This is a genomic window from Magnetospirillum sp. 15-1 (assembly GCF_900184795.1).
GTDB lineage: Bacteria > Pseudomonadota > Alphaproteobacteria > Rhodospirillales > Magnetospirillaceae > Phaeospirillum.
In genome coordinates, this window is the sequence record NZ_FXXN01000028.1 from 1 (window position 1) to 55,593 (window position 55,593).

Here is a 55,593-nt window from a genome sequence, read left to right on the forward strand (position 1 = left end):
CCTGGGCCAACATCCCGGTCAGGTCCAACCGCAAGGGCACCTTCGCCTTTTCCGCCTGGGTCTATCGCCAGCGCAATCTGGTCGAACGCTTCTTCAACAAGATCAAACACTTCCGGGGGATCGCCACCCGCTATGACAAAGACCCACGGAATTTCCTCGCCGCCGTAAAGCTCGTCGCCCTGCGCATTTGGTGCGCCGCGTAATGAGTCTACGGCCTAAGCTCTCGGGAATGGAATGCCTGGTGCGGCAGATAGGGCATTGCACCATCATGATGCCCCTCCCTCGCTCTGGACGGCCTGAAGCACGCGGTCAGCCTCGGTCTGGTGTATCCAGGCGGAATCGGTAATCCCGGCCACTGCCTCGGCGATCATCCGGACGCTGCCGGCGGAGATCCCGGCCAGCAGCTTGTTGGCGTTGTCCGCCTCGACCACGTAGGACGCCACCCGCCAGCGGGGCTCGCCCGGCTTGGGCTGCCAGGGCTCGTTGCCATACAGCACCTTGGTCTCGCCGTCGGCGCCAACGCGAAACACCAGATCGGATTCGGAGCGGTCGCCGGTGATGATGCTGCTGCGCACCGGTGCATCCAGCCAGCGAAGGCGGATCAGACGGTCGCCAGGAACGCCGGCCACGTTGAGGTGAACATCGGACACCACCGCCCACCGGCGACGGTAGCGGCGCTCGCGGGCGTCATCAGATATCCGGCGGCTCCAGGCCTCCTCCAGGGTGCCTCTGCCCTTGAGGTCTCCAGTCCTGGTGAACGACCGGATAGCGTCCAGGCGGCCAGCATCCTTCAGCATGGGCACCGCGCCAAACCGACTCAGGCTGACCTTCAGGTCTCCATCATCGGCGGCGGGCACGAAGGTCACGGTACTCCGCACCTTCCCGTCATAAGCCAGAGCTTCCAGCTTGCAGCGGCCGTCGTTCAGCGGGGTCTCGCGCAACAGCAGCCAGCGCGGCTTGTCGGCGTAGTAGGCCATCCAGCGGAGTTGCCAGAGCACCCGATCATCCAGCAGATCAGCCCGATTGATGATTTCGGCCTGGTCCTGCAGCTTGCGCAGGCCCTCGCCCAGCATCCGGGCCGCCTGGCGCAGTTGGCCGTAGGTAACGGTGAGCTTCTTGCCGTCGTCGCCCTGGATCGCCACGGCGGTGCCGGCGGCATCGGTGCGGGGACTGAGCGCCGCCCCGGCCTGGGCGAAGGGCCGCAGGGCCTCCTCAAGCTGGCTCACGTACCAGCGGTCGAGGGTTTCGTCGAACTTCGCGGTGCCGGCCTTGGTGCCGATCTGCGCCGCGTACTCGCTTGCCCAACTGGGCACCTTGCCACTCGGCCACGAGCCGGTCCTGCGGCGATGGACGACGTCGGCCAGCACGGAGGCGATATGGCCGGGACGGGTATTGGTAATGGGACTGGTCATGACGATCTCCCCGGAAGGGTTGGGCTGGGCACCGCTCGTTGGAGGGCGGCGCACCTTTTCCTCGTCGTGGAATCAGGGTGTGTCGGGTCATGGGTCAGGGGTCGGGCGGGGTAGCTCCCAAAACCCGGAGGGCGCGAAGCGATCCGCTTGCGGATTTTTGGGGTATCCCGACCCCTGACGGCGGGCGCCAGCCCGACGCTTGCCCATTGACGCGCGAGGGGCGGAAGCCCCTTCCTCATTCGTCCCATGAGCCCCCAAGACGCGCCCTGATTGGGGCGCGTAAGTGGCGCGACCAGCGCCACGCTGTTCATGCTCCCTCCCCGCATATGGCGGGGAGGGTTGGGGAGGGGTACGCCCCGACGAGGGGCGTTCCGCTTATCGTGGGTGGGGGACGAAATCACCATGGCCAGCACCAGCTGGCTTTCCGCCCACCCTCGTAGGGATGGGCAAGGCCATTCCGAATGAACCAGGTCGCAACGTCAGTGCCGTCAGAAAGCGATACGGAGGCCAGCAGACGGCCATAGCGGTCCCGACCAAGGTCGGACAGCAGAACCGCACTTCCCTTAGGCAGAAGCCTCCTGGCGGCGTCCGTGGCCTCCATGGCTTTGACACGCTCGGCCTCGCACTGTGCCCGGTCGCCTTTCTCCGGGGTATCGAAGTGCCTGGCGCGGACGGATTCGCCCTGTGGGGCGCCGGCGTGGGCGATCTGGTAGGTGTCGCCATCGATGACCCACAGAACCCGCCCAGGCTCGGCCGCGAACGAGCCGCTGCCCACGGCGCTGGCCACCAGGATGGCGGCGCCGACGATCCGGGCCGTCATGCGGCACCGACCAGCAGGGGCAAGAGATCCGAAACGTCCTCTTTCCCCGTTATGTTTAAGTATTTAGACTCACAGGGGGACAATCCTGTCTCCCCCTGTCTTTCGCCACTTTCCCGCCGGCTCAAGCAGCGCTGCAGCCCATCGGCCATAGTGGCGGCGGTGTTGGGGCGATGGTGTTTCGGCAACACCATCTCGGTGACTTCGATAAGCTGGGCGATCACCCAACCCATCTTGTTGACCAACAACCTGGTGCGGATGTAACCGCGCTCCCGAAGCTCGGAGAGATACCGTTGCACGGTGCGAGGATGCACCCCCAGCAGGACGGCGAGGCCAGAACGGCTTACGCGCTTCAGCCTCCCGGTGAGCGCCCGGATCGCCTGCAGCGCCACACGAGCCCCCATGGTCAGCCGGGTATCGACCGCCGCCTGCAGGCTCATCGCCTTCGCCCAGATCTTGGTGAGCGGCGGCGCTGGATTCGAATCTCGTGCTCGACGGGCCTGGCGCCGCTCTTTCTGGGCCTCCTTGGCCCGCATGGCCCGTTCAGTCCGACGCTGCCAGTACGCCTCGAAAGCCTCCAGCTGGTCGGGCGTCATCTCCCGGCGCTGGGCGACCTGATCCGCCTTCGTCCTGGCGATAGCCGCCGCCAGAGCAGCCTGCATCTGCTGACGTGGTGGCAAGGCTACGCCACCAGGCGCACCTGGTGCGGTTGCCACCGTGGTAAAGCTGCGCTGAAAGAGTCCTCGCAAAAGCCCATTGGTCATTGCCCCTCCAACGGAGGGCGCAGGTCACGACAGGAAAAAAGGGACAAGCCAACCCATTCAGGAAACACGAGATTTCCCGTTGACACCCTGACCCACCTGGGCTAAGAAAGAGGTCGCCAAACACAGTTTCTTAGCCGTTCAGGCAGGTCGCTAATCCTCTGGGTTAGCGGCCTTTTTACTTATGTCATTGGTCTACCTACGCCTCACCACAGCAAGCGCATCCTTGCGGGACACCAACGGCTGTGTTACCACAACCAACGGATTCGGCGTGTAGGTGATTGGCGTCCCCACAGGGAATAGAAGCCGGGATTGAGCATGGTCGTTTATCCGATTGCAGGGTGACGATAAGGGGACAACAAGCCCTCGACTTCCGGCGGCAGCGTCCCGCCGTCACGAAATCCACCAACCCAATAGCTGGTGCTGAGGGCGTCAGAGACATTCTCGGACTTGACGAGCGGATCGCGCTGGCGACCGAAGTAATCGGCCTTCATCAGCAACAGTGTCGCTCGTTCAACGTCGTGGGGGAGTGTGCGACCAGGATCACCGGGCAGGATAAAGCCCGCGCTGTACTCGACCACGACTTTGCCGGTGGGCCAGCGGATGTGGTCCCCGGCAGCGTCCAGGCGATAGATCAACCCGGTAGCCGCGTCATGTTCATAGTCACCGGCCCCAAGTTCCTTGCCGTTGACCGCGATGATATCGACCGATACCACCGGCACGCGGGTAAGCATCAGGGAGTCCTCGGGGTGCTGAAGGCGGATGACTTGGCTGATCGTTTCCTGTGTAAAGATGCAGTTGCACCAGGAGCGCACGGCGGCGCTGGCGCGTTCGATGGCATCCTGAAACCAAGCATCGTCGGCGCCGCTGGTAATCCCCATCTCCGCCTTGATTGCCGCAACGGTCGTCAGTCGGGTGTTGGTCGCGGGCGTCAGGATCGTCAACATCGGGGCGACTCCAGTATTATAAGGTGCCCATCGCGCACAGGAGGAAGTCCGCACCATGGGCTGTCGGGGTTTCTTGGTGCAGGCGACTCACCGACTGACGCCTGTTTCTACCGGCGGGCAGAAAACCTTGGGGTGGCCCGCCATTACAACGAGCCACCCCGCAGCATTAGGACACAGCCATCTTCAGGGCCATGACGGCTTCAGGCATGACGAGTTCACCACCGACACGGCGCCGGGCGTGCAGGCGCACGAGGCCGTTGGTCGCCTGCGAATACGGATCCGACAGGATGGAAAGACCGGCCTTGTCCACAACGCGGTAGCCGGTAGCCCAGTCGCCAAACAGGATAGGCAGCTTGTCCGAAGCCACGTCGTCGAGGTCGGCCACCTCGTAAATGGGCCGACCCAGCAACGTCGCCGGAACACCATCGGCCAGCGATTCCTTGAACATATACTCGCCGCTGGTGGAGGACTTCAGCGAGCGGACAGCAGCGATGGTCGAGCCGTTCATCAGCCACGCGCCTCGGCTGCGGTACGCCGGTTTGACCCCGTACATGAGCGCGATCAGCTTGTCCGGGTTGAGGTTGGTGGCGTGCCCGTTGACCAGCACCGGCAAGTCGGGATGGACCACGATACCGCGCGGCTTGCCGACGCCATTGCCCGCCGTGAAGGCGGCACCTTCCAAGCGCGAGAACTCGGTAGCCAGCATCGCGGACACTTCCGCCTCGACGTTGACGCCCGCATCTTCCAGCAGGCGGCGGGAGATGTCGATGTACACTGCGGCCTCGGCAGGGACGATACTCACCTGCCCGAACGTCGGCTCGCTGTTCGGACGGGTGCCGGTCTCGGACACCCACTGCGCAGTGCTGGTGCCGGTCATCTTCGGCAGGATCAACTCGGAGCCGGTGATGGCGGTCACGGTCGCCAGGGCGCGGATGGGCGAGACCTCGACGACGTTCTTCAGCAGTTCGGCGCTGAACTGCGAAGGGGCCAGGAAGCCGCCCGCCGTGCCATCACTGATATGCAGGCTGCGGATTTCGTCCGCCCCAAGAGCCTCGCGGCCCGAACGCAAATAGGTCGAGAACGCACGGGTCTCGATATCGAGGTCCTGCCGCTGTTCCTGAGAGGCACCGGGGCGGCGGCTCACGGTCTCGGCACGATCCTGGCGAGCACGGACTTCGGTCAGTTCCTGGCCGAAGGCAGTAAGCCGGGTCTCGATGCTGGTGGTCAGGGTGTCAATCGCGGCCCGGACCTCGGTCTGAGCATCGTCTTCGGAGCGGGTTTCCCAGGTGGCCCGCTGCGGGTTGATATGGGTCATCGTTTAACCTTTCAGTCTTTCCGCAGCGAGGCGGAGATATGCAGCCAACCCGGCTGCTTGGGATTCAGAACGAACGCTGGTGACACGGGCCGCGCCCTGGCTAGGACGAGCGACCAGGGACACCTCGATCAAGGAAACGGCCTCGACACGGCGCCCACCCTTGGGTAGCGCCGTGGCCTTGACGGTCCTGAAACCGACGCTCAGGCCGTCCACAGCGCCAGCCTTCAGCAGAGCGAAAGCATCGCGGCCAGCCGTGGCGTCGAGGACCAGACGGCCCTCAACCTTCAAGCCGGTGGCGTCCTCAACGAACGATTCCCAAACGCCAATGGGATTGGCAGGATCGTGCGCCCACAGCAACAAAGGACGAGTGCCAGCGGCGCGGTGCTGTTCCAGCGATGCCGCGAAACAGCCTTTGACCCAGATGTCACCGAATGAGTCAGGACGCCCCCAGGTGGCGGCATAACCGCTGATTACGCCCGTATCATCAGGGGCGAAGCGCAGTTCTGGTGCCGTGCTGTTCAGGAACTCTGTGGTCATTGTGCAGCGTCCTTCACGGCGGCAGTGTTCACAGGTCTGGTGAAGACTTCACCACCTTCATACGGCCCACGGTTTTCCATGGCCCGGACTTCATTCGGGGACAGCACGCCAGCGTTGATGGCCTGTGAGTACGCTGTGAACCTTGCTGCCAGATCAGCCCGTGCCAGATCATCAACCAGGAACTCGACGTAGTATTCGCGCCGCTCATCGGGCGTCAGGCACGTAATGCGGATAGCGTCTTGCCACAGCTTCAAGATTGGCATGAGGCAGTAGGAGAGGAACTGTGCGCCCATCTCTTCCGCATTGTTATGCGTAGTCCGCTCAAGGTCGCCCATCAGGTGCGCCGGGATGCGCCAGATGCGGGCGATTTCCTGAAGCTGGAATTTCCTCATCTCCAAGAACTGCGCATCCACGCTGGAAAGCTGGTGCGGCTCAAAGGTTACGCCGTCTTCCAGGATCGCAACCCGGCCAGCATTGTCACCGCCCTTATAAAATCCCTCGAAAGACTTACGCAGGCGGACCAACAGGTCATCGGTAAGTTGCTTGGGGTATTTTAGGACACCGGAGGGACGGGCACCACGACCGAACAGGCCAGCGGCGTGCTGTTCAAGAACAATACCCAGGCCGATTGCTTCCCGCCCCATCTGTACCGGGCTATCACCCTTGTAAAGGGACGAACCTACGTCGCGGATATGCAAGATGTCTCGCCGGGAGTATTCGCGCCGCTGGCCGTTGCTGGTGGTCACGACATAGCGCGGTTCCATCGTGGCGCTATCGACCTCAACGGAGACGGTGCGAGAATCGAGGGGAATGAGTTCAATGACCTGACCAGCACCGTCACGGCCCACCCAGGCGAAGCTGTTGCCGTGCAGGGCCAGGGCAGTCTGCATCACCAACCTGAACTCGCTGGCGGGAGTCCAGCCGTTCGCGCAATCGGTCAGCAGAGGATAGAGCGGGTGGTCAGTAGCACGCTCGCGCCCACCATCGGGCAGGCGGCGGTATAGGTGCGGAGTGAGCGATGCCAGAGTGTCGCCCATGATCTTTACTGCACACCGGACAGGCGGACTGCGCATGGCGGAATCGGTGCCGATGCTGACACCGGCAGCAGTCGGCGCACCGCCTAGGGCGAGAAGTGCGTCGAGGCCGATGGATCGCGTCTCAGTGCGGCGGCGGAAGATGTTGAACATTTATGAGCATCCTGCGGATTGCATTGCTACAAATCTCGCAGAATACTCATAATGTCAAAACGTCGCTTATCGCGCGCGAGAACTAGTTTTTCTCATGTTTTCCCGTCTATTCTCCAGATAGAATTGACGACGTTATGACGTAGACACGGGAGGGGCCGCTATTGCCAGGGAGCCGAACAACCCCCTGAAGTTTACCGCCTTGGCCGATCAGCAAGCCGCGATGAACCAGGGTCTTTGCCACGGCGGTAGCATCGAGTCCTTGGCAGACCTCCGATTTCCAGACCTCGGGCAATACAATAAATTCCGTACCACCGTCAGCAGTCGGGCGGCGGAAACCCGCCCGGTTGACAATGCGATGATCCGACGCCCGGTTCGGGATTCCCACCGTGCCCGCAGCGTCCATCGGTTCGAATCGGGAACCGCCATGCTGTTCGATGAACCTGCGAACTGTGCTGATCGCGGTCGCATCCTCCGCAGCGCCGATACCGCCGCGCCCGTCGCACCATGCCCGGAAACAGGTCGCAGCCGCCCGCATCGCCTCGCCTGTGGGCCAAGGCAGGATGCACCATGCGGCGGCAAGCTCACCAGCAGCAGCAACCAGCCCGAACCGGGCGGCGACACGCGACACCTGTCCATCGGAGCCGGGTGGGCAATGTGTCTGGAGGAAGGCGTTTCGGGTGGTCGTCACAGCCGCGATAGCGCCGTCCAGATCAGCAGTCAGTAATTCGAGGAAGGCGCGGGCGGCATGGCCGTAGTGCTCGGTAGCAGCGGCCTTGATGGTGTCGGACAGGATGTTGCCAGCCTGAAGACCGTGGAGATATTCATATAATCCGTACCCCACTCCAGCATCGGCGGCGATATCGACTAGGCGAGCCTGCTGTCCCGCCGCTGCCTTCCGGCCTCGACCATCTTCCGCGATCTTGTCGCCCAGGCTGATCTCGCCGGAGGAGAGGAACAGCGTCCTCCATTCCGACGCGGCGCGGGCATCGCCGGTCTTGGTCGCTCGGGATTTACCCATGCCGTTGCTCAACATGTACGCGGCAGCGGCGGCGGCAGGTGGAGTGACCTCAGCCATCTCGTCAACGCAAAGGAGTGCGTCGCTGTGATTCAGCGCCACAGCTTCAAGTGCGTTATCCGTTGCACGCCATGACCGGACGTAGCGGCGAACGTCACCGCCGCCCCAGACGGAACCGGCGGCGATCAGGGCCGTAGACTTGCCGGTGCTGGACGGACCTCGAAAATGGAAGCCACCTGATTCCGCGTCCACAAGGTGAAGGAGGGGGGCTGCGAATCCGGCAGCAATGGCAAGTGCGAGGCGGCTGTTGCCGACAGCCAGCCGGGCCACACCATCACGCCAGCCATCCAGGGTGCCACCGGTTCGAAAGGCGTGGTCGGTCGCCCCCTGAAGAACAACTTGCTCCCCCGCCGTGTCGCCCAGGGTGGCGTCGGGCAACACGAACGCCCGACCATGCCAGCCGATCCGCGAGACACATCTGGCCTTGGCGTCGGGTTGGACTGTCGTCAGGTACTCGTCGAGCCACGTCTTCGCCCCTTTGACGGGGAATAGTACAAGGCCAAGATCAAATAGAGGTTCGCGATAGGCGGCACCTTCGCCCGCCATCAGGGCCATGGGCATCGCCCACGTCTTCGTGTTTCCATCACGGTCGGTGATTCGAAGGAGCCTGCCCCAATTTTTACCATCGTGACTGCGCGTATCAGCCAGCACTTCAAGGCGGGTGCAGAACAGATTCCACACGTCCTTTTTTTCCAGTGTTATTTTATCTTCGACTTCAGTCTTTTTCTCGACTCCTGTATCCGTGAGTCGAAACGTTGTGTTTCCCTTCACCGGGACGGGGTTGGGGCTGTGCCGGGATTGGTTATAGACCTCAACTTGACGCGAGCACGCCTTAGAGATGGTGCGCGGCAGATAGTCGTCGCGGTCATCCCATTTGGGTCTGACCCATATGGTGTTGCGCATGATGCGTTCGATGCGCTTGCCGTCCTTGCCGGTCCAGAACGAGAGATGTTGTGCCAGGGCCGCGTCGAGGCGAGACGGGTCGTTATCGAAGTGCTCTTTGAGCACCAGCGGATCGCCAGGGATTAACCGTTTGAGACTACAGCGGTCCCCCGATGCGACAGACCACGACGTGCGGGAGTTGAGAGCGATGCGGAGCAACGCGGCATCGTCACTTGGGCCATCCCATTCGTCACTTGGGCCATCAACGAACCCAATGTCACGTTCGAACCCGCGTGTACCGGGAGGCGGCGGGACCTCGGCGGGTAGGACGGCGCGAAGACCGGCGGGATCGTGCAATGCGCCCGTCCAGGGAATCGTTGCCACTACCGCCGCCGGATCAAGAGGGCGACCGGCAGCAGCCTTTTTGGCGTTGGGCCAGTTCAGGCAGCCGGGGACGCGCCAGACATGCGCAATGTCGGCGCTCCCGTGGTCACATCGTGCCAGTGCCTTGAGGCCGCGAGCGAGCGGCTTGGCTTCCTCGGCACCCACAGGGCGGTCGAAGGAGAAACCAACCTGGAAGCGACCGGGGGAGGACTCAATCACGAAGGTTGGGCAGGCGCCTGGAATACGGCTGGCCCAATTCGCCGCGTCGAGGTCATCGAAATCACAGACGAGATATCCGACGTGGTTGATATCTACCTCTGCGCCGCGTTGACCTGGAGGCGGCGGCACGGTCATCGTCGCGGCACTTATATATACGTTGCGATGCGGTTCGACGGCCCAGGCGGCAGCGGTCTCGACGGCGCTGTCCAGATCTATGATCGGCATGATTTTAGAGGATAGCTTTTCCCCGGTCGTCGGGTTTTCGGCATAGCCGCACAACATCCATGTCCCCCTTGCGGGCAGCGACAGTACGCCCGCAAGGTGGTGGCGGATCATGGCCCGGTTGACCAGGGCGGCGTGGTCCGCCCGCCCCCAAAGGGGCGAGCGGTCCAGTTGGATGATAGAGGCGCTCATCGCGTCACCGGAGGCGCCGGGATACGGGGAGCGTGCTGGAGACACCAGTGCGTGCTTCCAGGGCGTGCCTCCTCGGACGGTTCCGGCCAATAGTAGCAATGGTAATACCCCACAGGTGACGGGATGGCGCGACCAGCCCGGCACGTCGCGCAGGTTCGCGAAGGCCCATCGGGATGTTGCGTGGCGGTTTGAAAGGCATTATTGTTGGCGGTAGTTAATTGGGTTTCGGAATGGGGCTGGCTGCAACCGGCCCCTTCCTTTTTGAGATAGGTCATTTCGGCACCTCGTTGTCGGGGATGGCTCGCAGTAGCGCCATGAGGTCGTGTAGGGCGGTCTCGATCCGGAGCGCAATGCGCTCGGCTGTGGCGTCGGCAGTATTCATTTCGCATACTCCGACGTGCTCGCGTACATCTTGAGCAATTTGCTCAACGCCCAAGCATCAAGCTCGGAACGCGGATACAGTGGCGTCCTATTATATTTGTAGAACGGCGGTCCATCACTGCTAATGCTTGCCAGCTTTGCAAGTGTCGCTGTTGCACATGGGATGCCGAATACCTCTCCAAGGTAGAGCGATGCTTCGGCTCTCCGGAGGTTGTTCTTGCACAAAATGTGCGCCGGGCACCCGCCGGCTTCGGCATGGTCAGCCATGGTCGAGATCTCCGGCCTGCCCAGACCTGTCGCGCAAAGCATCGGCACGTTGCTCGGACTCGTCCATGGCGTGGATCGTTTCTTTGGTCAGTCTCGCCAATGTGTGCGTGAGTTTGGCGATACCATCAACCTCGTCGGGATTGCGCGAGCACAGCAATGCCCGGTCGATGGCGCGACCAACAACACTGCCAACGTCTATCGCCAAGTAGACCGGCGCAGGCGTCTTTCCCATGTCGTGGGCTAAGTCCGTGCGGTGCTGCCAGTTGTCTCCATCCCGCCAAACCAGCAATACACGGTTGCGCAGCGACTGGCAGAGGACTTCCGGCGGCGTATTCTTGTAATTGAGCAAAAGACTCGCCCCGACGAACTGGTGAGCGATATCGCCAGCCATGGCGACCGGTACGCCGTAATCGACCAAGTTGCGGACAATCGCCAGCGTGGCGGCATCAGCGAGGGAGTACGTGCGGCGGGGACCGTTGGCATCAGCGACACCAACGCGCACCTGTTCTTTCTGCATCCAGTGTCGCACCGCCTTGGGCGTGCCCTCAATGGCGTAGATCACATCGGACCACACCAAATTGCTTTCTGTAAGGGGGTTTGTCATTTACAGCCTCGTTGGTTGATGTGCCATCGGCGGCACATGCAATACAAAGCACCAGAGGGCCTTCCATGTCAAGCGTCTTCTTCATGGCGATGCGATCATTAATATTGTGATTATTGTCACCATGAGCTAATAGCTGTTCGCTATTCCGAACATAGACCAATTGTTATTGTTAATGTTATATCTATATCTATAAAAACAGCGCCCCTTGACATTGATCGCTGTACGTATAACATACAGACATGATTCAGAGCTTCCGCGACAAGGACACCGAGGCGCTATGGGCAGGCAGGCGGAGCCGCCCGTTCGAGGCGATCCGCCGTCAGGCCGTGCGGAAGCTCGACATGCTCGACGCGGCTGTGGTGCTGGAGGACTTGCGGGTGCCGCCGGGGAACCACCTGGAGGCGCTGGAGGATGACCGAAAGGGTCAGCACAGCATTCGCATCAATGACCAATGGCGGCTGTGCTTTATATGGAAAGAGGATGGAGCCCATGATGTCGAAATTTGCGACTACCATTGAGCGGGTCCGCACTCATCCGGGCGAGGTGCTCCAGGAGGAGTTCATGGTTCCGCTTGGGCTTTCCGGCAATCAGCTTGCCCATGCGCTCAAGATTCCCGCGAACCGGATCAACGAAATAGTAGCAGGACGGCGCGCCGTGACCGCTGACACAGCATTGCGCCTTAGCCGCTACTTCGGCACCACGGCGGAATTCTGGCTCAATTTGCAGCAGGCACACGACTTGTCAAAGGTCGTGGTCGAGAGCCTTGCCGCCATTGAGCACGATGTGCAGCCGCGCCGGGTGGCGTAGATCACACCTTCATCCTCAACTTGATCTCACCCGCCACCCGATCCGCAGCCGCGATCAGCACCGCGTCAAGATGATGCGTATACCTGCTGGTCGTGGTGTGGGTGCTGTGCCCAAGCATGGCCGCGATGGTCGAATCGCTATAGCCCATATCCGCCGCCACGCTGGCGAAGCCGTGGCGTAACGTATGCATTGTGGCCTCGGATGGCAGTTCAGCCGCCTTGGAGATCCGTAAGAACGCCTTGGGCAGTCCCGCGAAATGTCCCGCCGCACCACCACCAGGGAGGACGTATTCGCCCTCACGGGGGAGCAACGCGAGTACGTCCAGGACAGGTTGACCGATAGGGCGAACCGAATAGCCTTCCTTACTATCTGTCAGTCGAAGGCACTTCCCTGCCTCGTCAATCTCCGACCATTTCAACGCCTCGACCTCACCCTTCCGGCAGCCCGTGAGAGCCAGAAGGCGCACGGCGGCGACCACGAGGGGGTGGGCGTCTTCGGCCTCGGTCAGCGCCTTGCCCAGCGCCCGGTAATGGTCATCAGAGAACCGGAAGCGCCGCTTCCCATCGGCGGGCCGCTTCACGCCATGAACTGGATTGACGGTGATGATTCCCTGTTCCACCGCGAAGGTCAGGATACCGGACAGTAGACCGGCGGTGCGGCTGGCCGTCCCCGCGCCACCTTCCACGATGGCCCGGCCTCGTAATTTATCGGTCTTCACATCGGCGGCGGTTTTTCCGGCGGTCACGTCCGCGATAAATTTGGAGATGTCAGCCCGGCCAAGGTCTTTGACCTTCTTTTTGCCTATCAGGGGGATGATGTGACGGGCCACCCGACCTTTGTCGATCTCCAACGTCGAGGTGCGCTTGGGTCGCCCGCCCTTACCCATGGGCGCACCGGCATCAGCCGCCCGGAAATATTCCTTGGTCAACTCCTCGACGGTCATGGCCTCCTTTTCAGCGGCCTTGTTGGTCAACGGATCACTCCCGGCAGCGACCTCCCGCAATAACTCGACTGCCCGTTTCCGGGCATCTTCGCAAGTCCAGGGGGAGCCGTGCTTACCGATGGTCAGCCGCCGCATCACCCCGCCAGCCGTCCGATAATTCACGATGTAGGACTTGCTGCCGGGAGTGATTCGCAGGCCGAAACCCTTGACCTCGGAATCCCAGATGATCGCCTGTTTCCCTGTGGGATCGCCCTCAGCGGCATCAACCAAGCGTTTGGTTAGCTTCTCCGACATGAGATTTCTCCAACTAAATCAACGATGTAACACCTGTTACACCTTCGGGCGGGCATGGTGTAACGCGAAAACGTCAATATTTTCAACGCTGTAACACCTGTTACACCCGTTACACCGCTAAATGGTCATGTTGGAATCGTATGGCGCACCTATCGGCCATCACCCCCAACACCAGGGATAACGATAGAGATTTTGTCAGCACCATGTCAACAGTAGGCGGGAAATTCTGGTATATTCCCGTGATGACCGTTGCCCTCATAATCGCTTTTATTGCTATAAAAACAATGATCTAAGCGATCTCAGAAAGCGGCAGTCAACACCGGAAAACATATTACGTCTGCCCTCCGAAGGCAGATGTCGTAGGTTCGAATCCTACCGGTTGCGCCAATCTCCCGGACTTATGTAGCAAACGCCACCAAGGAAGCCCTTCGGTGTAGGCGGTATGCCGGCGGATGGCGAAGATTTCGATTGATTGGAACCATTCCCGGCCCCGGCCTGGAACAATCCCTGAATTCAGCCGTTTTTCCTGCCGGAGGAGGAAGCGCCGGCCTGCCCCGGAAACGGAATTTCCACCATTTATTTGACCCGGAGCACCAGCAGGCTTGCTTTTTTATCGACAAACGACAAAGACTGTATGAGTCGATCATGCCTTGAGCAAAATTCAGAGTTGGTCGGCATCTGATGCAGGACGCGAAGCGCGCGGCCTGTCTATCTCAATTTCGGAGAAATCTTCATGCCGAATGGCAGCGTCAAGTGGTTCAACAGCACCAAGGGTTTTGGCTTTATCGCTCCGGACAATGGTGGTCCCGACGTGTTTGTGCACATCTCTGCCGTCGAGCGGGCCGGCCTCTCTGGGCTGAATGACGGCCAGAAGGTTTCCTTCGAGGAAGAGCGCGACCCCCGCAAGGGCAAGACCTCCGCGGTCAATTTGAAGGTCCTCTAGCCTTCCAGCGGCACGGCCGGCATCGTAATGAATGCCGGCCGTGTTCATGGGAAACCGGCGGCCTGAGGTTCGACCCGGCTCCGCCCCTACCGATCTCCGAAGCCCGTATCCAATTCACCCGACTCGGAATTGCGGTCGGACCTGTCAGGCCGACGCCTCGACAGCAGCAAGCGTGGCCGCCATCGGCGCCGGATCGCTTGCCATCCCCCTCGAAGTGACACAGGATGCCGCGGCCGACGACCAGATCGTCAAGCCGTTCCTCGTCCGATTCGGGACGGGAGGAGCGCCTTCCGCACGTCCGCCGCGTTTCGTACCGTTCGTGAAGCGGCCGGAGCCGAGCTGGTTCCGGAAGACGGGGAAGAAACTGGCACGCGGTCAAAAAAAGGGGCCTGAAATGACGGATGAACTCTGGACCGATGAAGCCGATCGTCGCCTTGTCGCCCTTGAAAGCCGGCTTTCCCACCATGAGATCATGGCCGAGGAATTGTCCGAGGTCGTGGCGCAGCAGACGCGGCGTATCGACATTCTGATGGCGGAGGTTCGTCGCTTGCGCGAGCGCCTGGGCGAGGCCGAGGCCGGCCTGCCCGTCTCGCCCCAGGACGACAAGCCGCCGCCGCATTATTAGAGAAAGGGGAGGAAATCATGATCGGCAATGATGGTAAGCCCGTTACACGCGACCAAATTCGCTCGGCCATTGCCGCCTATAACGCAGGTGATCGCGGGTCCAAGGAATTTGCCGCCATCCCCCGCGCCCTGGTGACGATTCTCGACAATCTCGCGATCGGCAAGACCACCTATGTCAAAGGGGGGGACGGCCAGTTGCAGCTAAGCCGCCGCAAGGACAAGAGCATCGCCGCCGGGTGATGTCCAGATGGCCCTTATCCCGGCCGCTCCGGGAAACCGGCGACCTGAAATGGCAAGCTCCCGAACCGTCAGGGCCAGGGGTTTGAAGCAGGCGCCCCCCATCCTCCCGCTGGTCGTCAGGATGACAAACCAAGGTGTTTGTCGCGTCCCCGACCGCCGTGTCGGGGATGCGACAAAGCTGTAACCCCAACATTTTCGCCATTTTTTGCACTGCAGCACTTGGCACCGCCATTGCAAAGGAACCCGGCATAGACCCCTGACGAGGAGGCCGCCGGTGTCCAGCAACGTCATCTCTCTCTCCAGCATCGCCCGTGGACGCACCGTCCCCGCCGAAGCTCCAGCCGCGCCCGCCGGCGGCTGTTCCTCCAAGGCTTGCGGCTCGGATCAGGACCGGGGCGACATGCCCGCCCACATCTGGGACAAGGTCAAGGACCACCCCTGCTATTCCGAGGAAGCCCACCACTACTTCGCCCGCATGCATGTGGCGGTGGCTCCGGCCTGCAACATCCAGTGCAATTACTGCAACCGGAAGTACGACTGCGCCAACGAATCGCGCCCCGGCGTCACCAGCGAGAAGCTGACGCCCGAACAGGCGGCACGCAAGGTGGCGGCGGTGGCGGCCAAGGTGCCGCAGCTTTCGGTCCTGGGCATCGCCGGCCCCGGTGATTCCATGTTTGACTGGAAGAAGACCTCGGCCACCTTCCGCGAGGTCTCCAAGCTGCTGCCCGACCTCAAATACTGCGTCTCGACCAACGGCCTGGCCCTGCCCGACCATCTGGACGAGCTGGCCCGGCACAACATCGACCACGTCACCATCACCATCAACATGGTCGATCCCGAAATCGGCGCGCTGATCTACCCCTGGATCTACTTCAAGGGCAAGCGCTACACCGGAATCGAGGGCGCCCGCATCCTGCACGAGCGCCAGATGGAGGGACTGGAGGGCCTGACGTCGCGCGGCATCCTCACCAAGATCAACTCGGTGATGATCCCCGGCATCAACGATCACCACCTGATCGAGGTGAACAGGCAGATCAAGGCGCGCGGCGCCTTCCTGCACAACGTCATGCCGCTGATTTCCGACGCCGCCCACGGCACCGCCTTCGGCCTCAATGGTCAGCGCGGCCCCAGGCCGGCCGAATTGAAGGACCTGCAGGACAAGCTGGCCGGCGGCGCCAACCTGATGCGCCACTGCCGCCAGTGCCGCGCTGACGCGGTGGGCATGCTGGGCGAGGATCTGTCCCAGGACTTCACCCTGGACAAGCTGCCCGAGGTGGCCGTCGCCTACGACCCCGAGCCCCGCCGCCTCTACCGCGAGGTGGTGGAGCGCGAGCGCGCCGACCGCGCCAAGGCGGTCCTGGGCGCCGAAGCGGAACTGGCCGAGTCCACTCCCACCGCCCCCACCCGGCTGGTGGCGGTGTGCACCAAGGGCGGCGGCCGCATCAACCAGCATTTCGGCCACGCCAAGGAATTCCAGATTTTCGAGGTGGATGCCAAGGGCGTGCGCTTCTCGGGCCATCGCAAGGCCGACAATTACTGCGTCGGCGGCTATGGCGACGACGACAAGCTGGACGTGGTCTTGGGCGCGCTCGAGGGCATCGACACGGTATTCGTGGCGAAGATCGGCCGCTGTCCCAAGGACGACCTGAAGAAGGCGGGCATCGAGGCCATCGACGCCTATCCCTTCGACTACATCGAAACGGCGGTGGCCGGCTGGTACGCCCGGACCTACGGCCTCGCCGCCGATATTGCCTAGACAGAAGAGGAGAAGACCATGGCTCTCAAGATCATTGCTTCCGAATGCACCACCTGCGGCGCCTGCGAGTTCGAGTGCCCCAATGCCGCCATCTCCATCAAGAACGACGTCTACACCATCAAGGCGTCGGGCTGCACCGAGTGCGACGGCGACGCTCCCAAGTGCCAGGCGGTCTGCCCGGTCGAGGGCTGCATCGTCCAGGGCTGACCTTTTTCCGAAAGGGTGCCGTCATGAGCGAAGGAACCGGTTTCGAACTGTGGGACAAGCCCCTCTTTGAGCGCGGCGACAAGGTCGTGGCACTCCGGGACGTCCGCAACGACGGCACCTATCCCGGCTCGCAAATCGGCGAGTTCCTGATCCGCAGGGGCGAGGTGGGATACGTCACCCAGGTGGGGACCTATCTCAACCGCTTTTATGTCTACGCCGTGGACTTCCTGGACAGCGAGCGGCTGGTCGGCATGCGCGCCCACGAACTGGAACGGGCCGAGGAAGACGAAAGGAGGGTGTCATGAAGGTCATGCTGCGCAAGGTGGGCGAGAAATACGAAATCTACGTCCCCAAGAAGGACCTGGAAGAACTGGTCGTCGAGGCCGAAAAGGACACCATCTGGGGCGGCACCATCAAGATCGCCAACGGCTGGACCTTCGCCATGCCCGACATGCCGCCGGACACCAAGCTGCCCATCACCGTCGAGGCCCGCAAACTCAGCGGCGGCGACGACTGAGCCCCTTACAGGAGGACGCGGCCATGCTCGACTCCCCCCGCTCACTGCTTGCCGAGATCGGCGCCGGGATTGCCGCCGGTAATCTCATCCCCTTCCTGGGACCCGACGTGCTGTGCCTCGAGGCGCCGCCGCCGGTGCCGGTGGGCGCCCGCGCCCTGGCCCTGGCCCTGGGGGCCAAGGTGGGGGTGCCCGGCCGCATCAAACACAACCTGTGGCATTCCGCCCAGTACATCGAAACCCATAAGCACCGGATGACCCTGGACAAGCTGATGGCCGGGTTCTTCCAGCCGGTGCCCCGGCCCAATTCGCTGCACCGCTGGCTGGCCGGCCTGCCCAGGCTGCCCCTGGTGGTGGACACCTGGTATGACGGCGCCATGAAGGCCGCCTTCGAGGCGGCGGGGTGCGACAACTGGGGCATCGTCCAGGGCTGTTCCAAGGCGCGGCGCCTGGATGGCGGCGTCTGGACGCGGGCGGTAACCCCCGATGGCCTCACCGTCGCCGACGACGTGGCCGAGGGCTGGCGCACCGTGCTCTACAAGCCCCATGGCGCCGCCCAGCCCACCGGCGATGTCTTGGTGTCGGATTCCGACTATGTGGAGGTGCTGACCGACATCGATATCCAGACCCCCATTCCCCAGGTGGTCAAGGACCGGCGGGCGGGTCGCGGCTTCGTCTTCCTGGGTTGCCGCTTCTATGACCAGATCCTGCGCACCTTCGCCCGGCAAATCGCCAAGCGCTCGGGCGGGCCGCGCTATGCCGTGGTGCCCGGGGGCCTGACCCGCAACGAACTGAAATTCCTGGAGATCGAGGGCATTACTCCCATCACCCTGCCGCTGGCCGAGGCCGTCGCGCTGATGAGCGCCGAACGGCCGGCCTGACCCGCCGCCATCACCATTGGAGAGAGGAACACCATGGCCAACGTTACGTTCAGTGCCCCCACCCTGGAAAAGGACATCACCGTCTACGCGGTGGCCGGCGACAACAAGACCCTGCTGGGCGTCGCCAAGCAGCACGGCGTCGCCATCCCGTGCCAGTGCCAGGACGGCGAATGCGGCTCGTGCCTGATCAAGGTCACCATCCTGGACGACAAGCGCCCGTCCGGCATCCATTTGACCGACAAGGAGAAACTTACCCTTTCGATCAATGGCAAGTTGAACAGGGACCAAGTGAATAACGCCGAAACCAACGACATGCCTCCGCCCTACCGGCTGGCCTGTCAGTACATCGTCCGCAACGAGAATATCCTTGTGGAATTCTCGGGCGAGCCGGGCGTCGAGATCGATCTGCGGCGATAGGTGGCGGAAGCTCGCAGATCGAGAAGGGGCGTCCCCGGCGGGGCGTCCCTTCATTTTTTATAACATAAGAATTAAGGTAAAACCCTGGTGTCGTATTTTGTATACACCGGAGTATAGGCGGTATTTTCCATATAGCCTTGATGTTTGTAACATCATAAGGTTCAAATGATTGCAAATGCTTTATTAGCACCATGCCATCAAACAATAATTTCAGATATTTACGGGTGGTTCGCAATGGCGCTTGATCAAACCCTGTCCCGTTTCACCGTGAAGGCCCGCATTTTTCTGGGCTTCGGCCTGGTTCTGGCCCTGTTGGCCCTGGTCGCCGTCATCGGCGTCAGCAGCCTGAGTTCCGCCACCGGGCAGGTAGAAAAATACGCCAAGATCAGCGACAACACCGTGCGGGTGTCGGTGATGGTCGGCGACTTCACCGAGGCCCGGCGCAACGCGCGGCTGTTCGCCCAGGAAGGCACCCCCGAAGCCGCCACAAAGGCCCGCCAGTTGTTCGGCAAGCTGCGCGAGAGCCTGGCGATCGCCATCGCCAATTCGATCGACTCCGCGCGCATCGACAATCTGAAGCGGATCGGTACACAGATCGAGGGCTATGCCGTCAATTTCGAGAAGATGGCCGAGGCCCGCACCGAGAAGGAAAAGCTGGTCAACGAGCAGTTGGGCGTCCTTGGCCTGCAGGCGCGGGAAGCCTTGGCCGGGATTGTCGCCGCAGCCATGGCCAACGGCGATTTCGAGGCGGCGGCGCTGACCAGCCAGACTCAGGAGGCCCTGATGCAGGCCCGCCTGCTGGCCAGCCGCTTTACCAGTTCCCCCAACCCGAAGCTCGCCGATGCCGCCCGTCAGCAATTGGCCGCGTTCCTTACCCAGGCGCGTTCGCTGGAGGAGCGTCTGCACGATCCGGCCCGCAAGCGTCTGGCCAAGGAGGCCGCCGCCCTGGCCGAACGCTACGGCGCCGCCTTCGCCCAGATGGTGGACAAGACCATGACGGTCGAGCAATTGGCCAACACCGTCATGCGTGCCGAGGCTACGGAAATCGCCAAGTTGGCCGATGAAACCCGCAATTCCCAGATGGCCGCCCTCGATACCCTGGAAAAAAGCACCGTCCACGGCATGAGCAACGCCACCACCACCGGTCTGGTGTTGTCGGGCGGCGCCTTCATCGTCGGCCTGCTGCTGGCCTCGCTGATCGCCGGCAGCATCGTCAAGCCGGTTCAGGCCATGACCGACACCATGTCCAAGCTGGCCACCGGCGACAAGGCGGTGGAGATTCCCGCCACCGCCAACCGGGACGAGATCGGCGAGATGGCCCGTGCCGTCCAGGTGTTCAAGGAAAGCATGATTCAGGCCGAACGGCTGGAGGCCGAGGCCCGTGCCGAGCAGGAGCGCGAAGTTCAGCGCGGCCGCAAGCGCGAGCTGCTGACCGCCGATTTCGACGTGATGATCCGCCGGGTGATCGCCAAGGTGGACAACACGGTGCAGAACGTCCACTCCACCTCCACCAGCCTGCACGCCGCCGCCGAGCAGACCAGCCGCCAGAGCGCCGCCGTGGCCGCCGCCGCCGAGGAGGCCACCGCCAACATCCAGACCGTGGCCAGCGCCGCCGAGGAACTGGGCGCCTCCACCCACGAGATCAGCCGCCGGGTGCAGGACACCACCCGCATCACCCAGGAAGCGGTGGACGGCGTGCAGACCGCCGACGCCACCGTGGAAGGCCTGTCCACCGCCGCCCAGAAGATCGGCGAGATCGTCAGCCTGATCAACGACATCGCGGCGCAGACCAACCTGCTGGCCTTGAACGCCACCATCGAGGCGGCCCGCGCCGGCGAGGCCGGCAAGGGCTTCGCGGTGGTCGCCAACGAGGTCAAGCACCTCGCCACCCAGACCGCCAAGGCCACCAGCGAGATCGCCGAGCAGATCGGCGGCATCCAGAGCACCACCCAAAGCGCCGTCGCCGCCATCAAGACGGTGGGCGCCGCCATCGGCCGGGTGGACGAGGTGGTGTCGTCCATCGCCGCCGCCGTCGAGGAGCAGAACGCCGCCACCCAGGAAATCGTCCGCAACGTCCAGGAAGCCGCCAACGGCAATCACGAGGTGACCAGCAACATCACCGAGGTGTCGTCGGCCGCCCAGATGACCGGCGAGATGGCCTCCAACATGTTCAAGGTGGCGGAAGTGCTGGAAGAATCCGGCACCAGCCTGGGCAAGCACGTGGAAACCTTCCTCGGCAGCGTCAAGGCGATTTAGACCCTTTCCATTTGATTGGCTTGCCCCGCCCTTTGGGCGGGGCTACTGTCGCACGGCCTGCAATCAATGATGATGAAGTGTGGCCATGCTCAGTCATTTACGGATTTCGCGAAAGCTTTGGGCGCTGATGTCGGTCGGCATCGTGGGGGTCCTGGTGCTGGCCGCCTTCAGCCTGTACCAGTTGCGCTCGTCGATGATCGAGGACCGCAAGGTCATGGTGCAGCAGATGGTCGAGGCGGCCATCGGCGTCGCCAGCTTCTACCAGCAGCAGGCCGAAAAGGGCGCCTTGCCCGCCGACGAGGCGCGCGAGCGGGCCAAGGCCGGTATCCGCGCCATGCGCTTTGGCGGCGGCAACTACCTGTTCGCCTACGACAGCACCGGCCTGACCCAGGTCCATGGCGGCAATAGGGCCAAGGAGGGCGAGAACCGCGTCGGTGAAACCGATCCCACCGGCAAGCATTACGCCCGCGAGATGATCGACAAGGCCCTGGCCGGTGGCGGCTACACCTCCTATCTGTCCTCGCGCCAGTCCAGCGGCGACCGCGCCTCCAGGACCCTGCCCAAGATCTCCTACAGCAATCATTTCAAGCCCTGGGACTGGATCGTCGGCACCGGCGTCTATCTCGACGACGTGGATGCCGCCTTCGACCGGTTGCTGCTCTGGCTGGGCGGGGTGATCGTCCTGGCGGTCGGCGCCATGATCGCCGCGTCGCGGCGCCTGGGAGCCAGCATCGCCACTCCCATCACCGCCATGACCACGGTCATGGAGACCATGGCGGCCGGCGATCTGTCGGCCTCGGTGTCCAACACCGAACGCCGCGATGAAATCGGCGCCATGGCCCGCGCCCTGTCCATCTTCAAGGAAGGATTGCTGCGCGCCAACCGGCTGGCCGCCGAGCAGGAGGCCGACCGTGCCGCCCGCGAGACGCGGGCGCGCACCATCCAGACCCTGACCGGCGATTTCGACGGACAGGTGGCCGGCATCCTCGGCCGGTTGAGCAGCGCCTCGACGGCGCTGGAGACCACCGCGCAGGCCATGGCCGGCACCGCCCAGCAAACCAGCAGCCAGGTGGCCGGCGCCGCCGACGCCACCAGCAACGCCTCGGCCAGCGTTCAGACGGTGGCCTCGGCCGCCGAGCAGCTTTCCGCCTCCATCATGGAGATCGGCCGGCAGGTCAGCCAGTCCAGTCAGGTCTCGCAAGCCGCCTCGGACGAGGCGCGGCGCACCACCGAAAAGGTCCGGGGTCTGGCCGAAAGCTCGGCCCGCATCGGCGAGGTGGTCAGCCTGATCAACGACATCGCGTCGCAGACCAACCTCCTCGCGCTGAACGCCACCATCGAGGCGGCGCGGGCGGGCGAAGCCGGCAAGGGCTTCGCCGTCGTGGCCAACGAGGTCAAGAACCTCGCCAACCAGACCGGGCGGGCCACCGAGGAGATCGGCACCCAGATCGCCGCCGTCCAGGCCGCCACGGGTGAGGCGGTCACCGCCATCGGCGACATCGTCGCCCGGGTGGAGGAGATCAACCACATCGCCACCGCCATCGCCGCCGCAGTGGAGGAGCAATCGGCCGCCACGGCGGAAATCGCCCGCAGCGTCCAGGAAACCGCCTCGGGCACCGAACTGATCGCCGACACCATCGTCGACGTGGGCCGGGCGGCATCGGACACCCAATCCGCCGCCGGTCAGGTGCTGGATTCGGCCCGCTCGCTGGCGGTGCACGCCACCGACCTCAAATCCATGGTCGGAACCTTCCTGGGGGGCGTCCGCACCGCGTAAGGGTCCTATAGCGTGATGCCCAAAATGTGCATCACGCTATATTTTCCCTCGCCGGGCGGGCGCATCCGCGCCCTTGGCCGCGCCCTCAACGGGCGCTGAAGCAGCCCGCCTCATATTCAGGGCGCGCCGCTCTAATTTCCACGCCCCGGCACCGAGCACATGCCGTCACTGCGCGGGCAGGTCTCGGAAATGGGTTCGGACACCGGGGTCAGGCCGATCCAGGCGTTGACGGCCTCCTCGTCGAAACCCGCCATCCGCCGCCCACCGCTTTCCATCAGCGGGCGGCGGATCAGCAGGGGGTCCAGGCACATTTCCGCCAGGGCCTCGGCGGCCGCCATGGCTTCGGGCACCACCGCCCCCGACTTGATCCGGGGAGCGGCACGGTTGAACCACTCGGCCACCGGCACCCCATGGAAGAACGGCCGAAGCGTCTCGGGGCTCCAGCCCTGGGCGCGGATGTCCAGCGCCACCACGTCGTGGCCTGACTGCGCCAGCAATTGCTTCTGGCGGGTGTTGTTCATGCAGCCCGGCTTTTCGTAGAAGACGATCATCGCCATGGCGTCACTCCCTTATTTCAGTTTTTCCGCCAGGGCCAGCAGCGCCGGCACCTGGGTCCGGATCTCGTCGGCCACCGCCTTGTCCAGTTTGCCGAGCCAGGCGGAGGGTATCTCCCGCACCCCATAGGTGGCCCCGGCCAGCATGCCGGCGATGGCCCCGGTGGTGTCGGCGTCGCCGCCCTGATTGACCACCTCGATCAGGCAGTTGCGGAAGGAATCCGTCAGGAAATAGAAGTGCAGCACCGTCTGCATGGTATCGACCACATAGGCGGTGGACTGGCCGCGAAAGGTCTCGAAGCGGAAGCACTTGTGCTTCTCCACCAGGGCGTTGGCCTCGTCGCGCGCCGCCTTCATCCCCTGCCCCGACAACAGCGCCTGGGTCATCCGCCCCAGGGCCAGGGTGGCATCGTCGGACAGCGGGTGGTGGTGGGTGATGTGGCTCTGGGCTACCGTCCACTCCTCCAGCAGGTCGGGACGATGCAGGGTGGCGATGGCGGTGGGCAGGTTGCGCATGGCGGCGCCGTTACCGGCATCACCCTCGCAATAACCGCCCTCCAGCGTGCCGTTGGTGATGAAGCGGCGGATGCCGCGCCGGCAGGTGTTGCCCACGTCCACGGGACCGCTCTTCAGCCAGACGGCGAATTCCTCGCACACGTCCTTGGGGTCCAACCCGCCCTTGCGCGCCAATGACCGGCCGAGGCACAGCGACATCTCGGTATCGTCGGTGACCTGTCCGGGGGCCAGATGCAGCCAGCCGCCGCCGATCATCTTGCGGTGCAGCCCATGCTTCTCGCGGATTTCCCCCTTGGTCAGGAACTCCACCGTCGCCCCCAGGGCATCGCCGACGGCGAAGCCCAGATAGGCGCCCAGCGCGCGATCCTCCAGGCTGGGGCCGGAGGTGGGGGGACGGTCGAGGAACGGCAATGGCAATCGCATGGAATGTCCAATCAGAAATAGGCCGCACTGACCCGGTAATCGCCGCCGATCACCAGATACTCGCCCTCCCCCTTCAGGGGATGGACGGGCAGCAATGTGTTGAAGAACAGAACCTTCACCACCGGCACGCAGGCGGTCAGGATGGTGTCGCCGAAGCAGTCGGCGACCGTGCGGTCCGACGAGAACGACGCCAGATTGTTGAGACGCATCACCACGGTCTTGCGGTCGAGACGCTCGACGATCTGGTGTTCATCGAAGGCGTTGATACCCCGGTAGAGGGTCAGATGCGTCTGGCCGGGGACGGCGAAGCGGGCCAGCCCCCACTGACAGAACTCGTAGAGCATGTCGAGCTGGCAGTAGATGGAGTTGTTGTGGAAGCGGCTCGACATCTTCTCGTCCACATAGGCCGCCCAGCCCCGGGTGGAGAAGCGGGTGATCATCTCCTTGTGGAAGGTGGGAAACAGCCCGAAGCGGCTTTCCACCCACCCCTTCAGCACGGCACCCTCGGGCCCGTTGGAATCGTAGCCCCAGCCCTTCAGCAGGCGCAGGAAGCTGGAGCGGTAACGCCGGCGCGAACCCTTCAACTCCTCCTGCTGCTCGGGATCGATGCCGAACATGGCCATCATGTACTTATAAAAGGCATCGCCGGCATCCATCAGCCCGTCCGACTGCCCCAGCATTTCGAACAACTGGCCGTTCATCTCGCGCACGCCCGAGATATGAAGCTCGCGCGGCTCGTCGTTGAAGACCGTCGACCCCAGCAGGCTGGTGGACAATCCCATCAGGTTGGTGCTGTGGCCGATGCTGTGCGCCTGCGCGTCGTTCATGAGGCCTGCTCGAATCCCCGTTGTTCAGGCGCGACTCATGCAAGACCCGTACCTTTCGCCATAAGGGGGAGGGAAAGGGCGAAAACCCTGGTTCTGTTGGGGTTGCAACACAGCCGCGGCGGTTTGTCGGATTCCGCACAGGCGCCCAAAAAGCAGGCACGATCCCGACAGGCGGAGATAACGTTCTGTTTTTGCTGAGTTATTTTTCCTCGCTGCGCCGCACACCGAATTGGCACGCCCGTTGCGATGAGGAGGCCGTGGCGGTGGCCCAGTCCTCGCCGAGCAAATTTTAGGCTAACCAGCGAAAGGAAATTCCCATGGTTCGTCAGATCGCTTTCTACGGCAAGGGCGGTATCGGTAAGTCCACCACCTCGCAGAACACCCTGGCCGCTCTCGTCGAGATGGGTCAGAAAATCCTCATCGTCGGCTGCGACCCCAAGGCCGACTCCACCCGTCTGATCCTCAACACCAAGCTGCAGGACACCGTGCTGCATCTGGCCGCCAAGGCCGGCTCGGTGGAAGACCTCGAACTCGAGGACGTGATGAAGATCGGCTACAAGGGCATCAAGTGCACTGAATCGGGCGGCCCCGAGCCGGGCGTCGGCTGCGCCGGCCGCGGCGTCATCACCGCCATCAACTTCCTGGAAGAGAACGGCGCCTATGACGACGTGGACTACGTGTCCTACGACGTGCTGGGCGACGTGGTATGCGGTGGCTTCGCCATGCCCATCCGCGAGAACAAGGCCCAGGAAATCTACATCGTCATGTCGGGCGAGATGATGGCGCTGTTCGCCGCCAACAACATCGCCAAGGGCATTCTGAAGTATGCCGGTTCGGGCGGCGTCCGCCTGGGCGGCCTGATCTGCAACGAGCGTCAGACCGACCGCGAGTTGGAACTCGCCGAGGCCCTGGCCGCCAAGCTGAACACCCAGATGATCCACTTCGTGCCGCGCGACAACGGCGTGCAGCATGCGGAACTGCGTCGCCAGACCGTCATCCAGTACGCCCCCGACTCCAAGCAGGCCGGCGAATACCGCGCCCTGGCCCAAAAGATCCATGCCAACGGCGGCAAGGGCACCATCCCGACCCCCATCACCATGGAGGAGCTGGAAGACATGCTGCTCGAGTTCGGCATCATGAAGTCGGACGAGCAGGCCCTGGCCGAGCTCGAGGCCAAGGAAAAGTCGCTCTGCAGCGCCTAGGACTTCGACGGTAACCGGAGGGCCCTCCTAAAGGGTGGAGGGCCCCCAACGAAAGCTGAAGGAGAGGGCCATGAGCCTCGATTACACCAACGATACCGCCGCCGCCGAGGCGCTGATCAAGGACGTCCTTGACGCCTATCCGGAAAAGGCCGCCAAGCGCCGCGCCAAGCACCTCGCCGTCGCCAAGCCGGCCGAGGAGGAGGGCACCACCTCCTGCGGCGTCAAGTCGAACATCAAGTCCATCCCCGGCGTCATGACCATCCGTGGCTGCGCCTATGCCGGTTCCAAGGGCGTGGTGTGGGGCCCCATCAAGGACATGGTCCACATCTCCCACGGCCCGGTGGGCTGCGGCCAGTATTCCTGGTCCCAGCGCCGCAACTACTTCAACGGCACGGTCGGCGTCGACAGCTTCGTCACCATGCAGGTGACCTCGGACTTCCAGGAACGCGACATCGTGTTCGGTGGCGACAAGAACCTGGACGCCATGATCGACGAGCTGGACACCATGTTCCCGCTGGCCAAGGGCATCTCCATCCAGTCCGAGTGCCCCATCGGCCTGATCGGCGACGACATCGAGGCGGTGGCCAAGAAGAAGCACAAGGAAACCGGCAAGACCATCGTGCCGGTGCGGTGCGAAGGCTTTCGCGGCGTATCCCAGTCGCTGGGCCACCACATCGCCAACGACGCCATCCGCGATTGGGTCTTCGACAAGCCCGCGCCCGAGGAAGCCTTCGTCCCCGGCCCCTATGACGTCAACCTGATCGCCGACTACAACATCGGCGGCGACGCCTGGCCGTCGCGCAAGCTGCTGGAAGAGATGGGCCTCAGGGTCATCGGCATGTGGTCGGGCGACGCCACCCTGTCCGAGATGGCGCGCGCGCCGAAGGCCAAGCTGAACCTCATCCACTGCTACCGGTCCATGAACTACATCTGCCGCCACATGGAAGAGAAGTACGGCATCAAGTGGGTGGAATATAACTTCTTCGGCCCGAGCCAGATCGCCACCAGCCTGCGCAAGATCGCCGCTCAGTTCGACGAGACCATCCAGAAGAAGGCCGAGGAGGTCATCGCCAGGTATCAGCCGCTGGTCGACAGCGTGCTCGCCAAGTACAAGGCCCGCCTGGAAGGCAAGACCGTGATGCTGTACGTGGGTGGGCTCCGCCCCCGTCACGTCGCCAACGCCTACGAAGACCTGGGCATGAAGATCGTCGGCACCGGCTATGAATTCGCCCACAACGACGACTACCAGCGCACCGGCCATTACGTGAAGGAAGGCACGCTGATTTACGACGACGTCACCGGCTACGAGCTGGAGAAGTTCATCGAGCAGATCCGCCCCGACCTGGTCGGCTCGGGCATCAAGGAGAAGTACGCGACCCAGAAGATGGGCGTGCCCTTCCGCCAGATGCACTCGTGGGACTACTCGGGCCCCTATCACGGCTATGACGGCTTCGCCATCTTCGCGCGCGACATGGACATGGCCATCAACAGCCCGGTCTGGAGCAAGTTCAAGGCCCCCTGGAAGGCCGCCTGAACCTCCATTTCCGACTTGTAACGTGTTGTTTTGCTTTAACTCCTCCCCGCGTATCGCCCAACAACCGGGGGCGCGGGGAGTTGAGAAGGAGAGAAGTCATGCCCCAGAGCGCTGAAAAGACCAAGGACCACGTCTCCCTGTTCAAGGAGCCCGAGTACACGGAGATGTTCGCGGCGAAGAAGGCCGCCTTCGAGTGCCGCCCGGCCGATGAGGCGGTCGCCGCCCAGGCCGAGTACACCAAGACCTGGGAATACCGGGAAAAGAACTTCGCCCGCGAAAAGGCCGTCATCAACCCGGCCAAGGCCTGTCAGCCCCTGGGTGCGGTGTTCGCCGCCCAGGGCTTCGAGGAGACCATGCCCTACGTGCACGGCTCCCAGGGCTGCGTCGCCTATTTCCGCTCGCACCTCGCCCGCCACTTCAAGGAGGCGGTGCCCTGCGTGTCCGACTCCATGACCGAGGACGCGGCGGTGTTCGGCGGCCTGACCAACATCGTCGACGGCCTGCAGAACGCCTACACCCTGTACAAGCCCAAGATGATCGCCGTCTCCACCACCTGCATGGCCGAAGTCATCGGCGACGATCTGTCGGCCTTCATCGCCACCGCCAAGGAAAAGGAATCGGTTCCGGCCGATTTCGCCGTCCCCTTCGCCCACACCCCGTCGTTCGTCGGCAGCCACACCACCGGCTACGACAACATGATCAAGGGGGTGCTGAACTACTTCTGGGACCGCGAGAAGGGCGAGCTGAAGCGCGGTACCGTCAGCGGGAAGATCAATATCATTCCGGGCTTCGACGGCTATGCGGTCGCCAACAACCGCGAACTGAAGCGCTACATGGACACCATGGGCGTCGAGTACACCTTCATCTCCGACGTGTCGGACATCTACGACACCCCCTCGGACGGCACCTACCGCATGTATGACGGCGGCACCAAGCTGGAAGACGTGCGCACCGCCATCGATGCCACGGCGACCATCGCCCTGCAGAAGGCCTGCTCGGACAAGTCGCTGGAATATATCGCGACCAAGGGCCAGCCCACCGCGTCCTTCCACTACCCCATGGGCGTGGGCGGCACCGATGCCCTGCTGATGAAGATCTCGGAACTGTCGGGCAAGCCGATCCCCGAGAGCATCGAGAGGGAGCGCGGCCGTCTGGTCGACGCCATCACCGACAGCCAGGCCTATCTGCACGGCAAGAAGGTGGCGTTGTTCGGTGATCCCGACTTCGTCTACGGCATGGCCTCGTTCCTGCTGGAAATGGGCTGCGAGCCCACCCACTGCCTGTCGACCAACGCCGGCAAGGAATGGACGGCGGCCATGGAAGCCCTGCTGGCTTCGTCGCCCTTCGGCGCCGGCTGCAAGGTCTACGCCGGCAAGGACCTCTGGCACATGCGCTCGCTGCTGTTCACCGAGCCGACCGATCTGTTGATCGGCAGTTCCTACGGCAAGTACCTGGAGAAGGATACCGGCATTCCGCTGATCCGCCTGACCTTCCCCATCTTCGACCGTCACCACCACCACCGCTTCCCCACCCTGGGCTACCAGGGTGCGCTCAGGGTGCTGGTGGAAATCCTCGACCGCATCTTCGAGGCCACCGACGCGTCGAGCGACATCTCCTTCGACCTCACGCGTTAGTCTCCCAACCCCTTCCAGTAACGCGTGAGATCGCCCCGGGGAGGAACCCGCCCTCCCCGGGGCTCTCCTTTTGTCGGAAGCCTTGGCCCGGGGAGGAACCCGCCCTCCCCGGGGCTCTTCTTTTGTCGGACAGACACCTGTCGCGAATCCGACAATCCATCGCCATCGAGTTTTAAACCCCAGCATTTCCGCCATTCCAACTGATGGCACGGGCCTTGCGAGGCGGAGTCCGAACCGCATTCAAGCGAGGTCCGCCATGCTGAAGGCCAAGATCGCCGAACTGATGCACGAGCCCGGTTGCGCCAAGAATCAGGCGAAATCCGATGGCGACCGCAAGAAGGGCTGCGGCAAGTCGCTGGTGCCCGGCGCGGCGGCCGGCGGCTGCGCCTTCGACGGGGCCAAGATCGCGCTGCAGCCCATCACCGACGTGGTCCATCTGGTGCACGGCCCCATCGCCTGCGAGGGCAATTCCTGGGACGGCCGCAATTCGTGGAGCAGCGGCTCGGACCTCTACCGCCGGGGCTTCACCACCGACCTCACCAACCTGGACATCATCGCCGGCGGCGAGAAGAAGCTCTACAAGGCCATCAAGCAGGCCATCGCCCGACATAACCCGCCCGCCGTGTTCGTCTACCAGACCTGTGTCGGCTCGCTGATCGGCGACGACGTGGACGCCGTGTGCCGCGCCGCCACGGAGCGCCTGGGCACCCCGGTCATCCCCATCAACTCACCCGGCTTCGTGGGCTCCAAGAATCTGGGCAACCGCTTGGGGGGCGAGGCTTTGTTCGAGCACGTCATCGGCACGGTGGAACCCGACGATGCCGGCGCTACCGACATCAACATCCTGGGCGAGTACAACGTGGCGGGCGAGTTGGACCAGTTCCGCCCCCTGCTGGCCCGCCTCGGCATCCGGCTGCGCGCCTCCATCACTGGCGACGCCCGCTACCGCGAGGTGGCGGCCTGCCACACGGCGCGCGCCAACATGGTGCTGTGCTCCCAGGCCCTGGTCACCCTGGCCCGCAAGATGAGGGAGAAGTGGGGCATCCCCTTTTACGAGGGCTCGTTCTACGGCATCTCCGATACCTCCGAGGCGCTCAGGAACATCGCCCGCATGCTGGTGGACAGAGGTGCCGACCCGACGCTGACCGCCCGCACCGAAGCCCTGATCGCCGAGGAGGAGGCCAGGGCCTGGGCCCGCCTCGAGCCCTACAAGGAACGCCTCTCGGGCCGCAAGGTGCTGCTTTACACCGGCGGGGTCAAAAGCTGGTCGGTGATCCAGGCCCTGCAGGAGGTGGGCATGGAAGTGGTGGGCTCCTCCGTCCGCAAGGCCACCGAGGCCGACAAGAAGAAGGCCCTGGACCGCCTGGGCGGCGACGAGGACAAGCTGGCCGACGCCATCACGCCCAGGGATATGTACGCCATGTTCAAGGACGGCAAGGCCGACATGATGCTGTCGGGCGGCCGCTCGCAGTTCGTGGCGCTCAAGGCCCGCACGCCCTGGATCGACATCAATCAGGAACGCCACCACGGCTATGCCGCCTATGACGGCATGGTCGCCCTGGTGCGCGAGATCGATCTGTCCATCAACAGCCCCATCTGGGCGCAGGTCCGCGCCCCCGCCCCCTGGGAGAATTCGTGATGGCCCTCATCATCGACCACAACAAGGCGCTTTCCACCTCGCCGCTGAAAGTCAGCGCGCCCTTGGGCGCCGCCCTGGCCTTCATGGGGATGCGGGGCTGCCTGCCCATGTTCCACGGCTCGCAGGGCTGCACCGCCTTCGCCCTGGTGATGATGGTGCGGCACTTCCGCGAGGCCATTCCGCTGCAGACCACCGCCATGAACGAGATCAGCACCATCCTGGGCGGCATGGATCAGGTGGAGGAAGGCCTCTTGAACATCGCCAAGCGCGCCAAGCCCGAGATCATCGGGCTGATCTCCACCGCGCTGACCGAGACAAGGGGCGAGGACATGGCCGGCGACGTCAAGGTCATCCGGGCGCGCAACAAGGAACTGGCCGACATCGCCGTGGTCGACGTCTCGGCGCCGGACTTCTCCGGCTCGCTGGAGACCGGCTGGGGCAAGGCGGTGACCGCCATCGTCAAGGCCCTGGCGCGGCCTCCGGGCAATCAGGCGAAGCTGGACCGCGTCAATCTGCTGCCCGGCGCCCATCTCACCCCCGGCGACGTGGAGGCCCTGAAGGACATCATCGCCGATTTCGGCCTGGAAGCCATGGTGCTGCCTGATCTGTCGGACTCCCTGGACGGCCATGTCCCCGATTCCTACACGCCGACCACCCTGGGCGGCACCTCGGTGGCCGGCGTGCGCGAGATGGGACGCGCACGGTTGACCATCGCCATCGGCGAGCACATGCGCATCGCCGCCAAGACCGCCGAGGCCATCACCGGTGTTCCCTCCGTCGTCCTGGACCGGGTCACCGGCCTGGATGCCGTGGACCGGCTGATGGTCTGCCTGTCTTCGGTGGCGGGCGTCACCATTCCCGCCCGCCAGCGTCGCGCCCGCTCGCAGTTGGTCGACGCCATGCTGGACGGCCACTTCTATTTCGGCGGCCGCTCGGTGGCCATCGCCGCCGAGCCCGCTTTGCTGTGGAGCATGGGCAAGCTGGCGTCCGACATGGGCGCCACCATCGCGGCCGCCGTCACCACCCAGCCCATCCCCACGCTGGCCGAGTTGAAGGCCGAGCGGGTGATCGTCGGCGATTTCGAGGATCTGGAGGACCAGATCCTGGAAGCCGGCGGCGCCGACCTGATCATCGCCAATTCCAACGGCCGCCAGGTGGCGGCCCATCACGGCATCCCCCTGTTCCGCGCCGGCTTTCCGGTGTTCGACCGCCTGGGGGCCGCCCACCTGACCAGTGCGGGCTATCGGGGCACCCGCGACCTGATCACCCAATTGGGCAACATCCTGATGGAACGGCCCGGACACGCCCACGAGCAGTCGGAGCACGCCCATGGTCACCAGAGTGCTGCGGCTGGTTGATCCGGCCGCGCCTGTTCAGGGATCGAGACCGAAGATCAAAGGAGGTCACATGAGAATCGCCGTCGCCACCCAGGACCGCCAGCGCGTGGACGCCCACTTCGCCAGCGCCAAGACCTTCATGTTCTACGACATCGGCCCCGAGGGTCACACCTTCCTCGAAGCCGTGCAGTTCGACAACGTCTCGGCCGAGGACGGCAACCACAAGGAGGACGGCGAGGACCGTCTGGCCGCCAAGATCAACGCCCTGGAGGGCGCCTCGCTGCTGTTCTGCCGCGCCATCGGCGGCCCGGCGGCGGCCCGCGTGGTCCGTGCCCGCGTCCACCCCATCAAGCTGCCCGCCGACGAGGCCATTTCCGACGTCATCGACCGGGTCCGCGTCATGCTGAAGGGCAACCCGCCGCCCTGGCTGAGAAAGGCCATGCGCGACGGCGATGCCGGCGACGAACGCTTCATCGACGACGACGAGTAGAGCACCGCCGAACAGGCGAACCGTTCACGGTTTGCCTGCGAGAAGGCAAGGGCAAAGCCCGCCGCGCCTTATGGCGCGTAAGCCAAGCGAAGCGCCCGGCGCCTGAGGGCAATGAAAAGGAGCACCGCCATGAATGCCATCGCCACCACCCAGGACCCGTTCATCAAGAGCCTGTTGATGTTCATCCGCGCCCATGACCAGTCGGGGGCCTGGGAATCCATGCCCGACGAGGAGGTGCTGGCGCCCTACATCCTCACCAAGGAGCAGCGGCGCGAGATTCCGCTGTTCGGCGATCCCGATCCGGACATCCTGTGGCGGGTGGAGCAGTACTTCAACGCCATCGCCATGGCCATCGAGACCCAATCGGGCCACGCCGTCGCCCCCATCATGAAGATTCATCACGAGGGCTGGGGCCGGGTGATCCTTACCGCCGGCAAGCTGGTGGCCGTCAACACCTACCTGCGCGAGCTGCACCGCTTCGGCTTCGACTCCGCCGAGGAGATGAGCGCCAAGGCCGCCAAGATCATCGCGGAAGGCGTCGCCACCATCGCCAAATTCCCCGAAGTCGCCGCCGCCTGACCCCCAACCCGATCAAGAGAGGGAAAAACCATGTCGTTCCGCACCTTCACCACCCGCGACGGCAACCCCTGGGTTCCGAAGTATCTCACCGCCATTTCGGACGAGCTGTGCATCGGCTGCGGCCGCTGCTTCAAGGTCTGCACCCAGGCCGTGATGAAGCTGATGGGCATCAACGAGGACGACGAGATGTGCGACCCATTCGACGATTCCGAAGAGATCGTGCGTAAGGTCATGACCATGGACAAGGACGGCAGTTGCATCGGCTGCGGCTCCTGCAACGCGGTGTGCGGTACCAACGCCCAGACCCACGAGGCCGTGCCGGCCTGACCCCACTTTCTTCTCGTCACCCACGGGAGGGCAGCACCCATGGCCAAGGAGATCTATTCCCGTCTGATGTCCGACCCCGGAGGCGGCGATCCGTTCGACCGCCACCTGTTCGCCTGCGCCGTCGCCATGGCCCTGTCGTCGCCCGGCGAGAGCCTGACTTTAGGACTAGGACTTTCAGAGGAATGCCTGGCCGCCCTGGTGGGGCGCTACTTCCCCCAGGCGCCAGGATTGCTGTCCGGCCTGTCGCTGTCCGGGCATGGCGACGCCCCGCTGACCATCGAGGAGCCGGACCTGCGCACCTTGCTGCTGGACTATCGCACGCGGGACCTGATCGAGGAGGAATGGCTGGCCCATATCGTGGCGCGACGCTGCCTGGGGGCCAACCACCTGTGGCAGGATCTGGGGCTGACCAGCCGCGCCGACCTGTCGGGGCTGATGCGCCGCCATTTCGTCGGTCTGGCCGAACTCAACAGCCGCGACATGAAGTGGAAGAAGTTCTTCTACCGCGAACTCTGCCAGCGCGAAGGCGTCTTGATCTGCAGATCGCCCAATTGCGAGGTCTGCTCCGACTTCGGCCTCTGCTTCGGGGCCGAGGACGGCACGTCCATGCTGTCGGGCCAGCCTGTCGCAAAGCCGACATTGTCGGATTTCGCCCCCGATACTATCGTTTAATTTCAATATACTAGCACTTGGCACTCTTCTTGCTGATCCAAGGACAGGACATTCCATCCGGCAAGGAGGACCAAGTCATGCTGAACCTGACCGACAAAGCCGTCGACGTCATCCGCGAGGTCTGCAACGGCGAATACCTGGGTCTGCGGATCATGGTCAATAAGGGCTGCTCGGGCTTTTCCTACAATATGGGCCTGGAGGAGACCCCCGCCGAGGACGACCAGGTGCTGGAGTTCTCGGACGTCAAGGTGTTCATCGATCCCGGCTCGGCCCTGTGGCTGACGGGGGCCACCATGGATTACGTGGATAATTCCTCCATGGGCTCGGGCTTCGTCTTCGACAATCCCAACCAGCCCCCCGCCCCCACCACCAGCGGCGGCGGCTGCTCCTGCGCCATGAAAAGCTGCGGCTAGGAGAAAAGCCATGCCCGCCCCGGTGATGAACGATACCACGCTGCGGGACGGCGAACAGACCGCCGGGGTCGCGTTCCGCCTGGACGAGAAGCTGGACATCGCCCGCGCGCTCGATATCGCCGGGGTGCCGGAGATCGAGGTGGGCATCCCCGCCATGGGGCCGGAGGAACAGGCCGCCATCGCCAAGGTGGCGGCGCTCGGTCTCAAGGCCCGGCTGATCGCCTGGTGCCGCATGCGAGCAGACGATCTGGAGGCGGCGACGCGGTGCGGCGTCGCCACCGTCAACCTGTCCATTCCGGTCTCCGACCTGCAACTGGCGGCCAAGCTGGGTCGCGACCGCGCCTGGGCGCTGGATCACATCCCCGCCATGGTGGGCAAGGCCCGCGCCATGGGCTTTGAGGTGCTGGTGGGCGGCGAGGACAGCTCGCGCGCCGACCCCGCCTTCCTGACCGACGTGGTGCGGGCCTGCGAGGCGGCCGGCGCCCAACGTTTCCGCTTCGCCGATACGTTGGGCATCATGGAGCCGTTCGGGGTGCATGATGCCTTCCGCGCCTTACGCGCCGCCTGCTCCATGGAACTGGAAATCCACGCCCACGACGATCTGGGACTGGCCACCGCCAATTCCCTGGCCGCCGTCAGGGGGGGCGCCACCCATGTCAGCACCACCGTCAACGGCCTGGGCGAGCGCGCCGGCAACGCGCCGCTGGAGGAAGTGGTGGTGGCGCTGGGCCACCTTTACGGCTTGGATACCGGCATCGACAAGCGCCAGTTGGGGCGGGTGTCCCGGCTGGTGGCCGACGCCTCCGGCCGCCCGGTTCCGGTGGACAAGAGCATCGTCGGCGAGAACATCTTCACTCACGAATCCGGCATCCATGTCAGCGGCCTGCTGCGCGACCCCCGCACCTATCAGTCCCTGGACCCGGCCGAATTGGGTCGCGGCCACCGTCTGGTGCTGGGCAAGCATTCCGGCCTGACCTCGGTTCTGCACGCCTGCCGCGAGATCGGCCTGGAGGTGGACACCGTAATCGCCCGCGCCATGCTGGCCCAGGTGCGCCGCCATGCCTCGACCACCAAGACCATTCCCACCGCCGACGACCTGCGCCGCTTCGCCGGCACCGCCACCGCCCCCATGGGAGTCCCGTCATGATCCTCGACACCCTCGCCACCCTGTCCGCCGCCGAGCAGTTCTTCGAAACCCTGCGGGTTCCCTTCGACCCATCGGTGGTCAATGTCAGCCGCCTCCACATCCTCAAGCGCTTCAAGGAGGTGCTGCGCAGCACCGATCTGGACGGCCTGAGGGAATACGAGGTGGAAGCGGTGTGCCGCGCCGCGCTGATCGAAGCCTACGAGGATTTCGCCGAAGGGCGCGGCACCAAGACCTTCAAGGTCTTCAAGGACGCCCATCCCGGCTTTGTTGGATTGAACGAGATCAGGCCTCTGGCGGCGCGGTAGCCAGCCCCCAAAAGGCGATCGGGCCGTCGCTTTCGCGACGGCCCGATCAAACCGGCACTCCCGGGGGGGATGGGGGGGGAGAGGAGTACCGGTGGAACCCGAGGGACGGCTTCTAACACGACGAATACCGGCCCCGCTACAAAATCAGCCAACGCATACCGGAATGGCTGCTATGTCCTTCCGTGCAGGTGGGACATTCACACTTCTCCGCCTGTAAATCTTCCGTTTATCAGTAGTCCCCCCTCGGCGGCGGTGACGGCCACGGTGTCGCCGTCCTTGACCACCCCTTCCAGAATCTGTCCGGCCATGGGGTTCTGCAGGGCGCGCTGGATGACCCGCTTCAGGGGCCGGGCGCCATAGACCGGGTCGTAGCCCTTTTCCGCCAGCCACTCCATGGCGGCGGCGTCGAGCGACAGGGTGATCTTGCGATCGGCCAGCAGCGCCCGAAGGCGCTTCAGTTGGATATCGACGATCCCCGACATGTCGCCGCGTCCCAGGCGATGGAACAGCAGGATCTCGTCCAGGCGGTTGAGGAATTCAGGACGGAAGCTGGCGCGCACCACCTCCATGACCTCGGCGCGGACTTCCGCCGAATCGTGGCCCTCCTCCTGGTTGGCGAGGATTTCCGAGCCCAAATTCGAGGTCAGCACGATCAGGGTGTTGCGGAAGTCCACGGTGCGGCCCTGACCGTCGGTCAGCCGCCCGTCGTCGAGCACCTGCAGCAGCACGTTGAAGACGTCGGGATGGGCCTTTTCCACCTCGTCGAACAGGATCACCTGATAGGGCCGGCGCCGCACCGCCTCGGTCAGCGCGCCGCCTTCCTCGTAGCCCACGTAGCCGGGAGGCGCGCCGATCAGCCGGGCCACCGAGTGCTTTTCCATGTACTCGCTCATGTCCATGCGGACCATGGCGGTCTCGTCGTCGAACAGGAACTCGGCCAGGGCCTTGGTCAGTTCGGTCTTGCCCACGCCGGTGGGGCCGAGGAACAGGAACGAGCCGATGGGCCGGTTGGGGTCCTGCAGACCGGCACGGGCCCGGCGCACGGCGTTGGATACCGCCACCAGCGCCTCGTTCTGGCCGACCACGCGGGTCTTGAGGCGGGCTTCCATGCCCAGCAGCTTGTCGCGCTCGCCCTGCAGCATCTTTTCCACCGGAATGCCCGTCCAGCGCGACACCACCGAGGCGATGTGCTCCTCGGTCACCGATTCGGTCAGCATGCGGCCTCCCGAATCACCGGCGTCCTCGATGCGCTTCTCCAGATCGGGAATGACGCCGAACTTCAGCTCGCCGGCCCGCCCCCAATTGGCGGCGCGTTCGGCATTGGCCAGTTCGATGCGGGCCTCCTCCAACTGTTCCTTGACCTTGGTGGAATCGGCCAGCTGACTCTTCTCGGCGCGCCAGCGCTCGGACATGTCCGAGGATTCGCGCTCGAGCTGGTTCAGTTCCACCTCCAGCTTGCCCAGGCGGTCACGGGACCCCGCGTCACTTTCCTTCCTGAGCGCCTCGCGCTCGATCTTCAGTTGGACGATGCGGCGGTCCAGTTCGTCCAGGGCCTCGGGCTTGGAATCGATCTGCATGCGCAGGCGGGAGGCCGCCTCGTCGACCAGATCGATGGCCTTGTCGGGCAGGAAACGGTCGGTGATGTAGCGGTTGGACAGCGTCGCCGCCGACACCAGGGCGCCATCGGCGATGCGTACCCCGTGGTGCAGTTCGTACTTCTCCTTCAGGCCGCGCAGGATGGAGACGGTATCCTCCACCCCCGGCTCGGAGACGAAGACCGGCTGGAAGCGCCGCGCCAGGGCGGCGTCCTTCTCCACGTGCTTGCGGTACTCGTTGAGCGTGGTGGCGCCGATGCAGTGCAGTTCGCCGCGCGCCAAGGCCGGCTTCAGCAGGTTGGAGGCGTCCATGGAGCCTTCGGCGGCGCCGGCCCCGATCAGGGTGTGCATCTCGTCGATGAACAGCACCACCTCGCCGTTGGCGGCGGTGACCTCGGTCAGCACCGCCTTCAGGCGCTCCTCGAACTCGCCCCTGAACTTGGCGCCGGCCACCAGGGCGCCGAGGTCGAGGACCATCAGGCGCTTGTTCTTCAAGGTCTCGGGCACGTCACCGTTGATGATGCGGATGGCGAGGCCTTCGACGATGGCGGTCTTGCCCACGCCGGGCTCGCCGATCAGGACGGGATTGTTCTTGGTGCGGCGGCTCAGCACCTGGATGGTGCGGCGGATTTCCTCGTCGCGGCCGATGACGGGATCGAGCTTGCCGTCGCGCGCCGCCTGGGTCAGGTCGCGGGCGTACTTCTTCAGGGCGTCGTAGCTGTCCTCGGCGGACGCCGAATTAGCCTTGCGGCCCTTGCGCACCTCCTCGATGGCATGGTTGAGGCCCTGGGGCGTAACCCCGGCATCGGCCAGCACCTTGGCGGTGGGCGAGCCGGTGGCGAGCGTCAGGGCCAGCAACAGGCGCTCGGCGGTGACGAAGGAATCGCCCGCCTTGTCGGCCAGTTGCACCGCCTGATCCAGCAGGCGGGCCAGTTCGGGAGCGAGGTGGACGCCACCGGCCCCGGGGCCTTCCACCTTGGGCTGCTTGCCCAGTTCGGCCTCGACGCCTTTCAGCGCCTTGACAGGGTCGCCACCGGCGGCGCGGATCAGGTTGGCGGCCAGGCCTTCCTTATCGGCCAGCAGCACCTGGGCCAGATGTTCAGGGGTCAGGCGCTGATGCCCGCTGCGCAGCGCCAGGGTCTGGGCCGACTGAATGAAGCCCTTGCAGCGTTCGGTGAACTTCTCGAAATCCATGGTTGCCCTCTTCTTTGAGCGGCTGCCGGATCACCCCTGTCATAGGCGATAATCCGGGCGGTCGACTTGGCTCCGATTGATATGGAGCGATTTGACGAAGCCGCAAGCGCGCATCACCGACCGCCTCGGCCGGGAATCCGTCAAAACCCGTATGGAGAATATGGTTGAACCACTTCCCCCGCAATTCCAAGATAGCCGCCGCCTTGATCGACCGGACCGCGACCAACAAAAGCCGTAGGACGATCATCCAGGTCTGGTTTGAATTGTAACAATACGCAGTTGCTGCATTAATATTCGCCACGCCGGGTTTCACGCCCGATTCTTGCGCAAACCATCGTCATGCATTTATCTGGATATTCGACATAATCCATCATAAATATTTTTTCCTTGCTTTCGACGGTCATTCATTTTGACATCTAACTTGTCGTCCGCCCGGATGGGAGAAAAAGCCGAATGGGCGTGTTGAAGACTTGCTGTGGCTGTGATGCCTGGGCGTCCCCTCGACGCGAGCCGATGCGCGAGGTGCTGGGGCGCCGCTGTCCCTTTCCGACCCTGTCGTCGAGGTTCTCGCTGTCCAAGGGCAAGAACCTCTATCATCAGGGCGATCGGGTGGGCGGGGCCTACAGCCTTGCCTCCGGCATGGTGGCGCTGGAACGGGTCGACGAGGACGGTGATCTGGTCATCCTCAAGCTCCTTCATCCCGGCGCCTTCTTTCCCTGCGCCAACATGCTGGGCGGCACCTTGCATGAAAGCTCGGCGCGGGCCCTGACCGACATCACCGGCTGCTTCGTGCCGGCCGACCGCCTCAACAGCGCCCTGCACGAGGACCCCTCCATCGGCCTGGCGCTACTCAAGCTCAGTTCGGCGGAAATCCGCGAGAACGAGGACGCCATCTTCCGCCTGTGCAGCGCCGACCTGCCGGATCGGGTGCTCTCCACCCTGGCCAGTCTGGCCGCCGAAACCGGCGGGCGCGACGCCAACGGCGACCTGTCGCTGACCCTGCCCATCTCGTGGCGCGATCTGGCCGCCATGGTGGGAACCGGCCCCGAGGTAATCTCGCGGCTGCTGCGCCGGCTGGCCGATGCCGGGCGCCTGTCCTTCCATGGGCGCCACGTCACCTTGCATGCCGACTCGGATCGCCAGGACGGCCCCTTCCTCCATTCCTGATCATCGCCGAATTCGAGACAACCGCGCTTCGACCGGAGCGCGGTAATCCGATATTGCATTCCCACGGAGGCTTGGTTAGTTTATTTTACCAATCCGCCAGACTAGGTAGCATTCATGGTCCAAGGCGGTGTCCCGCATGATGGAGTCCCCATGCGCCCCACCGGCCGCCAGTTGCCATGAGCATCGAATTCGACACCCGCTTCGGCCAGGAACTGTGCGAGGTCTTCTCGGCCGAGCTTGGCCTAGTGTGCAGCTTCATGGGCGAGGAAGGCCGCATCGTCGCCTCCAGCGTCAAGGAACGCATCGGCACCAACCACGCCATCGCGGCGCGCATCATGCGGGGCGAGATGGATGAGTACGGCGTCACCAAGGAAGAGGCCGCCAAGTCCCAGGGCATGCGCGAAGGCGTCAACATGGGCGTCGATTTCGAGGGCAACCGGCTGATCAATTTCGGCATCGCCGGCCCGCTGGAGACCGTGCGCCCCCTGGCCCGCATCGTGCGGTTCTGCGTCACCTCGCTGCTGCGCATCCGCCAGGAGGAGACCACCATCGTCGCCGCCTTCGCCCGCGAGACCGGCGGCATCGGCAAGCAGATGATCGAGATCGCCGAGGACATCGACGAGGTGGCCACCAAGGTCGCCGACCAGCATGCCCTATTGGCCGAATTGCAGCAGGGCATCCGGGCCCTGTCCGAAGCCAACGAACGCATCGTCGCCGCCATGGACGAGACCCTGTCGGGGGCCACCGCCGCGCGGGCCGAGGCCGAGACCTCGCAGCAGCGGGTGCGCGGCTCGCTGGGCGATATCGACGACGTGGTGCGCATGGTCACCGACGGACGCGGCCTGCTGCTCGAACTGCAGGAGGCCATGGGCAGCGTGGTCGGCGTGGCCCAGGGCATCGGCCACATCGCGCGGCAGACCAATCTGCTGGCGCTCAACGCCACCATCGAGGCGGCGCGGGCCGGCGAACACGGCAAGGGCTTCGCCGTGGTGGCCGGCGAGGTCAAGGAACTGTCCCGCCGGGCCGGCTCGGCCAGCGCCGAGATCAGGAAGACCCTGGAGGGACTGACCGGCACCGCCGGCAAACTGGTGGAACAGGGCGACCACAGCGCCACCAAGGCCAGCGGCCTGACCGCCGAGACGGCGGCCATCGCCGACACCATGGACCATATCCGCGCCTCGCTGGCCGACATGGCCGGGCGGGTGGGGAACGTGGCGGGCGACGCCTCGGCCATCCATGACCGCTCGTCGGAACTGTCCTCCGAGATCGATCAGGCCGCCGCCGGGCTGACCGAGTTCAAGACCCGCCTGGATGACGCCCGCCAACGCCTGCAGGATCTGCTCAGCGCCGGCGAGCGGCTGGTGGTGCTGACCGCCGAGGCCGGCATCGAGACGCCTGAAACCCCGTTCGTCGCCCTGGCGCGCGAGAAGGCCCGCGAGATCGGCGCCCTGTTCGAGCAGGAACTGGCCCGCGGCGCCATCGCCGCCGAGGATTTGTTCGACGAGGCCTACCGGCCGGTGGCGGGGACCAATCCCACCCAGTACACCACCCGCTTCACCGATTTCGCCAACCGCCTGCTACCGCCTCTCCAGGAGGGCGCCAGACGGTCCAACGACCGCATCATGTTCTGCGCCGCCGTGGACCGTAACGGCTACTTGCCCACCCACAATGCCGAGTTTTCCAAGCCCCAGGGCGACGATCCCGCCTGGAACGCCGCCCATTGCCGCAACCGCCGCAAGTTCGACGACCCGGTGGGTCTCAAGGCGGCCCGCAATACCGATCCCTTCGTCGTGCAGAGTTATCGCCGCGACATGGGCAACGGCCGTCAGGCCCTGATGCTCGACGTCTCCGCCCCCATCATGGTGGGCGGCCGCCACTGGGGCGCACTGCGTCTCGGCTACGTGTAAAACCACACTCCTCCCCCCGTGCGCAGCATGGGGGGAGGTTGGGAGGGGGGACGGTTTACATCCAGAGTCTGTCCGACTTTAACTGGAGCATTCCATCGCCTCGTCATGGCCGGGCTTGACCCGGCCATCCATGGACCCCCGGATCAAGTCCGGGGGTGACGGCGCTTCAACCTGAACCTGACAAACTCTAATCCGAGTTGTGCCTGTGGTGGTTGCCGTGCTCTTCGATCTCGGCGACCCGCAAGATGTTGGTGGTGCCGGAATGGCCGAAGGGCACGCCGGCGGTGATCACCACCCGGTCGCCCACCCGGGCGAAGCCTTCGCTCTGGGCGAAATGCACCGCCTTGGCCACCATCTCGGTAAAGCTGCGCACATCCTTGGCCATGATGGAGTGCGCCCCCCACACCAGGGCCATCTGGCGCGCCACCTCGATATCGGCGGTGACCGACAGGATGGGCTGCTCGGGCCGTTCGCGGGCGGCGCGCAGCGTGGTCGAGCCCGACGAGGTGAAGGTGACCACCGCCGCCGCTCCCAGGGTATGGGCCACCTGCCGTGCCGCCGCGCTGATGGCGTCGCGGGTGGTGTGCTCGGGGTCGAGGCGCGAGGCGTCGGTGATGAGCTGATAGTTCTTGTCGTGCTCCACCTGCTGGATGATGCGGTCCATCATGGTGACCGCCTCGACGGGATACTCGCCCGAGGCGGTTTCCGCCGACAGCATCACCGCGTCGGAGCCGTCATAGACCGCCGTCGCCACGTCCGAGGCCTCGGCGCGGGTGGGCGACGGGGCGTGGACCATGGAATCCAGCATCTGGGTGGCGACCACCACCGGCTTGCCCGCCCGGCGGCAGGCCTTGATGATGCGCTTTTGGAGGATGGGCACGGTCTCGGGCGGACACTCGACGCCCAGGTCGCCGCGCGCCACCATCACCGCGTCCGACCACTCTATGATCGAGGCCAGGTGCTCGATGGCCGAGGGCTTTTCCAGCTTGGACAGGATACGCACCCGCGAGCCCACATAGGCACCGATCAGGCGGCGCGCCTCCTGCACGTCGGAGGGCCGCTGCACGAAGCTGAGCGCGATCCAGTCGGCCCCCATCTCCACGGCGAATTCCAGATCGCGGCGGTCCTTCTCGGTCAGCGGCGAGATGGGCAGCATGACGTTGGGGACGTTGACGCCCTTGTGGTTGGAAATCTCGCCGCCCACCGCCACGCGGGTCTCGGCGAAATCGGCGCCGCAGGATTCCACGGTCAGGCGCAGCTTGCCGTCATCGATCAGCAGGTCGCTGCCGGGCTTCAGCGCCGCGAAGACCTCGGGATGATGGAGCGGAGCGCGGGCGGCGGTGCCCAGGGCGTCCTCCATGTCGAGGCGGAAGGCGGCACCGTTTTCCAGCCGGGCGCGGCCGCCCTCGAAATCACCGACGCGGAGCTTGGGCCCCTGCAGGTCGGCGAGAATGGCGATGGGCCGCTTCACCTTCTTTTCCAACTCGCGGATGGTGAAGATGCGATTCTTGTGGTCGTCGTGGCTGCCGTGGCTGAAATTCAGACGAAAGACGTCGGCGCCGGCCAGGAACAGGCTTTCGATGGCCTCGGGCGTCGAGGAGGCCGGGCCCAAGGTAGCGATGATCTTCGCGTTACGTGCGCGTCGCATATGAATCCCCATGGTTTTCCCAGGCGCAGCATAGCAGAGGCGCCACGGGCGGCAACCACGCCTGTGGAATCACGTCGTGACGGAAATCCGACATTACAATGGAATGGGTTGACCGGGACCGCTCATCGCGACTGCGGCTGGCCGGAATAGCGGGTCAGCACGAAGCCCAGATGGGCGCGCATGGCCGCCGCCGCCGCCGCCGGGTCCTTGACCTTGACCGCCTCGAAGATGGCGCGGTGCTGGCCCAGGATGACCTGATCGTCCTCGCGCGAGGGAAACAGCTGATAGCGGTGGTAGTCGACCATCTCGTGCAGGATGCCCCGGATCACCGCCATGATGTGGAGATAAATTCCCGAACCCGACGCCTTGGCGATGGCCAGGTGGAAGCAGACGTCGTTCTCGCTCTTGTGGGCGCCGCCGGCGATGTCCGCCTCGGTGGCCGCCATGATGCGGGCCAGTTCGGCCAGATCGGCGTCCGAGCGGTTCAGCGCGGCGCGCCCCACCGCCCATACTTCGAGGATGGCCCTGATCTCCGCCAGATCATGCAGGTTGTCGCGGCTGACCCGCACCAGTTCCAGCATGCCGGGGTCCATGGCCGCCGAGCTGGCGATCACCCGGGTGCCGCCGCCCTGGACGGCGTCGAGCAACCCTTGTGTCTTCAAGGACTGCAGTGCGGCGCGGATGGAGACGCGGCTGACCCCCATCTCCTCGGCCAATTGCCGCTCGCCGGGCAGGCGATGGCCCGGCCCCCACTCCCCCGACGCGATGCGGGCGAGAATCCGGTCGGTGACCTGTTCCGATATGCGCGTGCCGTTGCCTGCCCTGGGCTTGGAGTTCATGATCCACGCCCCCCATTTCTTTGTTATGCTTGCGATGGTGCGCCCAGCCCAAGACGGCGTCAAGCCGTGGCAGCGCACTTTTGGGACTTCGCTTTCCTGCAATTCGGTACTACAATACCGACAAAAATAAGAAGTGATTCGCCTGGATAAATCATACGAAGTGGGAGGAACTTCATGAATTGGAAGCGTACGGCCGGGGCTGCCCTGGCGGTAATGACCGGTGTCTGCGCGGCGACGACCGCCATGGCCGCCGACCCGATCAAGATCGGCATGTTTCTGTCGGTCACCGGACAGATGTCGCCCATGGGCGACCCGCAGAAGCGCACCTTCGACTACATGATCGACAAGATCAACGCCCAGGGTGGCGTGCTGGGCCGCAAGGTCGAGGCCATCATCTATGACGACGGGTCCGAGCCGGAAAAGGCCGCCACCTTCGTCAAGCGCCTGATCGACAACGACAAGGTCGACATCATCATCGGTGGTTCGGGCACGCCCACCTCCATGGCGGTGCTCGGCCTGATCGAACGCGCCGAGATTCCGTACATGTCGCTGGGCGGCGGCACCGCCATCGGCGATCCGGTGCGCAAGTGGACCTTCAAGTTCCCGCAATCCGACCGGCTGGCCGCCGAGAAGGTGCTGGCCGACATGCAAAAGCGCGGCCTGACCAAGATCGCCCTGCTGTCCGAGAATGTCGGCTTCGGCAAGTCGGGCCACGACCAGACGGTCAAGCTGGCCGCCAAGTACGGCGTCGAGATCCTGATCGACGAGGTCTACTCGCCCAAGGACCCCGACGTCACCCCGCAGCTGACCAAGATCCGCGGCACGGCCGGCGTGCAGGCCCTGTTCATCTTCGGCACCGGCACCGGTCCCGCCGTCGCCACCAAGAACCTGAAGCAGATGGGCCTGACCCTTCCGGTCTATCAGTCGCACGGCGTGGCCTCCAAGGAGTTCCTGCGTCTGGTCGGCACCGCCGCCGACGGCACCCGCCTGCCGGCCGGTGCCCAGGCGGTGGCCGAGCAATTGCCGGCCAACGATCCGCAGAAGGCGGTGGTCATGGCCTTCAAGAAGGAATACGAGGAAAAGAACAAGCCGCTGGAAGCCGGCCCGCTGCCCGGTCACGGCCTCGACGCCCTGATGATGGCCATGGACGCCTTCAAGCGTGCCGGCACCACCGACAAGGCCAAGGTCCGCGACGCCATCGAGCAGACCAAGGGCTTCGTCGCCACCACCGGTATCTTCACCTACTCCCCCACCGACCACATGGGCCTGGGCCTCGACGCCTTCCATATGGTTGACATCAAGAACGGCGATTGGGTCATCGCCGACTGATCCTTCAAATGAAACCGGCGGGTCGCCTGTTACGGCGGCCCGCCACTTTCAAGAACCGACCCCATGAACGCCGCCGGCGAAATTCTCGGCCCCGGCATTGCTGCGGGAAGCGGGAGCCTGAGGTCCGCCACCATGAAAGCCATTCTCTGCGACCAATTCGGCGGCTCCGAGGTGATGCGTCTCGCCGAGATCGACACGCCGTCTCCCGGCCCCGGAGAGGTGCTGATCCGCATTCACGCCGCCGGGGTCAATCCGGTGGATTGGAAAATTCGCGAAGGCGGGCTGGCGCGGCTGTTTCCCTGCAAGTTCCCGCTGATTCCCGGATGGGACGCCGCCGGCACCGTCGCGGCGCTGGGCGACGGAGTGACCGGGCTGTCGCTGGGCGAGCGGGTATGGGCGTTCTGCCGCAAACCCGACATCCAATGGGGCACCTACGCCGAATACGTGGTGATGAGCGCCGATGGCGTGGCGGGCATGCCGGCCGGCTTCACCTTCGCCCAGGCCTCCACCGTGCCGCTGGCCGCCCTGACCGCCTGGCAATCCATGCTGGAGGTGGCCCAACTGCGGCCGGGCCAGAGCGTGCTGATCCATGCCGGAGCGGGCGGCGTCGGCGGTTTCGCCGTATCCATCGCCAAATGGATGGGAGCAAAGGTGATCGCCACCGCCAAGGCCGCCAACCATGACTATGTCCGCACCCTGGGCGCCGACCATGTCATCGACTACTCGACCTCGGATTTCGTCGCCGCCACCCGCGCCCTGGCCCCCGAGGGCGTCGACATGGCGTTCGGCACGGTGGGCGGCGAGGTGCTGACCCGCTCCTACGAGACGGTGAAGCCCGGCGGCATCCTGGTCTCCATCACCGACAAGACCGACAGGGAACTGGCCGAGCGGCTGGGGATCCGGTGCAAATACGTCTTCGTCAAACCCGATGCCGGCCATCTCCGCCGCCTGGCCGGGTTGGCCGATCAGGGCATCCTCAAGGTGCCGGAGATCGTCGAGATGCCGCTGGCCCGTGCGGCCGAAGCGCTGGACCTGTCTCGGACCGGCCATGTGCGCGGCAAGATCGTGCTGACGGTGGGGTGAGCTACTCGCCCTTGAAGTAGCTGCGGTAGAGCATGTCCTCGCCCAGGATATGCTCCAGCAGCCAGGCCTTGAGGAAGGCGGTCATCTCGGTGGTCAGCGCGTCGGGCGTCTCGCCGGCCAGATGGCGGTCGCGAAAGGCGATCACCGCTTCCTTCAGCCGGATATGGTCGGCCTGCTGCTTGTCCAGACGGGGATAGCTGCGGGATTTCAGCGCCATTTCCTCGGCGGCGAAATGGGTGTCCGCATAGGCCAGCAATTCGTCGAACAGCCAGCCCAGCTCGGCGATGCTCTCGCCACCGTGCCAGGCATCGTACAGACGGTTGAGCAGGGTTATGAGCTTCTGGTGATCGGCATCCATGCGAGCCGAGCCGACGCTGAATGACGGGTCCCACTCGATCAGAGACATCACCCCACCTTTTCCAGATTGGAATTGGTCCGCCCACGAGTCTTAGGTCAAGTGGCGCCCGGCGGCAAGCCTCTCGCAAAGATATGTTTAGCGGTTGCGAAAACCCTCGTCCCCCCCCATGATCCGCGCCCGAAACAACCCCGGACGGATCAACCATGCTCGCCATGATCGAAGCCCTGTTCCTCGGCATTGTCGAGGGCCTTACCGAATTCCTGCCGGTCTCCAGCACCGCCCACCTGATGCTGGTCGGGGACATGCTGGGCTTCGAGGGACCGCCGGGCAAGACCTTCGAGATCGTCGTGCAACTGGGCGCCATCCTGGCGGTCTGCGTGGTGTTCTGGCCCCGGCTGTGGGGCGTGGCCACCACCCTCAACCAGCCGCGCTCCATCGCCTTCGTCCGCAACGTGCTGGTGGCCTTCCTGCCGGCGGCGGTGATCGGCGCCACCCTCTACAAATACATCAAGCAGATGCTGGAATCGCCGCTGGTGGCCGCCGTCGCCCTGGTGGTCGGCGGCTTCGCCATCCTGCTGATCGAGCGGCTGGTCAAGCGGGCCCGCATCCACGACATCGAGGACATGTCCCCCGCCCTGGCGCTGGGCGTCGGCTTCTGCCAGGTCCTGGCCATGGTGCCGGGCGTATCGCGGGCCGGCGCCACCATCATGGGCTCCATGCTGCTTGGCCTCGACCGGCGGGCGGCGGCGGAATTCTCGTTCTTCCTGGCCATTCCCACCATGTGCGGCGCCTCGATCTATTCGCTGTACAAGAACTGGTCCACCCTGTCGTTCGATGGCGCCGGCCTGATCGCCATCGGCTTCGCCGCCGCCTTCCTTTCCGCCCTGGTGGTGGTCAAGGGCTTCATCGGCTTCGTCGGACGCCACGGCTTCGCGCCGTTCGCCTGGTACCGCATCGTCTTCGGCTCGGCGATGATCGCGCTGATCCTGCTGCGCTGAGATTTCCCGGTCCGGGGTATGCCCCGGACCATCCCCCCACCTCCCATTCCTCCGGGGCATGCCCCCGACCATCTCCCGTTCCTCCGGGACGTTCGCGCGAAGCCCGCGCGGACGGCCGGCTTCAATGACCCACGCCCCTCTCGCCGGGCGCTCGCCTTCCACCGGCCGGACCTTTCGGGCAAAAGAAAAGGGCCGCCGGAAATCCGGCGGCCCAGTCGGAATGTGTATTGCTTGCGCCGGCCTTAGTGGCTGGCGGCGCCTTCGGCCCCCAGGCCGGTCTCGGACCGGATGGACTGGGCTTCGTAGGCGGCGCGTTCGGCCTGGGCCTGCGGGCTGTTGTCGAGGATCGAGAACAGCCAGGAGAAGAAGAAGGCCGCCGGCACCGAGAACAGGGCGGGATAGGCGAACGGGAAGATTTCGGCCTTGAAGCCGAAGCTCTGCACCCACACCGCCTTGGACAGCACCACCATGATCACCGACATCAGGAGGCCGATCATGCCGCCGATGACCGCGCCACGGGTGGTGAGGCCGCCCCAGAACATGGACAGCACCAGCACCGGGAAGTTGGCCGACGCCGCCACCGAGAAGGTGAGCGCCACGATGAACGCGACGTTCTGCTTCTCGAAGATCAGGCCCAGCAGCACGGCCACGACGCCGAGACCGATGGAGGCGATCTTGGAGACGGTGACTTCCTTACCCTCGGTGGCCTGACCGTGCATGATGACGCTGGCATAGAGATCATGCGAGATCGCCGACGCCCCCGCCAGGGTCAGGCCCGACACCACCGCCAGGATGGTGGCGAAGGCCACGGCCGAGATGAAGCCGAGGAACATGTCGCCGCCGATGGCATGGGCCAGCCACACCGCGGCCATGTTGTTGCCGCCCTTGAGGTCCAGCGAGCCGATGCCCTTGGTCAGATACTCGGGATTGGTGGCCACCAGGGTGATGGCGCCAAAGCCGATGATGAAGGTCAGGATGTAGAAGTAGCCGATGAAACCGGTGGCGTAGAACACCGACTTGCGGGCCTCGCGCGCGTCGGGAACGGTGAAGAAGCGCATGAGGATGTGCGGCAGACCGGCGGTGCCGAACATCAGGGCCATGCCCAGCGAGATGGCATCCACCGGATTGGTGACCAGGGCGCCCGGCGCCATGATCGCCACCTTCTTGGGATGCACCTCGATGGCCTTGACGAACAGCTTCTCGAACGAGAAGCCGAAATGGCTCATCACGCCGAAGGCGATGAAGGTGGCGCCGCCCAGCAGCAGGCAGGCCTTGATGATCTGCACCCAGGTGGTGGCGACCATGCCGCCGAAGGTGACGTAGACCATCATCAGCGCGCCGACGATGATAACCGCGTACAGGTAATCCATGCCGAACAGCAGCTTGATCAGCTGGCCGGCACCGACCATCTGACCGATCAGGTAGAAGATCACCACGATCAGCGAACCGGTGGCCGCGAAGGTGCGGATCGGCGTGCGGGCGAGGCGATAGCCGCAGACGTCGGCGAAGGTGTACTTGCCGAGGTTGCGCAGGCGTTCGGCGATCAGGAACAGGATGATCGGCCAGCCGACCAGCCAGCCCACCGAGAAGATCAGGCCGTCATAGCCCGAGCCGTAGACCAGGGCGGAAATACCCAGGAACGAGGCGGCCGACATATAGTCGCCCGCGATGGCCAGACCGTTCTGGAAGCCGGTGATGCCACCGCCGGCGGCGTAGAAGTCGGCGGCGGTCTTGGTGCGGCCGGCCGCCCAGTAGGTGATGCCCAGCGTCATGCCCACGAAGATCACGAACATGATGATGGCGTGCCAGTTGGTGGCCTGCTTCTCGGCCCCCCCCATGTCGGCACCGGCCGCCAGCGCGGCGGTGGCGAGGAGCGCCGTGCCGCCGAAGGCGAGCGCGGACGCGATTGCGGTCTTTGTCGTCTTCATCAGCGGGATTCCTCGATGATCTGGCGGTTCATTTCGTCGAACTCGCCATTGGCGCGATAGACGTAGATGCCGGTCAGCGCGATGGCCGACAGGATGACGCCGACGCCGATGGGGAAGCCGATGGTCATCACGCCGGTGGACGACATCACGGTGCCGAGCCACGCCTTGTTGAAGGCGATGATGACGATAAAGCCGTAATAAATGACCAGCATGATCGCCGAAAGCGTCCACGCGAAGGCGTTGCGCTTGGCGACCAGCTCCTTGAACTTCGGATTGTTCCGAATGTGTTCGGCGCTCGCGAGATTCGCGGCCGATGGTGCGTTATGTGAGCTCACTTTGACCCTCCACTTTGTCACCGCCGCCAACCCCTGAAGGGTCCGGCGGTAGTTGTTTTCAGTTCCCGGTCTTGTTGCCGGTTTCCGCATTTTTTTGCGTTCAGGCGCGCTGGGGCACCTATGCGTACGCGTCATACGCCCGCAGCTTGCCTGAGGCGACGAACCTCATTAACATCCGCGCCCTTTGGCGTCAACACCAACTGAAAGCACCTGATTTATTCAATAGGTTATTCTAATGAGAAATTAGGTATTCGTTTCGAACCTTCACCTACTTTTCTCAAGACAACGCCAAATTCCCTTTCAGTTTATGTTTAGTTTACAGAAATTGTCACTTGACGCCTTAGGTGCGGTCACGCGAAGCCGCCGAACCCACCTAGAGTAAACACCCTACCGTGTTCTCGAAAAGGATTGTGTGACACATTTAAGGGACTTTTGCAGTGCACTCCCTTTTCAGGCTGAAATAGGTTGAATTTTCCACCTCCGCCACTATCGTACACGCGCCATGAATGACATCGCCGCTCTCGCCCGCATCGACAGTTTTCCTTATCGCCATCGCCTGCGCGAAGTGATGAGCACGCCCGTGCTGACCGCGCTGACCTCGGTGACTTTGAACGACGCGGTCCTTCGCATGTACGAAGCCCGGGTGTCGTCCATCGTCGGCATCGATGCCGACGGCCGCACGCTGGGCATCTTCACCGAGCGCGACCTGCTGCGCATCCTGTCCACCAACGGCCCGGCCGGTCTGGAACAGACCCTGGCGCCAGACCATGACCAAGCCGGTGGCCACCGTGTCGGCCGACGCCTATGTCTATGTGGCGCTGGCGCGCATGACGCGCCTCGGCCTCAGGCATCTGGTGGTGGTGGATGGCGACGAGCGGCCGTTGGGCATGATCACCGGCCGGGCGCTCCTCAAGGTCCGCGCCACCGAGGCGCTGGTGCTGGGCGATTCGGCGGAAAGCGCCGCCAATCCCGATGAGATGAAGGCGGTGATGACCAACCTGCCCAAGCTGGCCAAGGGGCTGCTGGGCGAAGGGGTGACGGCGCGCAACATCGCCTCGGTCATCGCCCTGGTGCTGCGCGACCTCACGGCACGGGCCTCGGAACTGGCCGAGCAATCGCTGCTCGACGACGGCTGGGGCCCCGCCCCGGCCCGCTACGCCGTGCTGATCCTGGGTTCTGGCGGGCGCGGCGAAAGCCTGCTGGCCTTCGACCAGGACAACGCCATCGTCCATGACGGCAAGCAATCCGACGATCCCTGGTTCGCCGAACTGGGCAAGCGGCTGAATGAGACCTTGAACAAGGCCGGCATTCCGTTCTGCGACGGCAACGTCATGGCCCGCGAGTCCAAGTGGCGCAAGAGCCTGGAAGAGTGGCGCGACGAGGTTCACGGCTGGGTCTTCTCGGTCGAGAACCAGACCGTGATGTATTGCGACATCTTCTTTGACTTCCAGCCGGTGTGGGGCGACCGCGCCCTGGCCGAGAAACTGCGCCACATGGCCATGGAGAAGGCCGCGCAATCGGCGTTCTTCCTGCGCTACCTCGCCCAGAACGTGGCGGGCATGGACGGCTCCATCGGCCTGTTCGGTAATTTCGTCACCAAACAGGGCCGCCTCAACGCCAAGAAGTTCGGCCTGCTGCCCCTGGTCAGCGCGGCGCGCATGCGGGCCATCCGCGGCCATATCACGGCCACCGGCACCGACGAGCGCTTCGCGGCGCTGAAGGATGCCGGCGTGCTGCACGAGGACGACCTGCGCGACTTCGTCGAGGTGCGCGAGATCGTCCTGCGCGTCATGCTGGAACAGCAACTGGCCGACATCGCCCAGCAGATTCCGGCCTCGGCCAAGATCGACCCCAAGCGCTTCGACAAGCGCACCCGCTCGCGCCTGAAATGGGCGTTCCGCCGCATCAAGACGTTGAAGTTCGTCTGCGGCGTCGGCGGATAAAGCGGGGCTCCCGCCCCGGGCGGGTTTGGGCGGCAGCCCAATAGACCTACAAGACGCGCTGCCGCTCATGCAGGATCATGGCGATGTCGAGCGTCTTGACCGCCTCGTCCAGGGTATGGATGCCCCGTCCCTCCAGGGCCTCGATCTGGCGCAGCAGCACCGCCGCAGTGACCATGGAATCGCCCAGCGCCGTATGGCGGTCGGTGATCTCGATGCCGTAGCGCTCGCAGATATCGTCGAGGGAATGCCCGGCTTCCGGCCCGTCCAGGAAGTTGGACAAGATCATGGTGTCCAGCACCGGACTGTCGAACCGAATCCCCATCTGCTTCTCGCGCATGCGCAGGAACTTGAGGTCGAAGGCGGCGTTGTGGGCCACCAGCACGGCATCGGCCACATAGGAGCGGAACTGGGGCAGCACCACGTCGGCCGGCGGCTTGTCCACCACCATCTCGTCGGTGATGCCGTGATAGCGGATGGATTCCGCCGGAATGGGCCGGCCGGGATTGACGATGCGGTTGAAGCTCTCTCCCGACAGGATGCGGCCGTTGACGATGCGCACCCCGGCGATGGAGACGATCTGGTCGCCCTGGGAGGGATGCAGGCCGGTGGTCTCGGTGTCGAAGACCACGAAGGTCAGCGACTTCAGCGGCCGCGAGCCCATGGCGCCGGTATCGCGCGACTGCTCCAGCAGGGTCATGTCGTAGAACTCGGGGCGGCCGGGCAGCACCTGGCGGCCGTGGCCGTGCTGCTCCACGCCCTTGCGCATGGGAATGCGCACCGCGCCGCCGCCCTCGCGACGGTCACGGATCAGGTCGATGCCGGCATGGTGCTCCAGCACGTCCTTGACGGTCATGCCGCCCAGCGCCACCAGCGGCTGGGCCAGCCAGCGGTCCAGTTGGGCCTGTTCGACCACGTCGCCGTCCCAGGCGAACTCCACCCAGGCGCCCGCCTCGTCGGCGCCGCCCGACAGATCGAACTGGGTGGCGCCGCTGCGGTCGGCCACGCGCCAGATCAGCGATTCGATGGCCATCACCAGGGAATGGGAATCACCGTGCAGCCAGACCGGCAGGCCGATGACGGTCGCACCCATTCCTTCGCCCAGACGCGTGGCGACGAAAGACAGCAGCTCGGTGGAATTGATGTCGGCCATGGGCCACCAGCCGGCCAGCATGGCGTGATACCCCTTGGTCACCCGCTTGATGGCTTCGGAGATCACCGCGCATTCGTGGCGGATGGTATGGGAATCCCCGGCCGAGAGCAGCATGCGCCGCAGCGGCATCTCCACGTCCTCGGCCACCTCGCGCAGCAGCGCCTCGCGCCCGGCCAGGGCGGCCAGTTGCGGACCGGCATCCACCAGGGTGACCACGTAGCCGGTCACCGCCCCCTCGTCGTTGCGGATCAGGGTCATGCGCCCCTGAAGCAGCATGCGGTCGTCGTTGGTGCCGGCCAGGAACGGCAGCCCGCCCTCGACGGCGCCGCCGCGATTGCCGAGGATGTCCATCATATGCATCACCGGCTCGCGGGCGATGGTCTCGAACAGCGAGCGCCCCAGCCCCAGCTCCGCCGTTTCGCGCAGCATGTCGAAAGCCACCTGATTATAAAGCACCATCTGGTGGCGCTGATTGCACACCACCACGCCCTCGTGCAGGTCGTTGAGGATGGCGGCCAGCCGGTTGGAGTTCTCTTCCGACTTGCGGGTGGCGGCGGACAGCCCCTCGGACAACTCGGCGCGGGCCTTGACCATGCGCGAGCAGACCTCGTTCACCGCGTCGGGCAGCGGCGCGATCATGAAATAGCGCTCGGGGTCGACACGGTCGCGTCCGCCGGTGCCGTAGGCGATGGCGCGCACCTCGGCCGCCATCTTCTTGATGGAACGGACCACCAGGAAGTCGATGGCCTTCCACGACACGGCGAACATCACCGTGGCGCCGGCCAGCGATACCATCACCAGCGCGGTCAATTCCTCGCGATCCACCACGCCCTGGGACAGGAAATATCCTGCCGCGGCGGTTACTCCGACATCGGCGGCAAACGCCGCCGCGAGCCACGGAAACGGGCCACGCCACTTGACCGCCACGGACACCCCTCCTCCACCGTTCTTATATTTTAGTCTTTTGCAGTATGACGCCGTGCCCGGCGTCGCCAGTCAACCCCGGATGTGGGTCGACTGGCGGCAAAATCACGAAAGGTGGCGGAAGGAGCGGCCCCGAAGGACCGGGAGATCAGAGGCCGGCGGCGGGATAGCGGGAGGCAAGCAGGGCCAGGGCGGCGGGAACCGTGTAGCCGGAATAATAGCTCTGCAGCAGCAGACGCGGGTCGATCCCCAGAGCGCGTGCCGAACTCCCCAACTGGTCCTTCAGACGGGTTTCCAGGTCGGCGGCCCACAGGGTGTAGCCACTATCGAACAGGGGGTAAGCCATTTCGCTCTCCATGAACGCCCCTCCATGGAGGGAGGAGCCATGAAAAACATCATGACAGAGCTTGATGGCGGTCTTTGGACCGCATTGTGGCCGAAATAAGAACGGCTACGGGCACTTGGGCAGACGGCGCATCTGCTCCAGCGTGGCGGTGGCGGCGACCCGCACGGCACAGGCCGGTGCCGCCACGGCAACCGGCGGCGGCGCGGCGGCGGGAGCGGCCACCACCGGAGCGGCGGGGCGCGGCGGCGGCGGGGCGGGAACGGCCGGAGGTGGTGCCGGCGGCGGTGCCACCGCCTTGACCACCGGAGCGGGAACGGGCGGCGGCAGAGCCGGGGCAGCGACCGGCGACTGCACCACGATGGGAGCGGCGGCCTGAGGCTGAACCGGAA

At 64.4% G+C, this 55,593-nt stretch carries 55 protein-coding genes, 1 tRNA gene and 1 pseudogene (1 of these 57 only partly in view); 34 read left to right on the top strand and 23 right to left on the bottom strand.

Features of this window, described 5'->3' with window-relative positions:
* The coding region (locus CP958_RS21285) for a transposase (RefSeq protein ID WP_141400607.1) at positions 1-203 on the top strand (203 nt) is incomplete at its 5' end.
* Positions 204-266: 63 nt separating this feature from the next.
* On the opposite strand, the gene CP958_RS21290 is transcribed toward CP958_RS21285, so the two are convergent.
* The 10 genes from CP958_RS21290 to CP958_RS21335 form a co-directional block, all read right to left on the bottom strand.
* Positions 267-1,412, bottom strand: a complete 1,146-nt coding sequence (locus CP958_RS21290) for a hypothetical protein (protein WP_096704229.1) — start codon at positions 1,410-1,412, stop codon at positions 267-269.
* Between the two features lie 397 nt (positions 1,413-1,809).
* Positions 1,810-2,232, bottom strand: coding sequence for a thermonuclease family protein (locus CP958_RS21295; protein ID WP_096704230.1), 423 nt, complete (start codon positions 2,230-2,232; stop codon positions 1,810-1,812).
* The gene (locus CP958_RS21300; RefSeq protein WP_141400608.1) at positions 2,229-2,993 is read right to left on the bottom strand and encodes a hypothetical protein; all 765 of its coding nucleotides are present in this window, start codon (positions 2,991-2,993) and stop codon (positions 2,229-2,231) included. Before CP958_RS21300 ends, CP958_RS21295 begins: the two co-directional genes overlap by 4 nt.
* Positions 2,994-3,316: 323 nt before the next feature.
* Positions 3,317-3,937: a hypothetical protein gene (locus CP958_RS21305; protein WP_096704232.1), complete on the bottom strand. Its 621-nt coding sequence runs from the start codon at positions 3,935-3,937 to the stop codon at positions 3,317-3,319.
* A 166-nt stretch (positions 3,938-4,103) separates the two neighbouring features.
* Positions 4,104-5,252, bottom strand: a complete 1,149-nt coding sequence (locus CP958_RS21310) for a phage major capsid protein (RefSeq protein WP_096704233.1) — start codon at positions 5,250-5,252, stop codon at positions 4,104-4,106.
* 3 nt (positions 5,253-5,255) lie between these two features.
* Positions 5,256-5,789: an HK97 family phage prohead protease gene (locus tag CP958_RS21315; RefSeq protein WP_096704234.1), complete on the bottom strand. Its 534-nt coding sequence runs from the start codon at positions 5,787-5,789 to the stop codon at positions 5,256-5,258.
* Positions 5,786-6,976, bottom strand: a complete 1,191-nt coding sequence (locus CP958_RS21320) for a phage portal protein (protein ID WP_096704235.1) — start codon at positions 6,974-6,976, stop codon at positions 5,786-5,788. The genes CP958_RS21315 and CP958_RS21320 overlap by 4 nt, the downstream gene beginning before the upstream one ends.
* A 106-nt stretch (positions 6,977-7,082) precedes the next feature.
* A complete protein-coding gene (locus CP958_RS21325; protein WP_096704236.1) occupies positions 7,083-9,950 on the bottom strand; it encodes a DUF927 domain-containing protein in 2,868 nt (955 codons plus the stop codon).
* A gap of 378 nt (positions 9,951-10,328) precedes the next feature.
* Positions 10,329-10,598 (bottom strand): hypothetical protein, encoded by a 270-nt coding sequence (locus tag CP958_RS21330; protein WP_096704237.1) that lies wholly within the window; start codon positions 10,596-10,598, stop codon positions 10,329-10,331.
* Positions 10,591-11,202: a hypothetical protein gene (locus CP958_RS21335; RefSeq protein WP_096704238.1), complete on the bottom strand. Its 612-nt coding sequence runs from the start codon at positions 11,200-11,202 to the stop codon at positions 10,591-10,593. The genes CP958_RS21330 and CP958_RS21335 overlap by 8 nt, the downstream gene beginning before the upstream one ends.
* Positions 11,203-11,441: 239 nt before the next feature.
* Here CP958_RS21335 and CP958_RS21340 point away from each other — a divergent pair, with 239 nt between their 5' ends.
* The gene (locus CP958_RS21340) at positions 11,442-11,720 is read left to right on the top strand and encodes a type II toxin-antitoxin system RelE/ParE family toxin (protein WP_096704239.1); all 279 of its coding nucleotides are present in this window, start codon (positions 11,442-11,444) and stop codon (positions 11,718-11,720) included.
* Positions 11,695-12,009, top strand: a complete 315-nt coding sequence (locus CP958_RS21345; protein ID WP_096704977.1) for a HigA family addiction module antitoxin — start codon at positions 11,695-11,697, stop codon at positions 12,007-12,009. The genes CP958_RS21340 and CP958_RS21345 overlap by 26 nt, the downstream gene beginning before the upstream one ends.
* A 1-nt stretch (position 12,010) precedes the next feature.
* On the opposite strand, the gene CP958_RS21350 is transcribed toward CP958_RS21345, so the two are convergent.
* Positions 12,011-13,246 carry a site-specific integrase gene (locus CP958_RS21350; RefSeq protein WP_096704240.1) on the bottom strand — a complete coding sequence of 412 codons (1,236 nt, stop codon included), beginning with the start codon at positions 13,244-13,246 and terminating at the stop codon, positions 12,011-12,013.
* 306 nt (positions 13,247-13,552) lie between these two features.
* Here CP958_RS21350 and CP958_RS21355 point away from each other — a divergent pair.
* The 12 genes from CP958_RS21355 (at position 13,553) to CP958_RS21410 (ending at position 22,861) form a co-directional block, all read left to right on the top strand.
* A tRNA-Arg gene (locus tag CP958_RS21355) sits at positions 13,553-13,633 on the top strand.
* Positions 13,634-13,979: 346 nt separating this feature from the next.
* Positions 13,980-14,189: a cold-shock protein gene (locus CP958_RS21360; protein ID WP_008618036.1), complete on the top strand. Its 210-nt coding sequence runs from the start codon at positions 13,980-13,982 to the stop codon at positions 14,187-14,189.
* A 172-nt stretch (positions 14,190-14,361) separates the two neighbouring features.
* Entirely contained in the window at positions 14,362-14,814 is a 453-nt protein-coding gene (locus CP958_RS27485) for a SlyX family protein (RefSeq protein WP_347337852.1), read from the top strand.
* A gap of 17 nt (positions 14,815-14,831) precedes the next feature.
* Complete coding sequence (locus CP958_RS21370; RefSeq protein WP_096704242.1) at positions 14,832-15,053, top strand: hypothetical protein; 222 nt, start codon at positions 14,832-14,834, stop codon at positions 15,051-15,053.
* Between the two features lie 274 nt (positions 15,054-15,327).
* Complete coding sequence (nifB, locus tag CP958_RS21375) at positions 15,328-16,809, top strand: nitrogenase cofactor biosynthesis protein NifB (RefSeq protein ID WP_096704243.1); 1,482 nt, start codon at positions 15,328-15,330, stop codon at positions 16,807-16,809.
* Between the two features lie 18 nt (positions 16,810-16,827).
* Positions 16,828-17,016 carry a 4Fe-4S dicluster domain-containing protein gene (locus tag CP958_RS21380; RefSeq protein ID WP_008621160.1) on the top strand — a complete coding sequence of 63 codons (189 nt, stop codon included), beginning with the start codon at positions 16,828-16,830 and terminating at the stop codon, positions 17,014-17,016.
* Positions 17,017-17,039: 23 nt separating this feature from the next.
* A complete protein-coding gene (locus tag CP958_RS21385) occupies positions 17,040-17,321 on the top strand; it encodes a nitrogen fixation protein NifZ (protein WP_096704244.1) in 282 nt (93 codons plus the stop codon).
* Positions 17,318-17,533, top strand: coding sequence for a putative nitrogen fixation protein NifT (gene nifT, locus CP958_RS21390; protein ID WP_096704245.1), 216 nt, complete (start codon positions 17,318-17,320; stop codon positions 17,531-17,533). Before CP958_RS21385 ends, nifT begins: the two co-directional genes overlap by 4 nt.
* 23 nt (positions 17,534-17,556) lie before the next feature.
* The gene (locus CP958_RS21395) at positions 17,557-18,411 is read left to right on the top strand and encodes an SIR2 family protein (protein ID WP_096704246.1); all 855 of its coding nucleotides are present in this window, start codon (positions 17,557-17,559) and stop codon (positions 18,409-18,411) included.
* 33 nt (positions 18,412-18,444) lie between these two features.
* Positions 18,445-18,828 (top strand): 2Fe-2S iron-sulfur cluster-binding protein, encoded by a 384-nt coding sequence (locus CP958_RS21400; protein ID WP_096704247.1) that lies wholly within the window; start codon positions 18,445-18,447, stop codon positions 18,826-18,828.
* Positions 18,829-19,062: 234 nt separating this feature from the next.
* The gene (locus CP958_RS27410) at positions 19,063-21,084 is read left to right on the top strand and encodes a methyl-accepting chemotaxis protein (protein ID WP_096704248.1); all 2,022 of its coding nucleotides are present in this window, start codon (positions 19,063-19,065) and stop codon (positions 21,082-21,084) included.
* A gap of 127 nt (positions 21,085-21,211) precedes the next feature.
* A complete protein-coding gene (locus CP958_RS21410; protein WP_170959064.1) occupies positions 21,212-22,861 on the top strand; it encodes a cache domain-containing protein in 1,650 nt (549 codons plus the stop codon).
* A 131-nt stretch (positions 22,862-22,992) separates the two neighbouring features.
* Here CP958_RS21410 and CP958_RS21415 read toward each other — a convergent pair whose 3' ends face one another.
* The 3 genes from CP958_RS21415 to CP958_RS21425 are packed head-to-tail and all read right to left on the bottom strand — an operon-like array spanning position 22,993 to position 25,181.
* Positions 22,993-23,418 carry an ArsC/Spx/MgsR family protein gene (locus CP958_RS21415; protein WP_096704250.1) on the bottom strand — a complete coding sequence of 142 codons (426 nt, stop codon included), beginning with the start codon at positions 23,416-23,418 and terminating at the stop codon, positions 22,993-22,995.
* A 12-nt stretch (positions 23,419-23,430) separates the two neighbouring features.
* Positions 23,431-24,354, bottom strand: coding sequence for an ADP-ribosyl-[dinitrogen reductase] hydrolase (gene draG, locus CP958_RS21420; protein WP_170959065.1), 924 nt, complete (start codon positions 24,352-24,354; stop codon positions 23,431-23,433).
* A gap of 11 nt (positions 24,355-24,365) precedes the next feature.
* The gene (locus CP958_RS21425) at positions 24,366-25,181 is read right to left on the bottom strand and encodes an NAD(+)--dinitrogen-reductase ADP-D-ribosyltransferase (RefSeq protein ID WP_096704252.1); all 816 of its coding nucleotides are present in this window, start codon (positions 25,179-25,181) and stop codon (positions 24,366-24,368) included.
* Between the two features lie 311 nt (positions 25,182-25,492).
* Between CP958_RS21425 and nifH the strand changes: the two genes are divergently transcribed.
* The 12 genes from nifH (at position 25,493) to CP958_RS21485 (ending at position 36,460) form a co-directional block, all read left to right on the top strand.
* Positions 25,493-26,383 carry a nitrogenase iron protein gene (nifH, locus tag CP958_RS21430; RefSeq protein WP_170959118.1) on the top strand — a complete coding sequence of 297 codons (891 nt, stop codon included), beginning with the start codon at positions 25,493-25,495 and terminating at the stop codon, positions 26,381-26,383.
* A gap of 70 nt (positions 26,384-26,453) precedes the next feature.
* Positions 26,454-27,917: a nitrogenase molybdenum-iron protein alpha chain gene (gene nifD / locus CP958_RS21435; RefSeq protein ID WP_096704254.1), complete on the top strand. Its 1,464-nt coding sequence runs from the start codon at positions 26,454-26,456 to the stop codon at positions 27,915-27,917.
* Between the two features lie 98 nt (positions 27,918-28,015).
* Positions 28,016-29,551, top strand: a complete 1,536-nt coding sequence (gene nifK, locus CP958_RS21440; RefSeq protein ID WP_096704255.1) for a nitrogenase molybdenum-iron protein subunit beta — start codon at positions 28,016-28,018, stop codon at positions 29,549-29,551.
* A gap of 256 nt (positions 29,552-29,807) precedes the next feature.
* A complete protein-coding gene (gene nifE / locus CP958_RS21445; protein WP_096704256.1) occupies positions 29,808-31,190 on the top strand; it encodes a nitrogenase iron-molybdenum cofactor biosynthesis protein NifE in 1,383 nt (460 codons plus the stop codon).
* Positions 31,190-32,548 carry a nitrogenase iron-molybdenum cofactor biosynthesis protein NifN gene (gene nifN / locus CP958_RS21450; protein ID WP_096704257.1) on the top strand — a complete coding sequence of 453 codons (1,359 nt, stop codon included), beginning with the start codon at positions 31,190-31,192 and terminating at the stop codon, positions 32,546-32,548. Before nifE ends, nifN begins: the two co-directional genes overlap by 1 nt.
* A 49-nt stretch (positions 32,549-32,597) precedes the next feature.
* Complete coding sequence (nifX, locus tag CP958_RS21455) at positions 32,598-33,017, top strand: nitrogen fixation protein NifX (protein WP_096704258.1); 420 nt, start codon at positions 32,598-32,600, stop codon at positions 33,015-33,017.
* Positions 33,018-33,146: 129 nt separating this feature from the next.
* Positions 33,147-33,596, top strand: coding sequence for a NifX-associated nitrogen fixation protein (locus CP958_RS21460; protein WP_096704259.1), 450 nt, complete (start codon positions 33,147-33,149; stop codon positions 33,594-33,596).
* A gap of 30 nt (positions 33,597-33,626) precedes the next feature.
* Positions 33,627-33,923, top strand: coding sequence for a ferredoxin III, nif-specific (fdxB, locus tag CP958_RS21465; RefSeq protein ID WP_096704260.1), 297 nt, complete (start codon positions 33,627-33,629; stop codon positions 33,921-33,923).
* A gap of 39 nt (positions 33,924-33,962) precedes the next feature.
* Entirely contained in the window at positions 33,963-34,595 is a 633-nt protein-coding gene (locus tag CP958_RS21470) for a nitrogen fixation protein NifQ (protein WP_096704261.1), read from the top strand.
* A gap of 77 nt (positions 34,596-34,672) precedes the next feature.
* Positions 34,673-35,008, top strand: coding sequence for an iron-sulfur cluster assembly accessory protein (locus tag CP958_RS21475; protein ID WP_096704978.1), 336 nt, complete (start codon positions 34,673-34,675; stop codon positions 35,006-35,008).
* 10 nt (positions 35,009-35,018) lie between these two features.
* Positions 35,019-36,155, top strand: a complete 1,137-nt coding sequence (nifV, locus tag CP958_RS21480; protein ID WP_096704262.1) for a homocitrate synthase — start codon at positions 35,019-35,021, stop codon at positions 36,153-36,155.
* Positions 36,152-36,460: a nitrogenase-stabilizing/protective protein NifW gene (locus tag CP958_RS21485; RefSeq protein WP_096704263.1), complete on the top strand. Its 309-nt coding sequence runs from the start codon at positions 36,152-36,154 to the stop codon at positions 36,458-36,460. The genes nifV and CP958_RS21485 overlap by 4 nt, the downstream gene beginning before the upstream one ends.
* Positions 36,461-36,657: 197 nt before the next feature.
* On the opposite strand, the gene clpB is transcribed toward CP958_RS21485, so the two are convergent.
* A complete protein-coding gene (clpB, locus tag CP958_RS21490) occupies positions 36,658-39,249 on the bottom strand; it encodes an ATP-dependent chaperone ClpB (protein ID WP_096704264.1) in 2,592 nt (863 codons plus the stop codon).
* A gap of 513 nt (positions 39,250-39,762) precedes the next feature.
* Here clpB and CP958_RS21495 point away from each other — a divergent pair.
* Positions 39,763-40,416 carry a Crp/Fnr family transcriptional regulator gene (locus CP958_RS21495; RefSeq protein ID WP_242443051.1) on the top strand — a complete coding sequence of 218 codons (654 nt, stop codon included), beginning with the start codon at positions 39,763-39,765 and terminating at the stop codon, positions 40,414-40,416.
* Between the two features lie 176 nt (positions 40,417-40,592).
* A complete protein-coding gene (locus tag CP958_RS21500; RefSeq protein ID WP_096704266.1) occupies positions 40,593-42,323 on the top strand; it encodes a methyl-accepting chemotaxis protein in 1,731 nt (576 codons plus the stop codon).
* A gap of 187 nt (positions 42,324-42,510) precedes the next feature.
* Here the strand turns inward: CP958_RS21500 and pyk are convergent, their stop codons facing one another.
* Both pyk and CP958_RS21510 read right to left on the bottom strand, forming a co-directional pair.
* Positions 42,511-43,971, bottom strand: coding sequence for a pyruvate kinase (gene pyk / locus CP958_RS21505; RefSeq protein ID WP_096704267.1), 1,461 nt, complete (start codon positions 43,969-43,971; stop codon positions 42,511-42,513).
* Between the two features lie 122 nt (positions 43,972-44,093).
* Entirely contained in the window at positions 44,094-44,810 is a 717-nt protein-coding gene (locus CP958_RS21510; protein WP_096704268.1) for a FadR/GntR family transcriptional regulator, read from the bottom strand.
* A 174-nt stretch (positions 44,811-44,984) separates the two neighbouring features.
* On the opposite strand from CP958_RS21510, the gene CP958_RS21515 reads away from it, so the two are divergent.
* On the top strand, positions 44,985-46,139 hold the full coding sequence (locus CP958_RS21515) for an ABC transporter substrate-binding protein (RefSeq protein ID WP_096704269.1): 1,155 nt from the start codon (positions 44,985-44,987) through the stop codon (positions 46,137-46,139).
* Positions 46,140-46,271: 132 nt separating this feature from the next.
* A complete protein-coding gene (locus CP958_RS21520) occupies positions 46,272-47,222 on the top strand; it encodes an NADP-dependent oxidoreductase (RefSeq protein ID WP_096704979.1) in 951 nt (316 codons plus the stop codon).
* Position 47,223: 1 nt separating this feature from the next.
* Here CP958_RS21520 and CP958_RS21525 read toward each other — a convergent pair whose 3' ends face one another.
* On the bottom strand, positions 47,224-47,628 hold the full coding sequence (locus CP958_RS21525; protein WP_096704270.1) for a bacteriohemerythrin: 405 nt from the start codon (positions 47,626-47,628) through the stop codon (positions 47,224-47,226).
* Positions 47,629-47,783: 155 nt separating this feature from the next.
* Between CP958_RS21525 and CP958_RS21530 the strand changes: the two genes are divergently transcribed.
* Positions 47,784-48,578 carry an undecaprenyl-diphosphate phosphatase gene (locus CP958_RS21530; RefSeq protein WP_242443053.1) on the top strand — a complete coding sequence of 265 codons (795 nt, stop codon included), beginning with the start codon at positions 47,784-47,786 and terminating at the stop codon, positions 48,576-48,578.
* A 242-nt stretch (positions 48,579-48,820) separates the two neighbouring features.
* Here the strand turns inward: CP958_RS21530 and CP958_RS21535 are convergent, their stop codons facing one another.
* On the bottom strand, positions 48,821-50,506 hold the full coding sequence (locus CP958_RS21535) for a cation acetate symporter (protein ID WP_096704271.1): 1,686 nt from the start codon (positions 50,504-50,506) through the stop codon (positions 48,821-48,823).
* Positions 50,506-50,841 (bottom strand): DUF485 domain-containing protein, encoded by a 336-nt coding sequence (locus CP958_RS21540; protein ID WP_096704272.1) that lies wholly within the window; start codon positions 50,839-50,841, stop codon positions 50,506-50,508. The genes CP958_RS21535 and CP958_RS21540 overlap by 1 nt, the downstream gene beginning before the upstream one ends.
* 568 nt (positions 50,842-51,409) lie before the next feature.
* Here CP958_RS21540 and CP958_RS27155 point away from each other — a divergent pair.
* Together CP958_RS27155 and CP958_RS21545 are read left to right on the top strand one after the other, a co-directional pair.
* Positions 51,410-51,505, top strand: a pseudogene (locus tag CP958_RS27155) (hypothetical protein); the annotation flags it as partial.
* 103 nt (positions 51,506-51,608) lie between these two features.
* Positions 51,609-52,784, top strand: coding sequence for a DUF294 nucleotidyltransferase-like domain-containing protein (locus CP958_RS21545; RefSeq protein ID WP_242443054.1), 1,176 nt, complete (start codon positions 51,609-51,611; stop codon positions 52,782-52,784).
* 46 nt (positions 52,785-52,830) lie between these two features.
* Here CP958_RS21545 and CP958_RS27160 read toward each other — a convergent pair whose 3' ends face one another.
* The 3 genes from CP958_RS27160 to CP958_RS21560 form a co-directional block, all read right to left on the bottom strand.
* Positions 52,831-54,861 (bottom strand): exonuclease domain-containing protein, encoded by a 2,031-nt coding sequence (locus CP958_RS27160; RefSeq protein WP_242443056.1) that lies wholly within the window; start codon positions 54,859-54,861, stop codon positions 52,831-52,833.
* Positions 54,862-55,006: 145 nt separating this feature from the next.
* Positions 55,007-55,204, bottom strand: coding sequence for a hypothetical protein (locus CP958_RS21555; protein WP_141400416.1), 198 nt, complete (start codon positions 55,202-55,204; stop codon positions 55,007-55,009).
* Positions 55,205-55,309: 105 nt separating this feature from the next.
* Positions 55,310-55,593, bottom strand: the 3' portion of a protein-coding gene (locus tag CP958_RS21560; RefSeq protein ID WP_170959066.1) for a hypothetical protein. 268 nt of this gene lie beyond the right edge of the window; 284 of the gene's 552 nt are visible here — the last part of the coding sequence; its start codon lies off the right edge, out of view — the gene reads right to left on this strand; its stop codon occupies positions 55,310-55,312.

What these genes read in the sequence shown, in the direction of transcription:
- CP958_RS21290 (WP_096704229.1), bottom strand. Translation starts at nt 1,412, where the DNA reads ATGACCAGTCCCATTACCAATACCCGTCCCGGCCATATCGCCTCCGTG.
- CP958_RS21295 (WP_096704230.1), bottom strand. Translation starts at nt 2,232, where the DNA reads ATGACGGCCCGGATCGTCGGCGCCGCCATCCTGGTGGCCAGCGCCGTG.
- CP958_RS21300 (WP_141400608.1), bottom strand. Translation starts at nt 2,993, where the DNA reads ATGACCAATGGGCTTTTGCGAGGACTCTTTCAGCGCAGCTTTACCACG.
- CP958_RS21305 (WP_096704232.1), bottom strand. Translation starts at nt 3,937, where the DNA reads ATGTTGACGATCCTGACGCCCGCGACCAACACCCGACTGACGACCGTT.
- CP958_RS21310 (WP_096704233.1), bottom strand. Translation starts at nt 5,252, where the DNA reads ATGACCCATATCAACCCGCAGCGGGCCACCTGGGAAACCCGCTCCGAA.
- CP958_RS21315 (WP_096704234.1), bottom strand. Translation starts at nt 5,789, where the DNA reads ATGACCACAGAGTTCCTGAACAGCACGGCACCAGAACTGCGCTTCGCC.
- CP958_RS21320 (WP_096704235.1), bottom strand. Translation starts at nt 6,976, where the DNA reads ATGTTCAACATCTTCCGCCGCCGCACTGAGACGCGATCCATCGGCCTC.
- CP958_RS21325 (WP_096704236.1), bottom strand. Translation starts at nt 9,950, where the DNA reads ATGAGCGCCTCTATCATCCAACTGGACCGCTCGCCCCTTTGGGGGCGG.
- CP958_RS21330 (WP_096704237.1), bottom strand. Translation starts at nt 10,598, where the DNA reads ATGGCTGACCATGCCGAAGCCGGCGGGTGCCCGGCGCACATTTTGTGC.
- CP958_RS21335 (WP_096704238.1), bottom strand. Translation starts at nt 11,202, where the DNA reads ATGACAAACCCCCTTACAGAAAGCAATTTGGTGTGGTCCGATGTGATC.
- CP958_RS21340 (WP_096704239.1), top strand. Translation starts at nt 11,442, where the DNA reads ATGATTCAGAGCTTCCGCGACAAGGACACCGAGGCGCTATGGGCAGGC.
- CP958_RS21345 (WP_096704977.1), top strand. Translation starts at nt 11,695, where the DNA reads ATGTCGAAATTTGCGACTACCATTGAGCGGGTCCGCACTCATCCGGGC.
- CP958_RS21350 (WP_096704240.1), bottom strand. Translation starts at nt 13,246, where the DNA reads ATGTCGGAGAAGCTAACCAAACGCTTGGTTGATGCCGCTGAGGGCGAT.
- CP958_RS21360 (WP_008618036.1), top strand. Translation starts at nt 13,980, where the DNA reads ATGCCGAATGGCAGCGTCAAGTGGTTCAACAGCACCAAGGGTTTTGGC.
- CP958_RS21370 (WP_096704242.1), top strand. Translation starts at nt 14,832, where the DNA reads ATGATCGGCAATGATGGTAAGCCCGTTACACGCGACCAAATTCGCTCG.
- CP958_RS21380 (WP_008621160.1), top strand. Translation starts at nt 16,828, where the DNA reads ATGGCTCTCAAGATCATTGCTTCCGAATGCACCACCTGCGGCGCCTGC.
- CP958_RS21385 (WP_096704244.1), top strand. Translation starts at nt 17,040, where the DNA reads ATGAGCGAAGGAACCGGTTTCGAACTGTGGGACAAGCCCCTCTTTGAG.
- nifT (WP_096704245.1), top strand. Translation starts at nt 17,318, where the DNA reads ATGAAGGTCATGCTGCGCAAGGTGGGCGAGAAATACGAAATCTACGTC.
- CP958_RS21395 (WP_096704246.1), top strand. Translation starts at nt 17,557, where the DNA reads ATGCTCGACTCCCCCCGCTCACTGCTTGCCGAGATCGGCGCCGGGATT.
- CP958_RS21400 (WP_096704247.1), top strand. Translation starts at nt 18,445, where the DNA reads ATGGCCAACGTTACGTTCAGTGCCCCCACCCTGGAAAAGGACATCACC.
- CP958_RS27410 (WP_096704248.1), top strand. Translation starts at nt 19,063, where the DNA reads ATGGCGCTTGATCAAACCCTGTCCCGTTTCACCGTGAAGGCCCGCATT.
- CP958_RS21410 (WP_170959064.1), top strand. Translation starts at nt 21,212, where the DNA reads ATGTCGGTCGGCATCGTGGGGGTCCTGGTGCTGGCCGCCTTCAGCCTG.
- CP958_RS21415 (WP_096704250.1), bottom strand. Translation starts at nt 23,418, where the DNA reads ATGGCGATGATCGTCTTCTACGAAAAGCCGGGCTGCATGAACAACACC.
- draG (WP_170959065.1), bottom strand. Translation starts at nt 24,354, where the DNA reads ATGCGATTGCCATTGCCGTTCCTCGACCGTCCCCCCACCTCCGGCCCC.
- CP958_RS21425 (WP_096704252.1), bottom strand. Translation starts at nt 25,181, where the DNA reads ATGAACGACGCGCAGGCGCACAGCATCGGCCACAGCACCAACCTGATG.
- nifD (WP_096704254.1), top strand. Translation starts at nt 26,454, where the DNA reads ATGAGCCTCGATTACACCAACGATACCGCCGCCGCCGAGGCGCTGATC.
- nifK (WP_096704255.1), top strand. Translation starts at nt 28,016, where the DNA reads ATGCCCCAGAGCGCTGAAAAGACCAAGGACCACGTCTCCCTGTTCAAG.
- nifE (WP_096704256.1), top strand. Translation starts at nt 29,808, where the DNA reads ATGCTGAAGGCCAAGATCGCCGAACTGATGCACGAGCCCGGTTGCGCC.
- nifN (WP_096704257.1), top strand. Translation starts at nt 31,190, where the DNA reads ATGGCCCTCATCATCGACCACAACAAGGCGCTTTCCACCTCGCCGCTG.
- nifX (WP_096704258.1), top strand. Translation starts at nt 32,598, where the DNA reads ATGAGAATCGCCGTCGCCACCCAGGACCGCCAGCGCGTGGACGCCCAC.
- CP958_RS21460 (WP_096704259.1), top strand. Translation starts at nt 33,147, where the DNA reads ATGAATGCCATCGCCACCACCCAGGACCCGTTCATCAAGAGCCTGTTG.
- fdxB (WP_096704260.1), top strand. Translation starts at nt 33,627, where the DNA reads ATGTCGTTCCGCACCTTCACCACCCGCGACGGCAACCCCTGGGTTCCG.
- CP958_RS21470 (WP_096704261.1), top strand. Translation starts at nt 33,963, where the DNA reads ATGGCCAAGGAGATCTATTCCCGTCTGATGTCCGACCCCGGAGGCGGC.
- CP958_RS21475 (WP_096704978.1), top strand. Translation starts at nt 34,673, where the DNA reads ATGCTGAACCTGACCGACAAAGCCGTCGACGTCATCCGCGAGGTCTGC.
- nifV (WP_096704262.1), top strand. Translation starts at nt 35,019, where the DNA reads ATGCCCGCCCCGGTGATGAACGATACCACGCTGCGGGACGGCGAACAG.
- CP958_RS21485 (WP_096704263.1), top strand. Translation starts at nt 36,152, where the DNA reads ATGATCCTCGACACCCTCGCCACCCTGTCCGCCGCCGAGCAGTTCTTC.
- clpB (WP_096704264.1), bottom strand. Translation starts at nt 39,249, where the DNA reads ATGGATTTCGAGAAGTTCACCGAACGCTGCAAGGGCTTCATTCAGTCG.
- CP958_RS21495 (WP_242443051.1), top strand. Translation starts at nt 39,763, where the DNA reads ATGCGCGAGGTGCTGGGGCGCCGCTGTCCCTTTCCGACCCTGTCGTCG.
- CP958_RS21500 (WP_096704266.1), top strand. Translation starts at nt 40,593, where the DNA reads ATGAGCATCGAATTCGACACCCGCTTCGGCCAGGAACTGTGCGAGGTC.
- pyk (WP_096704267.1), bottom strand. Translation starts at nt 43,971, where the DNA reads ATGCGACGCGCACGTAACGCGAAGATCATCGCTACCTTGGGCCCGGCC.
- CP958_RS21510 (WP_096704268.1), bottom strand. Translation starts at nt 44,810, where the DNA reads ATGAACTCCAAGCCCAGGGCAGGCAACGGCACGCGCATATCGGAACAG.
- CP958_RS21515 (WP_096704269.1), top strand. Translation starts at nt 44,985, where the DNA reads ATGAATTGGAAGCGTACGGCCGGGGCTGCCCTGGCGGTAATGACCGGT.
- CP958_RS21520 (WP_096704979.1), top strand. Translation starts at nt 46,272, where the DNA reads ATGAAAGCCATTCTCTGCGACCAATTCGGCGGCTCCGAGGTGATGCGT.
- CP958_RS21525 (WP_096704270.1), bottom strand. Translation starts at nt 47,628, where the DNA reads ATGTCTCTGATCGAGTGGGACCCGTCATTCAGCGTCGGCTCGGCTCGC.
- CP958_RS21530 (WP_242443053.1), top strand. Translation starts at nt 47,784, where the DNA reads ATGCTCGCCATGATCGAAGCCCTGTTCCTCGGCATTGTCGAGGGCCTT.
- CP958_RS21535 (WP_096704271.1), bottom strand. Translation starts at nt 50,506, where the DNA reads ATGAAGACGACAAAGACCGCAATCGCGTCCGCGCTCGCCTTCGGCGGC.
- CP958_RS21545 (WP_242443054.1), top strand. Translation starts at nt 51,609, where the DNA reads ATGACCAAGCCGGTGGCCACCGTGTCGGCCGACGCCTATGTCTATGTG.
- CP958_RS21555 (WP_141400416.1), bottom strand. Translation starts at nt 55,204, where the DNA reads ATGGCTTACCCCCTGTTCGATAGTGGCTACACCCTGTGGGCCGCCGAC.